Annotated in this window: 55 protein-coding genes, 1 tRNA gene and 1 pseudogene (2 of these 57 running past the window's edge); 36 read left to right on the plus strand and 21 right to left on the minus strand. The window is 69.1% G+C overall.

Features of this window, described 5'->3' with window-relative positions:
- From ftsH to ES689_RS06940, 15 genes are all read left to right on the plus strand, one after another.
- Positions 1-1,427 carry the 3' portion of an ATP-dependent zinc metalloprotease FtsH gene (gene ftsH / locus ES689_RS06870; protein WP_146902253.1) on the plus strand. It extends 568 nt beyond the left edge of the window, so the window shows 1,427 of its 1,995 coding nt (coding positions 569-1,995); the start codon falls outside the window, past its left edge; it ends in the stop codon at positions 1,425-1,427.
- A 101-nt stretch (positions 1,428-1,528) separates the two neighbouring features.
- The gene (folP, locus tag ES689_RS15845; RefSeq protein ID WP_223269458.1) at positions 1,529-3,196 is read left to right on the plus strand and encodes a dihydropteroate synthase; all 1,668 of its coding nucleotides are present in this window, start codon (positions 1,529-1,531) and stop codon (positions 3,194-3,196) included.
- The gene (gene folB / locus ES689_RS06880; RefSeq protein WP_223269459.1) at positions 3,193-3,642 is read left to right on the plus strand and encodes a dihydroneopterin aldolase; all 450 of its coding nucleotides are present in this window, start codon (positions 3,193-3,195) and stop codon (positions 3,640-3,642) included. The genes folP and folB overlap by 4 nt, the downstream gene beginning before the upstream one ends.
- Positions 3,639-4,259 (plus strand): 2-amino-4-hydroxy-6-hydroxymethyldihydropteridine diphosphokinase, encoded by a 621-nt coding sequence (gene folK / locus ES689_RS06885; protein ID WP_146902256.1) that lies wholly within the window; start codon positions 3,639-3,641, stop codon positions 4,257-4,259. The genes folB and folK overlap by 4 nt, the downstream gene beginning before the upstream one ends.
- Positions 4,256-4,726, plus strand: a complete 471-nt coding sequence (locus ES689_RS06890; protein WP_146902259.1) for a DUF3180 domain-containing protein — start codon at positions 4,256-4,258, stop codon at positions 4,724-4,726. The genes folK and ES689_RS06890 overlap by 4 nt, the downstream gene beginning before the upstream one ends.
- A 69-nt stretch (positions 4,727-4,795) precedes the next feature.
- A complete protein-coding gene (locus tag ES689_RS06895; protein ID WP_146902262.1) occupies positions 4,796-5,275 on the plus strand; it encodes a PH domain-containing protein in 480 nt (159 codons plus the stop codon).
- A gap of 89 nt (positions 5,276-5,364) precedes the next feature.
- Positions 5,365-7,137, plus strand: coding sequence for a PH domain-containing protein (locus ES689_RS06900; RefSeq protein WP_223269460.1), 1,773 nt, complete (start codon positions 5,365-5,367; stop codon positions 7,135-7,137).
- A complete protein-coding gene (locus ES689_RS06905; protein WP_146902265.1) occupies positions 7,134-7,898 on the plus strand; it encodes a Rossmann-like and DUF2520 domain-containing protein in 765 nt (254 codons plus the stop codon). Before ES689_RS06900 ends, ES689_RS06905 begins: the two co-directional genes overlap by 4 nt.
- Positions 7,899-7,992: 94 nt before the next feature.
- Positions 7,993-9,531: a lysine--tRNA ligase gene (lysS, locus tag ES689_RS06910; RefSeq protein WP_146902268.1), complete on the plus strand. Its 1,539-nt coding sequence runs from the start codon at positions 7,993-7,995 to the stop codon at positions 9,529-9,531.
- Positions 9,532-9,630: 99 nt separating this feature from the next.
- Positions 9,631-10,581, plus strand: coding sequence for a hypothetical protein (locus ES689_RS06915; protein WP_146902271.1), 951 nt, complete (start codon positions 9,631-9,633; stop codon positions 10,579-10,581).
- Complete coding sequence (locus ES689_RS06920) at positions 10,578-10,931, plus strand: GntR family transcriptional regulator (protein WP_146902274.1); 354 nt, start codon at positions 10,578-10,580, stop codon at positions 10,929-10,931. Before ES689_RS06915 ends, ES689_RS06920 begins: the two co-directional genes overlap by 4 nt.
- 121 nt (positions 10,932-11,052) lie before the next feature.
- Positions 11,053-11,253 carry a hypothetical protein gene (locus ES689_RS06925; RefSeq protein WP_146902277.1) on the plus strand — a complete coding sequence of 67 codons (201 nt, stop codon included), beginning with the start codon at positions 11,053-11,055 and terminating at the stop codon, positions 11,251-11,253.
- Between the two features lie 359 nt (positions 11,254-11,612).
- Positions 11,613-12,638 (plus strand): sigma-70 family RNA polymerase sigma factor, encoded by a 1,026-nt coding sequence (locus tag ES689_RS06930; protein WP_146902280.1) that lies wholly within the window; start codon positions 11,613-11,615, stop codon positions 12,636-12,638.
- 923 nt (positions 12,639-13,561) lie between these two features.
- The gene (locus tag ES689_RS06935) at positions 13,562-13,894 is read left to right on the plus strand and encodes a hypothetical protein (protein WP_146902283.1); all 333 of its coding nucleotides are present in this window, start codon (positions 13,562-13,564) and stop codon (positions 13,892-13,894) included.
- Positions 13,895-14,192: 298 nt separating this feature from the next.
- On the plus strand, positions 14,193-15,116 hold the full coding sequence (locus ES689_RS06940; protein WP_223269461.1) for a serine protein kinase RIO: 924 nt from the start codon (positions 14,193-14,195) through the stop codon (positions 15,114-15,116).
- A 138-nt stretch (positions 15,117-15,254) separates the two neighbouring features.
- Here ES689_RS06940 and ES689_RS06945 read toward each other — a convergent pair whose 3' ends face one another.
- A complete protein-coding gene (locus tag ES689_RS06945; protein WP_146902286.1) occupies positions 15,255-16,262 on the minus strand; it encodes an NAD(+)/NADH kinase in 1,008 nt (335 codons plus the stop codon).
- Between the two features lie 265 nt (positions 16,263-16,527).
- Between ES689_RS06945 and ES689_RS06950 the strand changes: the two genes are divergently transcribed.
- The 4 genes from ES689_RS06950 to ES689_RS06965 all read left to right on the plus strand — a co-directional run bounded on the left by ES689_RS06950 (position 16,528) and on the right by ES689_RS06965 (position 20,946).
- A complete protein-coding gene (locus ES689_RS06950) occupies positions 16,528-19,017 on the plus strand; it encodes an ATP-dependent Clp protease ATP-binding subunit (protein ID WP_146902288.1) in 2,490 nt (829 codons plus the stop codon).
- Between the two features lie 124 nt (positions 19,018-19,141).
- Positions 19,142-19,678, plus strand: coding sequence for an amino-acid N-acetyltransferase (locus tag ES689_RS06955; RefSeq protein ID WP_146902291.1), 537 nt, complete (start codon positions 19,142-19,144; stop codon positions 19,676-19,678).
- Positions 19,679-19,782: 104 nt separating this feature from the next.
- The gene (locus tag ES689_RS06960) at positions 19,783-20,454 is read left to right on the plus strand and encodes a hypothetical protein (protein WP_146902294.1); all 672 of its coding nucleotides are present in this window, start codon (positions 19,783-19,785) and stop codon (positions 20,452-20,454) included.
- A 3-nt stretch (positions 20,455-20,457) separates the two neighbouring features.
- Positions 20,458-20,946: a dehydrogenase gene (locus ES689_RS06965; RefSeq protein ID WP_146902297.1), complete on the plus strand. Its 489-nt coding sequence runs from the start codon at positions 20,458-20,460 to the stop codon at positions 20,944-20,946.
- Positions 20,947-20,960: 14 nt separating this feature from the next.
- Here ES689_RS06965 and radA read toward each other — a convergent pair whose 3' ends face one another.
- The gene (gene radA, locus ES689_RS06970) at positions 20,961-22,325 is read right to left on the minus strand and encodes a DNA repair protein RadA (protein ID WP_146902300.1); all 1,365 of its coding nucleotides are present in this window, start codon (positions 22,323-22,325) and stop codon (positions 20,961-20,963) included.
- 326 nt (positions 22,326-22,651) lie between these two features.
- Between radA and ES689_RS06975 the strand changes: the two genes are divergently transcribed.
- Positions 22,652-25,063 (plus strand): Ig-like domain repeat protein, encoded by a 2,412-nt coding sequence (locus tag ES689_RS06975; RefSeq protein ID WP_191330273.1) that lies wholly within the window; start codon positions 22,652-22,654, stop codon positions 25,061-25,063.
- Between the two features lie 99 nt (positions 25,064-25,162).
- Here the strand turns inward: ES689_RS06975 and ES689_RS06980 are convergent, their stop codons facing one another.
- On the minus strand, positions 25,163-26,038 hold the full coding sequence (locus tag ES689_RS06980) for an SGNH/GDSL hydrolase family protein (protein WP_146902306.1): 876 nt from the start codon (positions 26,036-26,038) through the stop codon (positions 25,163-25,165).
- Between the two features lie 172 nt (positions 26,039-26,210).
- Between ES689_RS06980 and ES689_RS06985 the strand changes: the two genes are divergently transcribed.
- Positions 26,211-26,301, plus strand: a tRNA-Ser gene (locus ES689_RS06985).
- Positions 26,302-26,572: 271 nt separating this feature from the next.
- On the opposite strand, the gene ES689_RS06990 is transcribed toward ES689_RS06985, so the two are convergent.
- The 3 genes from ES689_RS06990 to ES689_RS07000 all read right to left on the minus strand — a co-directional run bounded on the left by ES689_RS06990 (position 26,573) and on the right by ES689_RS07000 (position 30,899).
- Complete coding sequence (locus ES689_RS06990) at positions 26,573-28,477, minus strand: hypothetical protein (protein WP_146902310.1); 1,905 nt, start codon at positions 28,475-28,477, stop codon at positions 26,573-26,575.
- Positions 28,474-29,460, minus strand: a complete 987-nt coding sequence (locus ES689_RS06995; protein ID WP_146902313.1) for a hypothetical protein — start codon at positions 29,458-29,460, stop codon at positions 28,474-28,476. Before ES689_RS06995 ends, ES689_RS06990 begins: the two co-directional genes overlap by 4 nt.
- Before the next feature lie 470 nt (positions 29,461-29,930).
- Complete coding sequence (locus ES689_RS07000) at positions 29,931-30,899, minus strand: hypothetical protein (RefSeq protein ID WP_055811461.1); 969 nt, start codon at positions 30,897-30,899, stop codon at positions 29,931-29,933.
- A 103-nt stretch (positions 30,900-31,002) separates the two neighbouring features.
- Here ES689_RS07000 and ES689_RS16110 point away from each other — a divergent pair, with 103 nt between their 5' ends.
- Positions 31,003-31,278, plus strand: coding sequence for a helix-turn-helix transcriptional regulator (locus ES689_RS16110; RefSeq protein ID WP_082486596.1), 276 nt, complete (start codon positions 31,003-31,005; stop codon positions 31,276-31,278).
- A 23-nt stretch (positions 31,279-31,301) separates the two neighbouring features.
- Here ES689_RS16110 and ES689_RS07010 read toward each other — a convergent pair whose 3' ends face one another.
- The 8 genes from ES689_RS07010 to ES689_RS07045 form a co-directional block, all read right to left on the minus strand.
- Positions 31,302-31,874, minus strand: coding sequence for a hypothetical protein (locus ES689_RS07010; protein WP_133739128.1), 573 nt, complete (start codon positions 31,872-31,874; stop codon positions 31,302-31,304).
- 535 nt (positions 31,875-32,409) lie between these two features.
- Positions 32,410-32,925 carry a hypothetical protein gene (locus tag ES689_RS07015; RefSeq protein ID WP_137846767.1) on the minus strand — a complete coding sequence of 172 codons (516 nt, stop codon included), beginning with the start codon at positions 32,923-32,925 and terminating at the stop codon, positions 32,410-32,412.
- 367 nt (positions 32,926-33,292) lie between these two features.
- Positions 33,293-34,150 (minus strand): F510_1955 family glycosylhydrolase, encoded by an 858-nt coding sequence (locus ES689_RS07020; RefSeq protein ID WP_056260078.1) that lies wholly within the window; start codon positions 34,148-34,150, stop codon positions 33,293-33,295.
- A gap of 84 nt (positions 34,151-34,234) precedes the next feature.
- A complete protein-coding gene (locus ES689_RS07025; protein ID WP_082486595.1) occupies positions 34,235-35,518 on the minus strand; it encodes a peptidoglycan DD-metalloendopeptidase family protein in 1,284 nt (427 codons plus the stop codon).
- A 1-nt stretch (position 35,519) separates the two neighbouring features.
- The gene (locus ES689_RS16115) at positions 35,520-36,176 is read right to left on the minus strand and encodes a M23 family metallopeptidase (RefSeq protein WP_370512358.1); all 657 of its coding nucleotides are present in this window, start codon (positions 36,174-36,176) and stop codon (positions 35,520-35,522) included.
- A 399-nt stretch (positions 36,177-36,575) separates the two neighbouring features.
- Positions 36,576-37,154, minus strand: coding sequence for a DUF305 domain-containing protein (locus ES689_RS07035; protein WP_123572127.1), 579 nt, complete (start codon positions 37,152-37,154; stop codon positions 36,576-36,578).
- Between the two features lie 79 nt (positions 37,155-37,233).
- On the minus strand, positions 37,234-37,686 hold the full coding sequence (locus ES689_RS07040; protein ID WP_123519935.1) for a hypothetical protein: 453 nt from the start codon (positions 37,684-37,686) through the stop codon (positions 37,234-37,236).
- Positions 37,687-37,833: 147 nt separating this feature from the next.
- Entirely contained in the window at positions 37,834-38,145 is a 312-nt protein-coding gene (locus ES689_RS07045; RefSeq protein WP_123519936.1) for a metal-sensitive transcriptional regulator, read from the minus strand.
- Between the two features lie 238 nt (positions 38,146-38,383).
- On the opposite strand from ES689_RS07045, the gene ES689_RS07050 reads away from it, so the two are divergent.
- The 10 genes from ES689_RS07050 (at position 38,384) to ES689_RS07095 (ending at position 48,842) form a co-directional block, all read left to right on the plus strand.
- The gene (locus tag ES689_RS07050) at positions 38,384-38,611 is read left to right on the plus strand and encodes a heavy-metal-associated domain-containing protein (RefSeq protein ID WP_123519937.1); all 228 of its coding nucleotides are present in this window, start codon (positions 38,384-38,386) and stop codon (positions 38,609-38,611) included.
- Positions 38,608-40,800, plus strand: coding sequence for a cation-translocating P-type ATPase (locus ES689_RS07055; RefSeq protein WP_146902319.1), 2,193 nt, complete (start codon positions 38,608-38,610; stop codon positions 40,798-40,800). The genes ES689_RS07050 and ES689_RS07055 overlap by 4 nt, the downstream gene beginning before the upstream one ends.
- Positions 40,801-40,882: 82 nt before the next feature.
- Positions 40,883-41,233, plus strand: a complete 351-nt coding sequence (locus ES689_RS07060; RefSeq protein ID WP_123519939.1) for an NADH-quinone oxidoreductase subunit A — start codon at positions 40,883-40,885, stop codon at positions 41,231-41,233.
- On the plus strand, positions 41,224-42,288 hold the full coding sequence (locus tag ES689_RS07065) for a hypothetical protein (RefSeq protein WP_146902322.1): 1,065 nt from the start codon (positions 41,224-41,226) through the stop codon (positions 42,286-42,288). Before ES689_RS07060 ends, ES689_RS07065 begins: the two co-directional genes overlap by 10 nt.
- Positions 42,281-43,210: an NADH-quinone oxidoreductase subunit H gene (locus tag ES689_RS07070; protein ID WP_123572130.1), complete on the plus strand. Its 930-nt coding sequence runs from the start codon at positions 42,281-42,283 to the stop codon at positions 43,208-43,210. Before ES689_RS07065 ends, ES689_RS07070 begins: the two co-directional genes overlap by 8 nt.
- Positions 43,210-43,776, plus strand: coding sequence for an NADH-quinone oxidoreductase subunit J (locus ES689_RS07075; protein WP_223269463.1), 567 nt, complete (start codon positions 43,210-43,212; stop codon positions 43,774-43,776). Before ES689_RS07070 ends, ES689_RS07075 begins: the two co-directional genes overlap by 1 nt.
- Positions 43,773-44,075: an NADH-quinone oxidoreductase subunit NuoK gene (gene nuoK / locus ES689_RS07080; RefSeq protein ID WP_123519942.1), complete on the plus strand. Its 303-nt coding sequence runs from the start codon at positions 43,773-43,775 to the stop codon at positions 44,073-44,075. Before ES689_RS07075 ends, nuoK begins: the two co-directional genes overlap by 4 nt.
- Positions 44,072-45,976 carry a proton-conducting transporter membrane subunit gene (locus ES689_RS07085; protein WP_146902325.1) on the plus strand — a complete coding sequence of 635 codons (1,905 nt, stop codon included), beginning with the start codon at positions 44,072-44,074 and terminating at the stop codon, positions 45,974-45,976. The genes nuoK and ES689_RS07085 overlap by 4 nt, the downstream gene beginning before the upstream one ends.
- Positions 45,973-47,460, plus strand: coding sequence for a NuoM family protein (locus ES689_RS07090; RefSeq protein ID WP_223269464.1), 1,488 nt, complete (start codon positions 45,973-45,975; stop codon positions 47,458-47,460). Before ES689_RS07085 ends, ES689_RS07090 begins: the two co-directional genes overlap by 4 nt.
- Positions 47,461-47,468: 8 nt before the next feature.
- Positions 47,469-48,842: an NADH-quinone oxidoreductase subunit N gene (locus tag ES689_RS07095; RefSeq protein WP_123519970.1), complete on the plus strand. Its 1,374-nt coding sequence runs from the start codon at positions 47,469-47,471 to the stop codon at positions 48,840-48,842.
- Between the two features lie 51 nt (positions 48,843-48,893).
- On the opposite strand, the gene ES689_RS07100 is transcribed toward ES689_RS07095, so the two are convergent.
- The gene (locus ES689_RS07100) at positions 48,894-49,400 is read right to left on the minus strand and encodes a DUF305 domain-containing protein (RefSeq protein WP_223269465.1); all 507 of its coding nucleotides are present in this window, start codon (positions 49,398-49,400) and stop codon (positions 48,894-48,896) included.
- Between the two features lie 457 nt (positions 49,401-49,857).
- Here ES689_RS07100 and ES689_RS07105 point away from each other — a divergent pair, with 457 nt between their 5' ends.
- Complete coding sequence (locus tag ES689_RS07105; RefSeq protein ID WP_055976327.1) at positions 49,858-50,424, plus strand: recombinase family protein; 567 nt, start codon at positions 49,858-49,860, stop codon at positions 50,422-50,424.
- Positions 50,425-50,454: 30 nt separating this feature from the next.
- On the opposite strand, the gene ES689_RS07110 is transcribed toward ES689_RS07105, so the two are convergent.
- Positions 50,455-50,856: a MerR family transcriptional regulator gene (locus ES689_RS07110; RefSeq protein WP_055801348.1), complete on the minus strand. Its 402-nt coding sequence runs from the start codon at positions 50,854-50,856 to the stop codon at positions 50,455-50,457.
- Positions 50,857-50,951: 95 nt separating this feature from the next.
- On the opposite strand from ES689_RS07110, the pseudogene ES689_RS07115 reads away from it, so the two are divergent.
- Positions 50,952-51,925: pseudogene (locus ES689_RS07115) on the plus strand (arsenic resistance protein).
- Here the strand turns inward: ES689_RS07115 and ES689_RS07120 are convergent.
- From ES689_RS07120 to ES689_RS07140, 5 genes are all read right to left on the minus strand, one after another.
- On the minus strand, positions 51,908-52,315 hold the full coding sequence (locus ES689_RS07120) for a low molecular weight phosphatase family protein (protein WP_055801565.1): 408 nt from the start codon (positions 52,313-52,315) through the stop codon (positions 51,908-51,910). The pseudogene ES689_RS07115 and the gene ES689_RS07120 sit on opposite strands and share 18 nt — an antisense overlap.
- Before the next feature lie 185 nt (positions 52,316-52,500).
- Positions 52,501-53,211, minus strand: coding sequence for a zf-HC2 domain-containing protein (locus ES689_RS07125; protein WP_146902331.1), 711 nt, complete (start codon positions 53,209-53,211; stop codon positions 52,501-52,503).
- Positions 53,208-53,714 carry a sigma-70 family RNA polymerase sigma factor gene (locus ES689_RS07130; protein ID WP_055801561.1) on the minus strand — a complete coding sequence of 169 codons (507 nt, stop codon included), beginning with the start codon at positions 53,712-53,714 and terminating at the stop codon, positions 53,208-53,210. The genes ES689_RS07125 and ES689_RS07130 overlap by 4 nt, the downstream gene beginning before the upstream one ends.
- Before the next feature lie 298 nt (positions 53,715-54,012).
- Entirely contained in the window at positions 54,013-54,531 is a 519-nt protein-coding gene (locus ES689_RS07135) for a hypothetical protein (RefSeq protein WP_055801339.1), read from the minus strand.
- Positions 54,532-54,947: 416 nt separating this feature from the next.
- Positions 54,948-55,874 carry a sodium:calcium antiporter gene (locus ES689_RS07140; protein ID WP_223269510.1) on the minus strand — a complete coding sequence of 309 codons (927 nt, stop codon included), beginning with the start codon at positions 55,872-55,874 and terminating at the stop codon, positions 54,948-54,950.
- A 230-nt stretch (positions 55,875-56,104) separates the two neighbouring features.
- Here ES689_RS07140 and ES689_RS07145 point away from each other — a divergent pair, with 230 nt between their 5' ends.
- A complete protein-coding gene (locus ES689_RS07145; RefSeq protein WP_055801331.1) occupies positions 56,105-56,788 on the plus strand; it encodes a cation diffusion facilitator family transporter in 684 nt (227 codons plus the stop codon).
- Positions 56,785-57,142, plus strand: the 5' portion of a protein-coding gene (locus ES689_RS07150; protein ID WP_055801328.1) for a DUF305 domain-containing protein. The gene runs 224 nt beyond the window's last position; only the first 358 of its 582 coding nucleotides appear in the window; its start codon is at positions 56,785-56,787; its stop codon lies beyond the right edge, outside the window. Before ES689_RS07145 ends, ES689_RS07150 begins: the two co-directional genes overlap by 4 nt.

Here is a 57,142-nt window from a genome sequence, read left to right on the forward strand (position 1 = left end):
GCATCCCCAAGGGCGTGCTGCTCTACGGCCCTCCCGGCACCGGCAAGACGCTGCTCGCGCGCGCGGTCGCCGGCGAGGCGGGCGTCCCCTTCTTCTCCATCTCGGGCTCCGACTTCGTCGAGATGTTCGTCGGCGTGGGCGCCAGCCGCGTGCGTGACCTCTTCGAGCAGGCCAAGCAGAACTCGCCGGCCATCATCTTCGTCGACGAGATCGACGCCGTCGGCCGTCACCGCGGCGCCGGCGTCGGCGGTGGCAACGACGAGCGCGAGCAGACCCTCAACCAGCTGCTCGTCGAGATGGACGGCTTCGACGTCAAGACGAACGTCATCCTGATCGCGGCGACGAACCGTCCCGACGTGCTCGACCCTGCCCTGCTGCGTCCCGGCCGCTTCGACCGCCAGATCGGCGTCGACGCCCCCGGCCTCGACGGTCGCCGCCAGATCCTCGAGGTGCACGGCAAGGGCAAGCCCCTCGCCGCCTCCGTCAACCTCGAGGTGCTGGCCCGCAAGACGCCGGGCTTCACCGGTGCCGACCTCGCCAACGTGCTCAACGAAGCGGCCCTGCTGACGGCCCGCTCGAACGCGCAGCTGATCGACAACCGCGCCCTCGACGAGGCCGTCGACCGCGTCATGGCCGGCCCGCAGCGTCGCAGCCGCATCATGAACGACCACGAGAAGCTCATCACGGCGTACCACGAGGGCGGTCACGCCCTCGCGGCGGCCGCCATGCGGCACACCGACCCGGTGACGAAGATCACGATCCTGCCGCGCGGCCGGGCCCTCGGCTACACGATGGTGCTGCCCCTCGAGGACAAGTACTCGGTCACCCGCAACGAGCTGCTCGACCAGCTGACCTACGCCATGGGCGGCCGCGTCGCCGAGGAGCTCGTGTTCCACGACCCGACCACCGGCGCCTCGAACGACATCGAGAAGGCCACGGGCACCGCCCGCAAGATGGTCACCGAGTTCGGCATGAGCAACCGGGTCGGCTCGGTCAAGCTCGGCCAGGGCTCCGGGGAGCAGTTCATGGGCCGCGACATGGGCCAGCGCGACTACTCCGAGTCGATCGCCGAGACCGTCGACGCCGAGGTCCGCGTGCTGCTCGAGCAGGCGCACGACGAGGCCTGGGCCGTCATCAACGACAACCGCGACATCCTCGATTTCCTGGCCGCCGAGCTGCTGGAGAAGGAGACCCTCGACCACGACGAGCTCGCGGTCATCTTCAAGGACGTCAAGAAGCTGCCCCCGCGTCCGCAGTGGCTCTCGAGCGACAAGCGCCCCGTGTCGGACCGACCTGCCATCCCGATGCCGACCAAGGCGCCGGTGGACGCAGCGGCGGTCGACGGCGGAGTGGGGTCCGAGCCTGAGGAGGCGGCGCCCTCGCGGAAGCGCCCGCCGCGCACCACCCCCGGCATCGCCACGGCCTAGGCACGGCCTAGGCACGCAGGCCGGTCCGGGCGGCGCGCGACCTTCGCCCGGATCGGTAGCCTTGCCTCTCGACCCGTGGACCCGATCGGAGGAACCGCCCCGTGACCGACTCGCCGTCCGACGGTGCCCGCCGCTCTCCGTCCCACGGGTCCGAGCCACGTGCCTGGAAGCGCCCGCGCGGCCGTGAGCGGTACCCCGACCCGGTCGTCGTCGACGCGCCTCCTCCGGCCAGCGCCCCGGCCGCCGGGGCCGAGCGTCGCCTCGCCCTCTCGCTCGACGAGCGAGCAGCGGTGAGACCGCCCGCGCAGCTGCCGCCGGTGACGCACACCCCGGCGACGCAGTCGCAGCAGCGACAGCAGCAACAGCACCCGCCCGTGCCGACGCCCCCCACGGGTGCGCGACCGGGCGTGCCCCCGGCTGTCGCGCCGCGGGCCTCGACCTCGCCGGCGGCGACCGGTGCATCCGCTCCGACGGCCGCCTCCGGCCACGTCGGTCGACGCCTCGTGGTCGGCGGTCGCTACGACGGCCCGCTCCCCGGCGGTGACGCGACACGCACGCGGTCCGGCTCGCACGCGGCGCCCGGCCTCGTCGACGCGCCGGCCCGCGAGGTCGACGAGCCCGGCCGGCCCCCTCGCGAACGCACCCGTGTCGCCTCGCACGCCGCGCCTCCCGAGGACCGGGCCGAGCTGCTCCGGCTCGAGGCCGACGACGTCGCCGCCGCTGCGGCTGCGGCCGCCGAACCCGCCCCCGCTGCCGACGCCGGTGCGGGCCCGCAGCCGGCCCCCGCCGTCTCCGGCCCCCGGGCTCGTCGACGGGCACGCGGCCGCACCGACGAGGCAGACCCGCGCGACGTCGCGACGCGGGCGATCCCCGTCCAGCGGCCTGCCGCCTTCGTGCGTCCGACCGGCACGGCGCGCGACGACCACGGTGCCGTCACGGTCTCGCGGACGCTCGTCATGGGCATCCTCAACGTCACGCCGGACTCGTTCAGCGACGGCGGTCGCTACGTCGGCCTCGACGACGCCCTCCGCCACGCGCGCGACCTCGTCTCCGCCGGGGCCGACATCGTCGACGTCGGCGGCGAGTCCACCCGGCCCGGCGCGCGCCGCGTCGACCCGGTCGAGGAGCAGCGCCGCGTGCTGCCCGTCGTCCGGGAGCTCGCGTCCGAGGGCATCCGGCTGAGCATCGACACGATGAACGCCGCCACCGCCTTCGCCGCCGTCGACGCGGGCGCCGACGTCATCAACGACGTCTCGGGCGGCCTCGCCGACCGCTACATGGCCCAGGTCGCCGCCGACACGGGGCGGACGTTCGTCGCCATGCACTGGCGGGGCCACCTCGCCGACGCGACCGCGGGCATGCGCGGCGACGACGTGCCGGGCCAGGTGCGCGACGAGCTGCGCCGAAGGGTCGACGACCTCGTGGGCGCGGGCGTGGACCGCGACCAGATCGTGCTCGACCCCGGCCTCGGCTTCTCGAAGGACGCCGACCAGAACTGGGAGGTGCTCGCGAGCCTGCACGAGCTCGGCCGGCTGGGCCACCCGATGGTGATCGGGGCCTCGCGCAAGCGGTTCCTCGGCGACCTGCTGCCGGACGGCGCCGAGCCTCGTGACCGCGACGCCGCCACGGCCGTCATCAGCGTGCTCGCCGCGCAGGCGGGCGTCTGGGCCGTTCGGGTGCACGACGCCGCGTCGACACGGGCGGCCCTCGACGTCTGGCAGGCGTGGCAGCGCGGTTCGGGCCCGACCCGCTCGGCGAGGCACGCGTGAGCGCGTCGAGCGACGGCGCGTCGAGCGGCGGCGCCGCGAGCGACGGTCGCATGTCGGCCGGCGCGCCCCGCACGACCGCGGTCGGCCTCGACGTGCTCCGGCTGCTCGGCGTCCGTGCCACGGGCCACCACGGCGTCTTCGACCACGAGCGGCGCGACGGGCAGGAGTTCGTCATCGACGCCGTCGTGCACCTCGACACGACCTCGGCTGCGGACGACGACGACCTCGAGCAGACGGTGCACTACGGCGTGCTCGCCGAGCAGCTGGTGGCCGCGGTCGAGCGCGACCCCGTCGACCTGATCGAGACCCTGGCCGAGCGCCTCGCGGCCCTCGTGCTGAGCCACCCCGCCGCCGCGCGGGTCGAGCTGACCGTGCACAAGCCGAGCGCCCCCATCACGGTGCCCTTCGGGGACGTGTCGATCACCGTCGTGCGGGAGCGCGCGTGAGCGGCGAAGCCGCCGGCGCCCCTGGCAGCGCACCCGTCGTGCGCCGCGGCGTGGTCGCGCTGGGCTCGAACCTGGGCGATCGCGACGAGCTGCTGCGCGACGCCGTCGTCGCGCTGGCGGCGACCCCGGGCGTCAGCGTGACCGCCGCCTCCTCGCCGGTGTCGTCGGTCGCCGTCACGCTCGCCGGCCCGGACGAGAGCAAGCCGACCTACCTCAACGCCGTCGCGCTCGTCGAGACGACGCTCGAGCCCCTGGCGCTGCTCGACGCCCTGCAGGCGATCGAGAACGACCACGGCCGGGTGCGCGACGAGCGGTGGGGCGACCGCACCCTAGACCTCGACGTCGTCGTGCTCGGCGACCTCGTGCTCGACACCGATCGCCTCACGCTGCCGCATCCCCGTGCCCACGAGCGCGCCTTCGTGCTCGAGCCGTGGCTGCAGGTCGACGAGGAGGCGCGGCTCGGCTCGCAGGGACGCGTCGCGGACCTGCTCGCCGCGCTGCCCGACCGCACCCGGCCCGTGCCCGGGGCGACCGGCCTGCTCGAGCCGGCCGGCGCCTCCTCGGCTCTCGACTCCGGCCCTGACGGCGACCCGGACGCGGCGGGAGGCGCCCTGTGAGGCACACCCGTCCCGCGACGCTGATCGGCCTCGCCCTCGTGGCCCTCGTCGCCGGCTTCGTGATCGACGCCGCGCTCGTCTCGTCCGGCCAGCCCTCGATCGTGCCGTCGATCGTGCTGGGCCTCGTGCTGCTCGTGATCGGGGGGATCGTCGTGACGATGGCCCTGCCGGTGCGCCGCGTCGCCAAGGGCACGCAGAAGGAGCGCATCGACCCCTACTACGCCACCCGGGTGCTCCTGCTCGCGAAGGCCAGCAGCCTGGCCGGCGCGCTCTTCGCGGGAGCGAGCGGAGGGGTCCTCGCGTTCATGACGACACGCGGCGTGGACGTGGCGATAGGCTCCGTGGTGCCCACGATCGTCTCCGTCGTGGGGGGCCTCGGCCTCCTCGCGGCCGGGGTCGTCGCCGAGCACATGTGCACGGTGCCGCCCGGGGACGACGAGGGCGGACCAGGAGCCCAAGCGGCCTGACCGCAGGCCGACGGCCCCGCCGACAGCACTGCTGCAGGTCGACCCGCAGCCGACCCGGAGGAACGCGCCATGGACCGACTCGACGTGGCGGAGCCCGCCTGGACCGGCATCTCGCCCAAGTACGTCTGGCCCGAGCTCGTGGGCTGGCTCGTCACGGGGCTGATCGCCGCCGCGGCCACGACGCCGCTCTGGTTCATCGGCGCCTGGTGGTGCTACGTGATCACCGCGGCGGTCGTGGTCGTCACGATCGTCGTCATGGCCTTCGTGCCCCGACGCGTCCGCTCGATCCGCTACCAGCTGCGTGAGGACGACCTCCTCGTCCGTCGCGGCATCCTGTACCTGCGCCTCGTCGCCGTGCCGTACGGCCGCATGCAGCTCATCGACATCAACCGCGGCCCGGTGGTGCGGGCCCTCGGGCTCAGCGACCTGAAGTTCGTCACGGCGGCCGCGTCGTCGGGCGTGACGATCCCGGGCCTGCCGGAGGCGGAGGCCGACTCCCTGCGCGACCGCCTCGTCGAGCTCGCCGAGTCGCGCCGGGCGGGGCTGTGAGCGGGCCGCTGCCGGGGGAGGGAGCGCCGCCTCCTGCGGACCGACCCAGCCCTGCCGGTGCCTCCGGGCCTGCGGGTGCGCCTGCCGAGGTGGCCGAGCTGACCGACGGCGAGTGGCACCGCCTGCACCCCGCGACGCCCCTGCTCAAGGGCGGCATCGCGCTGATCGTCGTGCTGGGCATCATCGTCAACAACGCCCGCGAGTGGGTCGTCGGCCTGTTCGTGCCGGGCGGCCGCCGCCCCGACGGCGACGGCGAGGGCGACCCCTTCGGCTACGTCGTCGAGCACGGGTTCCTCGGGTTCGTCCTGCTCGGCGTGCTCGTCGTGATCGCCGTGCTCGTGCTCGTCTTCTGGCTGTCGTGGCGGATGAACACCTTCCGCGTCACCGAGGAGGTCGTCGAGGTGCGGAGCGGCGTCGTCTTCCGCACGGACCGGCGCGCTCGACTCGACCGGGTGCAGGGGATCAACATCCAGCGTCCGGTGCTGGCGCGCGTCTTCGGCGCGGCGAAGCTCGAGGTGAGCCAGGCGGGCGACGACGCGAACGTGTCGCTCGCGTACCTGCGCTCGGCGGCTGCCGACGACCTGCGGCGCGAGATCCTGCGGCGCGCGTCGGGCGTGCAGCGGTCCGCCGTCGACGGGGTGCAGGCGGTGCCCGCGGCCGGTCGGCCCACTCCGGGCCAGGCCGCGACCGGCCAGGCCGCGCCCACGGATTCCCGCCAGCGCTTCGTCGGCCTCGTCGAGCAGCGCGCCCAGGACTTCCTCTCCGACGGCCTCGACCCGCAGGAGGCGCCCCCCGAGTCGGTCGTCAAGGTGGACGTCGGCCGCCTGGTCGGGTCGGTCCTGCTCAGCGGGTACACGCTGTTCCTCGTCGCCGCCGCGATCGCCGTGGTGGTCAGCGTGCGGCTGACGGGCGAGTTCTTCCTGCTCTTCGCCCTGCTGCCCGCCGTGCTCGGCTCGAGCGGGTACTACGTCAACCGGGTCACGAAGTCGCTGCGGTACAGCATCTCGTCGTCCCGCGACGGCATCCGCATCGGCTACGGGCTGTTCTCGACGACGAACGAGACCCTGCCGCCGGGACGCATCCACTCGGTCAAGGTGAGCCAGCCCCTGCTCTGGCGGCCGTTCGGCTGGTGGCAGATCAGCATCAACCGGGCGTCGCGGTCGTCGACCGACGGCTCGGGCCAGCAGGGCAACTCGACGCTGCTGCCCGTCGGCGACGAGGCCGACGTGCGGCGCGTGCTCGAGCTCGTGCTGCCCGAGCTGGTCGGCGTGGCCGCCGCCGAGGTGCAGGCCGAGCAGGCTGCCGAGGTGCAGGTCGAGCTCGCTGAGCCCGCCGAGCCCGCCGAGCCCGCCGCGGGTGCCCATCCCGCCGAGCCCGCTGAGTCCGCTGAGCCGCCGGCGCCGGCGCGCGCCGTCGTGGACGAGCACGCCTCGCACACCCTCTCCCTCGTCGAGGACGGCCTGACCTCGAAGGGCAGCGAGGGCGGCTTCACGACCTCGCCCCGTCGGGCGGCCGTGCTGCGCTGGTTCTCGTGGCGCCGCAACGGGTTCCGGACGGCTCCCGGCGCCCTGCTGCTCCGCAAGGGAGCGATCTGGCGCGAGCTCGTCGTCGTGCCCCTGCCCCGGATGCAGAGCGTCGGCCTCTCGCAGGGCCCGCTGCTGCGTCGACTGCGGCTCGCCGCCGTGCACCTGCACACCGTCCAGGGGCCGATCGTCGCGACGATCGGGGCGCTCGACCAGGACGACGCGATGCGCTTCTTCGAGGGCGCCGCGCGGGACGCGGTGACCTCGGCCCGAGCCGACCGCACCCACCGCTGGGCCGCCTCCTCGGCCGACGCACCTCGAGAGGAGCCGCGCCCGTGAGCCCCCAGCAGAGCGGCCGCCTCGGCGTCGGCATCATCGGCGCCGGCCACGTCGGGCCGGTGCTCGGCGCCGCCCTGGCCGCCGCCGGGCACGCGATCGTCGGCATCTCGGCCGTGTCCGAGCGCAGCCTCGACCGGGCGGAGGCGATCCTGCCGGGAGTGCCCGTGCTGACGGTCCCCGAGATCGTCGAGCGGAGCGAGCTCGTGCTCGTCGCGGTGCCCGACGACCAGCTCGCCGACCTCGTGCAGGGCCTCGCCGCGACCGGCGTCTGGCAGCCGGGGCAGCTCGTCGTGCACACCTCGGCGGCGCACGGCCTCGAGGTGCTGCGCCCGGCGCTCGCCGCGGGTGCCATCCCGCTCGCGATCCACCCCGCACTCACGTTCACGGGCACGACGATCGACCTCGTCCGGCTCCGTGAGGCGTGGTGCGCCGTGACGGCGCCCGGTCCGGTGCAGCCGATCGGCCAGGCGCTCGTCGTCGAGATGGGCGCCGAGCCCGTCCTCGTGAGCGAGGCCGACCGGCCGCGCTACGCCGAGGCGGTCGCGACCGCCACCGAGTTCTCCGCCGCGATCGTCACGCAGTCCGTGTCGATGCTGGCCGAGCTCGGCGTGCCCGAGCCGGGCCGGCTCATCGCACCCCTCGTCCGCTCGGCGATGGACAGGGCCCTCGGCGTCGCCGGCGGCTCGAGCGGCCCCGGTACCATCGACATGGCGGCGTTCGACGACCCGCCGTCGCCGTTCGGCGGGGGCCACGGCGCCTGACGGCCGGGCGTCCTGCGCTCGCGCCACGCGCCTCCTCGCTTCTTCCTCGTCTCTTCCCTCCGTCCCCACACCACCCCGTTGGAGCCCCCTGCACATGACCGACGCGCCCGAGTCCACCACCCCCTCCGACGACGCGGCAGCCGTGGCGGCCGCCGCGGCCGAGGCGGCACGCGAGGCCTCGGAGCAGAAGCAGGTGCGGCTCGAGAAGCGCCTCCGCCTGCTCGAGACCGGGCGCGACGCGTACCCGGTCGGCGTGCCGGTGACGGACACGATCCCCGCCGTGCGGGCACGTCACGCCGAGCTCGAGGCGGGCGCGGAGACGGGCGAGGTGGTCGGCCTGGCCGGCCGTGTCGTGCACGCGCGCAACACCGGCAAGCTCTGCTTCGCGGCGCTCCAGGCCGGTGACGGCTCGCGCATCCAGGCGATGGTGTCGCTCGCCGAGGTGGGCGACGAGTCGCTGGCCGAGTGGAAGGACTTCGTCGACCTCGGCGACCACGTCTTCGTCAAGGGCCAGGTCATCTCGTCGCGGCGCGGCGAGCTGTCGATCATGGTGAGCGAGTGGGCGATCGCGTCGAAGGCGATCCTGCCGTTGCCGAACCTGCACGGCGAGCTCAGCGAAGAGACCCGGGTGCGTCAGCGCTACCTCGACCTGATCGTCCGCGACCAGGCCCGTGCCACGGTGCGCGCCCGCGCCGCCGCCGTCTCGTCGCTGCGCCGCACCTTCGACCAGCACGAGTACCTCGAGGTCGAGACCCCGATGCTCCAGACGATGCACGGCGGCGCGGCGGCGCGTCCGTTCCAGACGCACAGCAACGCGTTCGACACCGAGCTGTTCCTCCGCATCGCGCCCGAGCTGTTCCTCAAGCGCGCCGTCGTCGGCGGCATCGACCGCGTCTTCGAGATCAACCGCAACTTCCGCAACGAGGGCGCGGACTCGACGCACTCGCCCGAGTTCGCGATGGTCGAGGCGTACCAGGCCTACGGCGACTACGAGCAGATGGCCCGGCTCACCCAGCAGCTCGTGCAGGAGGCGGCCCTCGCGGTCGCGGGGACCCACGTCGTCACGCTCGCCGACGGCACCGAGTACGACCTCGGCGGCGAGTGGGCCCGAGTGCCCATGTACGAGTCCCTCAGCGAGGCCGCCGGCGTCGAGGTGACGCCGCTGACGACCGTGTCCGAGCTGCAGCGCCTCGCCGAGACCGTCGACCTGGTCGTGCCGCACGAGACCCACGGCAAGCTCGTCGAAGAACTGTGGGAGCACTTCGTCAAGCCGTCCCTCGACCGGCCCACCTTCGTCGTCGACTTCCCGGTCGACACGAGCCCGCTCGTGCGGCAGCACCGGTCGAAGCCCGGCGTCGTCGAGAAGTGGGACCTCTACGTCCGCGGCTTCGAGCTCGCGACGGCCTACTCGGAGCTCGTCGACCCCGTCGTGCAGCGCGAGCGCTTCGTCGAGCAGGCTGCCCTCTCGGCGCGGGGAGACGTCGAGGCGATGCGCCTCGACGAGGACTTCCTCCGCGCGCTCGAGCACGGCATGCCGCCGAGCGGAGGCATGGGCATGGGCATCGACCGCCTCCTCATGGCGATCACCGGCCTCGGCATCCGCGAGACGATCCTCTTCCCGCTCGTGAAGTAGGGGCACAGCGCGCCGCGGCGAGGTCCGGGGCGCTCTTGACCACTCGAGTCTGTGTCAGTACATTGGTACGAACTTGATACAGAAACCCGGGAGGGCACCATGTTCTGGATCTACCTGCTGCTCGTCGCGGCGCTGGTCACCATCGCCGTCGACGCGGCATCGCCCCGTCGGCACGGGGCACAGCTCGCGAAGCTCGCCGCCCGCATGAACCTCCCGGTGACCCCCGAGGTCGAGCCGCTCGTCCGCGCCCGGCTCCGCCGCCGCGCCTGGGGCGTGGGACTCGGCGGCGGCGTGGTCGTCGCGGCGGCGCTCACGGCCGGGCTGCTGTCGCCCGAGCTGCGGCAGTCGCCCCTCGCGGCGGCGGCCGTGCTCGTCGCGGGCTTCGCGGGCACGGGCGTCGGCGCGGCGGTGGCCGCCACCGGCTCGGTGCCCCGTCCCGCCGCCGATGCGGTCCGCGTCGCCCGGACCGCACCTCCTCGTGTCGCGGACTACGTCGGCCCGCCCGAGCTGCTCGGCGCGCGCCTCGTCGTGGGCCTGGCACTCGTCGCCGTCGTCGTCGGCGGTGTGGTCGCCGTCACGGGCCTCGGCGGCGCCCTCCCTCCGATCGCTCTCGTCGACTGGGTCACGGGCATCCCCGGGGTGACCGCCCTCGTCGCCGTGGTCGGGCTCGTCGCGACCGAGGCGGCCATGAGGCGCCTCGTCGACCGGGGGCAGCCGGCCGTGTCCGAGCTCGACCTCGCCTGGGACGACGCGCTCCGGTCGATGGCGCTGCGCGACCTCGTGACGGCTCCCGTCGTCCTCGGCTTCGTCGGCCTCACCGGCACCCTGACCGTCCTCGGCGACGCGGCGGGCGGCGGTGGCCCCGGGTCCGTCGGCAACATGGTCGTGGGGGTCCTCGGGCTCGGCGTGGTCGTGCTGCTCACGCTCGCGGCCGGGGTCGTGATCTGGGCCCTCGCGACGAAGCCGCACCTCCACTGGTGGCGACGCCTGTGGGAGCCGCGCCGCCCCTCCGTCGTCGGCCCCGCCGGCGCTTCGGGGAGCCGACCGTGATCGTCATCGACCAGCGTTCGTCGGTGCCGCCCTTCGAGCAGCTCCGGCAGCAGCTCCTCGCGGCGATCGGCTCGGGCGAGGTGGCGGCCGGCGCCCGGCTGCCCACCGTGCGGCGGTTCGCAGAGGACCTCGGCATCGCGCCCGGCACCGTCGCCCGCACCTACCGCGAGCTGGAGCAGGCGGACGTGCTCGAGACCCGCGGCCGGCACGGCACGTTCGTGACCGCCGGCGGCGCCGAGGCCGAGGCGCGGTCCGCCGCGGCCGAGTTCGTGGCGCGGCTGCGCCGCCTCGGGGTGGACGCGGCGACGGCGCGGGGGCTCGTCGACGCCGCCTTCGACGCGTCGGCCTGAGGGCAGCGGGCCGTCCTGCAGGAGGTGCGGGGCGCCTCCTGCAGTGCGGCTGCGGCGCGAGGTGGTTCGGCCTCGACGCATCCCCAGGTGCGCAGGGGCCGGCAGCGCTTATCCTCGACGCATGCCAGAGACCTTCTTGGGAGCCGCGATCTTCGCCGTGACGCCGACGATCCTCGTGGGCCTGATCTTCTGGTTCGTCGTGCGCTCGCTGCTGCGGGCCGACCGGACCGAGCGGTCCGCCTACGCGAAGATCGAGGCAGAAGAGCGCGAGCGAGCCAAGGCGCTCGAGCGCGGCGAGGCCGGCTCGACCCGCTCCTCCTGAGCGTCTCTGCACGCCCGTCGACATCGTCGGCGGGCGTCTGCTGTACCCCGGGGCAGAGGAGCACGCGGCGCGGGGGACGACCCTGTCCCCCGATCAGGGTCGTCATCTGAACGAGAGGGCGGGCACTGTACCCCAGGACCCGAATCTGCGCCCTACACCCGATGGCGGTGCACGTCAAAGCCTGGTGTCTCTCGTCCCCCGAAAGGCTCGAAACCCTGTACGCGCGCACAGAACTGCCTAACGAAGGCCCGGAGCGACTTCTGCCGGGACCCTGCCTCGCGCCAGACTCGTACCAACGCCGAAGAGCTTCACGAACTATTCGACATGACACCAGTCAGACCTCGAGCAGGGAGAGAACGATGACGATCACATCCGTCACCACGCGCACCACCACCACAGACACCACCGACGAGCCCGAGGTCGAGGTCCTGTCCCAGGTCCGCGGTGCGTCCACCGACCAGGTCGGGGACTACCTCCGCCACATCGGCCGCATGCCGCTGCTGGACGCCGCAGAAGAGACCGAGATCGCACGTCGCATCGAGGTCGGCCTGTTCGCCGGCGAGAAGCTCAAGGAGCTCCAGGCCGCCGACGCCGTCAAGAAGAACCGCACCAAGGCGCACGCCGAGACGATGCGCGACCTCCGCTGGCTGCAGCACGACGGCGAGCGTGCCAAGGACCGCATGATCACGGCGAACCTCCGCCTGGTCGTCAGCATCGCGAAGCGCTACACGCAGCGCGGCCTCCCCTTCATGGACGTCATCCAGGAGGGCAACCTCGGCCTCGTCCGCGCCGTCGAGAAGTTCGACTACACGCAGGGCTACAAGTTCTCGACCTACGCCACCTGGTGGATCCGCCAGGCGATCGCCCGTGGCCTCGCCGACAAGGCGCGCGCCATCCGGATCCCCGTGCACACGGTCGAGCGCATCAACCGCATCTCGCGGGCCGAGCGCGACCTCACCGTCGACCTGGGCCGTGCGCCGACCGTCGACGAGGTGGCCGAGGAGGTTGCCATGGAGGTCGCCGACCTGGTCGAGCTCAAGTCGCGCTCGCACGAGCCCGTCTCGATCCACACCGTCGTCGGCGACGCCGAGGACAGCGAGCTGGGCGACTTCATCGAGGACGAGGAGACGCCGTCCCCCACGGCCGCGACCGAGAACGCCCTGCTGAACCGCGACATGCACGCCCTCGTCGCGACGCTGCCCGAGGACGAGGCACGCGTGATCCGCATGCGCTTCGGCCTGGACGACGACCAGCCCATGACCCTCGACGAGATCTCGAAGCGCGTGCACAGCTCGCGCCAGGCCGTCTCGCGCGTCGAGAGCCGTGCCCGCCTCCGCATGTTCGCCAAGGCCGTCAGCCAGGACCTGCAGCTCTACCTGCAGTAGGTCCCCTCTCTCTGCGGTGCCCGAGGGCCGCCTCCCCGTTCACCGGTGGAGGCGGCCCTCGCTCGTCCCCACCCCTGTGTGGTCCCAATTCGGCCCTCATCTCCTCGTGAACAACGAGATGTGACCCCAGGGCGGCCCGGCATGCCGGCTCACCTGGCATCTCCCCTCAGGTGGTCCCAATTTGGCCCCGCCAGCCGCAGCAAGGACGAGAACGGACCACTCGACGTCAGGCGGAGAACCCTCCACACCCCAGGAGGCGTGCGTCGTCCCCACAGGACGCCCACGTTCCCGGGCCACCCGCCCTGCATCGCCCCGATGCTCGTCGCATGCCCCGCGTCGATCTACCTCCGTCGTTGTCCGCCCGGCCCTTCTCCGTGGCGGAGGCACTCCACGCGGGGCTCGGTCGGGAGCGACTCCGGGGCCGGGACCTGTTCCGTCCACACCACGGAGTCCGGGCGCCCCTCCGAGCGGCTTCGGCAAGTCACGTCCAGGACGTGGCTCGGCTGTTCCTGCCTGCGATGCGACCAGGATGGTGCTTCTCCCACGTCACCGCACTCGCCATCTGGGGCCTGCCGCTCCCTTCGTTTCCTGTCCTCAGCGACGCGTCTGGACCGACCCTGTTGCACGTCTCCGTCTCGGCAGGGCGCGGTCCTCGGCGGGAAGGCATCGTCGGACATCGCGGACTCGGCGTCGACACGGCTCGGACCCTCAGGGACCTTCCCGTCGTCGACCCGTTGACGGCGTTCGTGCAGGCAGCTTCGCAGGTGCCTCTGGACGCTCTCGTGGCGGTCGGCGACGCCCTCTGCGGTTCGTGGTCGCCGTGGCCGGAGGCGCGGGAGCGAGCACGGACCGACATCGAGGAGCACCTGGCCGCCTGCGGTCGGGCACGTGGGATCGGATCGGCCCGACGAGCGCTCACGCACGTGCGCATCGGCGTCGAGTCCCCGAAGGAGACAGAACTTCGCCTCCTCCTCGTCCGAGCAGGACTCCCCGAGCCCGAGATCAACACCAAGACCTATGACGGGGCCGGTCGCTACCTCGGCAAGCCCGACCTCCGCTACCCGGACGAGCGGGTCTCGATCGAGTACGAGGGCGACGAGCACCGACGCGACCCGGAACGATGGCGCCGCGACATCCGCCGACGGGAGCGCTTCGCGGACGCGGGCTGGCGGACGATCCGAGTCACGGATGCCGACCTGCGGGGGGCGTCTGCACGCGAGCTCGTCGGTCGGGTCCGGCGTGTCCTCTCTGGCTGACGACTCCGTCGAGTGGTCTCGTTCTGTCCTTCGCCGCCGCCGGAACGACTGTTCGTGACCACTCTGCCCGTGGCGAGAGAGGGGAAGAGAGGAGGGGGTGGTGGGGGAGGCGCGGCGGCGGTACCGTGGGCGCGGACGAGCGAGCGCACACCAGCGCACGCCGCAGGAGCTGCACGAGAGGGGTGATGAGAATGGCCGACGTCATCGCGATCGCGAACCCCCCTCACACCCGGGTCGTCGTCTAGACGCTGCGCCTCGCGCGAGCGCCGGTGAGCGGCCCCCTCCTCAGGAGAACCGCTTGTCCTCTCACGCCGACGACTCCGTCGTCCCGCTGCACAGCTCGACCCCCACCTCCTCGACCCCCACCTCCTCGTCCCCTTTCCCGGCCGACTTCGTCGTCCCTGCCTTCAGCACCGCCGAGCCCGACGACGGCCAGCGCTGGTCGACCTGGCCCGCGGCCACGCCGACCGAGCGCGGCCCTCGTCCGTGGCCGGGCTGGCTCGTCACCTCGGCAGCCGCCGTCGACACCGAGCTCGGCGTCGTCAAGTCGGGCAAGGAGGCGGACCTGTTCCTCATCGACCGCACCGTGCCCGACGACGTCGAGCTCGGCCCCCTCGACGGCGGCCGCAGCGCGCTGCTCGCCGCGAAGCGCTACCGGGGGCCCGAGCAGAGCGACTTCCACCGCTCCGCCCAGTACCGGGAAGGCCGTCGAACCCGCAACACCCGCGACGGTCGCGCCATGGCGCGGGGCTCCTCCCACGGTCGCCGGGTGCAGGCGGGCCTCTGGGCGGCCGGGGAGTTCGACGCGCTCGGGCGGATGCACGCTCTCGGCCTGCCGGTGCCGTACCCGGTGCAGATCTCGGACACGGAGGTGCTGATGGAGTTCATCGGCGACGGCACGGCAGCCGCACCTCGCCTGGCGCAGACGCGGGCCGACGGTGCCGACCTCTGGCCGTTGTACGAGCAGGTCGCCGAGATCGTGCTCGTCCTCGCGCGCGCCGGCTTCGCCCACGGCGACCTCAGTGCCTACAACCTGCTCGTGCACGAGGGGCGCGTCGTCGTCATCGACGTCCCCCAGCTGGTCGACGTGGCGAGCAATCCCCAGGGCGCCGAGCTGCTCGAGCGCGACTGCCGCAACGTCTGCGACTGGTTCGCCCGCCGCGGCTTCGAGCGGTCGCACGACCACCTCTTCGCCGAGGCGCTGGGCGAGGTCTTCGGCTAGGCCGCCGCCGTGGTGAACCGTCGAGAAGCGCTGCGGCAGCCGTACCCGGCGACAGTTCGTGACGGTTCGCCGAGGCCGAGGCCGAGGCCGAGGCCGGAACCGGAGGAGGCGGACGTCGCGGAGACGAGGAGGCGCCCGTCAGTCGGTCGCCGAGGTGGGCGAGAGCACCTCGGTCGCCTCGGCGCCGGCCGCCCCGCGACGGTGCGCGGTGCGCGCCTTGAACTTCGCGCGGACGTCGCTCGGCACGAGCTCGAGCAGCTGGTCCTCACGGAGCGGCAGGTCGAGCAGGCTGAGCTTCAGGCGGCCCTTGGTGGCGTGGCGCCCCGCATCGAGACGGATCACCTGGCCGGCGTCGGGCCGCAGCGTCATCGACACCACGCAGCCGTCGCTCACGTCGGCGACGACACGGCCGTCGACCTCGAGCGCCGCCGAGTGCGTGCCGCTGCCGATCTGGAACCGCAGCTGCTCGAGCGGGCCGAGCACCACCGAGCGGTCGATCCCCGACATCGGCGCGACGGGGGTGATCAGCGTCGCCGCGACCGCCGGCGACAGGATCGGCCCGCCCGCGGCGTAGTTGTAGGCGGTCGAGCCGGCGCTGGTCGCCACGACGACGGCGTCCGCCTTGTAGTAGCCGTACGGGGTGCCGTCGAGGACGAGGTCGGCCGTGACCACGCCCTCGCCCGGCCGACGCGCCATCGACACGTCGTTGAAGGCGAGGAACCGGTTCTCGGTGCCCGACGCGGTGTGCACGACCTCGACGGCGTGGTGCGGCTCGAGCGAGAAGTCCTCGGCGGCGAGGCGCTCGAGGGCGGCGGGCAGCTCGTGCGGCTCGACCTCGACCAGGAACCCGACGTTGCCGTAGTTCACGCCGAGCACGGGCACCGGACGATCGGAGACGAGCCGCATGGCGCCGAGCATCGTGCCGTCGCCGCCGAGGGCCACGACGACGTCGACCGTGTCGCGGAACTCCTGCTCGCCGATCAGCTCGACGCCGCCCTGCATGCGCGACTCGTCGGCCACCTGCGCGACGAGGCGGACGTGGCCGCCGGCGGCGTCGCCGCGCTGCTTCCAGCCGCAGAGGATGTCGACGGAGTCGCGGACCGACTTGGTGGGGTGCGGCACGAGACCGACGACGAGGTTGCCCATGGGGCGAGGCTAGCCCGCGCCCCTGTCGCCCGGCTGACGCGGTCGACCGGACCCGCGCCTCCTGCGCTCGGCCCCGTGCCCGAGCCTGCCGAGGCGACCCGCGCCTCCTCGGCTGTCCCCCTGGTTCACAGGCTGTCACGCCCCCAGCGAACAGGGATGACCTGCGGGGGAGGCGCTGGTTACGCTCTCCGTAGACCGGCGCCGAATGAGGGTGCCGACCGCGTACTGGTGGCGACGACCACCCCGCCACCGAGGGAGTCAAGAGATGTTCGAGAGATTCACCGACCGTGCCCGTCGCGTCGTCGTCCTCGCCCAAGAAGAGGCGAAGATGCTGAACCACAACTACATCGGCACCGAGCACATCCTGCTCGGGCTGATCCACGAGGGCGAGGGCGTCGCCGCCAAGGCCCTCGAGTCGCTGGGCATCTCGCTCGACGCCGTGCGCGAGCAGGTCCAGGACATCATCGGCCAGGGTCAGCAGCAGCCCACGGGCCACATCCCCTTCACGCCCCGTGCGAAGAAGGTCCTCGAGCTGAGCCTGCGCGAGGCGCTGCAGCTCGGCCACAACTACATCGGCACCGAGCACATCCTGCTCGGCCTGATCCGCGAGGGCGAGGGCGTCGCCGCCCAGGTCCTCGTGAAGCTCGGCGCCGACCTCAACCGCGTCCGCCAGCAGGTCATCCAGCTCCTCTCGGGATACCAGGGCAAGGAGGCGGTGGCCGTCGGAGGCGAGCAGCAGCAGAGCGCGCAGGGCGGCAGCCAGGTCCTCGACCAGTTCGGCCGCAACCTCACGCAGGCCGCGCGCGACAACAAGCTCGACCCGGTCATCGGCCGCGAGAAGGAGATGGAGCGGGTCATGCAGATCCTCTCCCGCCGCTCGAAGAACAACCCCGTGCTGATCGGCGAGCCCGGCGTCGGCAAGACCGCCGTCGTCGAGGGCCTCGCGCAGGCCATCGTCAAGGGCGAGGTGCCCGAGACGCTGAAGGACAAGCAGCTCTACTCGCTCGACCTCGGCTCGCTCATCGCCGGCAGCCGCTACCGCGGTGACTTCGAGGAGCGCCTGAAGAAGGTCACCAAGGAGATCCGCACCCGCGGAGACATCATCGTCTTCATCGACGAGATCCACACCCTCGTCGGCGCGGGTGCCGCCGAGGGCGCCATCGACGCCGCGTCGATCCTCAAGCCCCTGCTGGCCCGAGGCGAGCTGCAGACGATCGGCGCCACCACGCTCGACGAGTACCGCAAGCACTTCGAGAAGGACGCCGCCCTCGAGCGACGCTTCCAGTCGGTGCAGGTCAACGAGCCGTCGCTGCCCCACACCATCAACATCCTCAAGGGCCTGCGCGACAAGTACGAGGCGTTCCACAAGGTCTCGATCACCGACGGCGCCATCGTGTCGGCGGCGAACCTGGCCGACCGCTACGTCAGCGACCGGTTCCTGCCCGACAAGGCCATCGACCTGATCGACGAGGCCGGCGCCCGCCTGCGCCTCTCGATCCTCTCGGCGCCGCCCGAGCTGCGCGAGTTCGACGAGCGCATCGCCGGCGTCCGTGCCCAGAAGGAGGGCGCGATCGAGGACCAGGACTTCGAGAAGGCCGCCTCGCTGCGCGACGAGGAGAAGAAGCTGCTCGGCGAGCGTCTCCGTCTCGAGAAGCAGTGGCGCTCAGGCGAGGCCGGAGCCGGCGGAACCGTCGACGAGGGCATCATCGCCGAGGTGCTGGCCCAGGCGACCGGCATCCCCGTCTTCAAGCTCACCGAGGAGGAGACCTCGCGTCTCGTCTTCATGGAGCAGGCCCTGCACCAGCGCGTCATCGGCCAGGAGGAGGCCATCGCGGCCCTGTCCAAGACCATCCGCCGCACGCGGGCCGGCCTCAAGGACCCGAACCGCCCCTCCGGGTCGTTCATCTTCGCCGGCCCCACCGGCGTCGGCAAGACCGAGCTGGCCAAGGCGCTCGCCGAGTTCCTCTTCGACGACGAAGGCGCGCTGATCAGCCTCGACATGTCGGAGTTCGGCGAGAAGCACACCGTCTCGCGGCTCTTCGGTGCCCCTCCCGGGTTCGTCGGCTTCGAGGAGGGCGGCCAGCTCACCGAGAAGGTGCGTCGCAAGCCGTTCTCCGTGGTGCTCTTCGACGAGATCGAGAAGGCCCACCCGGACATCTTCAACTCGCTGCTGCAGGTGCTCGAAGAAGGACGTCTCACCGACGGCCAGGGCCGAGTGGTCGACTTCAAGAACACGGTCATCATCATGACGACCAACCTGGGCTCGAAGGGCATCGCCGGCGGCCCCGTCGGCTTCCAGATCGAGGGCGACACCGCGACCGGCTACGACCGCATGCGCGCCAAGGTCAACGAAGAGCTGAAGAAGCACTTCAAGCCCGAGTTCCTCAACCGCGTGGACGACACCATCGTGTTCCCGCAGCTGTCGAACCCCGAGCTGCTGCAGATCGTCGACCTGTTCATCAAGCGCCTGAGCGACCGTCTGCTCGACCGCGACATGACGGCCATGCTGACGGTGCCCGCCAAGGAGCAGCTCATCAAGATCGGGTTCGACCCGGCCCTGGGCGCTCGCCCGCTGCGTCGTGCGATCCAGCACGAGGTGGAGGACCGCCTGTCCGAGCGCATCCTCACGGGCGACCTGACGGCCGGCGACCACGTGCTGGTCGACTGGGTCGACGGCGAGTTCGTCTTCACGACGACCCGCCAGCCGGGCCGCGACGAGGTGCTCGTCGGCGACGTGCCCGAGATCGAGAGCTAGGCGAGAGCCCGCTCGACGGGAGCGTCAGCTCCCCGTGATCCGCCAGAGGGCGGTCCGGCTCAGGCCGGGCCGCCCTCTGGCGTGCGCGGGGCGCTGCGGGCGAGGGGCTGGGTAGGCTCGGGGGATGACCTCCGCGGACCAGCACGGCATCACCGTCCGCGACGCCGTGGTCAGCGACGTGCCGCACATCCAGCGCCTCTGCGAGCCCTTCGTGCAGAAGCGGATCCTGCTCGGCAAGGACCTCGTCACGCTCTACGGCGACGTGCAGGAGTTCCAGGTCGCCGTCGGCCCCGACGGTGTCCCCGTGGGCTGCGGGGCGCTGCACGTCATGTGGGACGACCTCGCCGAGATCCGGACGCTCGCCCTCGACCCGGCCTGGATCCGCAAGGGAGTCGGCCACCGCCTCCTCGACTCGCTGGAGGGCGCAGCCCGTCGCCTCGAGATCGGCCGGCTCTTCTGCCTCACCTTCGAGGTCGACTTCTTCGAGAAGCACGACTACCTCGAGGTGGGCGACGAGGGGCTCGTGCCGCCGGAGGCCTACGCCGAGCTCGTGCGCTCGACCGACGAGGGCGTCGCCGAGTTCCTCGACCTGGCACGGGTCAAGCCGAACACGCTCGGCAACTCGCGGATGCTCAAGGCCCTGCCGCGCCTCGAGGGCTGACACCGCAGGAGGTGCGGGTCGGCCGGCGCCCTCGGCGGAAGTTCCCAGGCGCACACGCCGCCAGCATCCGGGGCGGGACGATGGCCAGCACTTAACCTGTGCGCATGTCGACGTTCACGAATCCGACCGGCCCGCAGCCGCCCTCGGTGTACTGGCGCCGCAGAGCCCTCGTGCTGCTCGGCCTGGTGGTCGCGATCGTGGTCGTCGTGCTGATCGTCGTGCGGCCCGGTGCGTCCGGTGACGAGCCCGGCGCGGCCGCGACGAGCTCGCCCGCCGCCGACCCTGCTCCCGTCGCGAGCGAGACCGCCACCGCGCCGGCCGCGGACGCGACGCCGGACCCTGCGTCGACGGAGGCCACGACCGAGGAGGGCGCCCGCTGCGCCGCTGCCTCGATCGAGCTCGTCCCCGTCGTCGACGAGCAGGTCTTCGCCCCCACCGAGCTGCCGCAGATCTCGATGTCGGTGACCAACAGCGGGTCGTCGGACTGCGTGATCAACCTCGGCTCCGGCCAGCAGAAGCTGGTCGTTACGAGCGGCGAGGAGCAGTGGTGGTCTTCCGCCGACTGCCAGGTCGACCCCACCGACCAGGACGTGACCCTCACCGCGGGCCAGACCCTCTCGACGCCGGCCATCTCCTGGGACCGGACGCGCTCGACGCCCGACACCTGTGACGCCGACTCCCGCCAGGCGGTGCCCGCCGGAGGCGCGACCTACCGCCTGACCGTCAGCGTCGGCGACATCACGTCGGCCGACTCCGCCCCCATGATCCTGAACTGAGCGATGACCGAAGCTGCTTCCCCCCGTTCCGAGGCGTTGGAGCTGGCCCTCGCCAGCCAGGACGTCGCCGCCGTCGCGTTCGCCCTGCGTCACGACGTGGTCGTCGTGCCGAAGCTCGTGGTGCCGCCTGCCGGGGCCGCGGGCGAGGGTGCGGGCGACGGCGAGGGAGTCGACGTGGGCGATGCTGCCGCCGACAGTGCGGCCCTCGCCGACCGCGACTCGGCCGAGCCGGTCTCCGTCGCGGCCGAGCAGGTGCGGGTCTTCGGTCGCGAGAACACCGACAAGCGGATCCTGCTGCTCTTCTCCTCGGCGGAGGCGTACGCCGCGATGGTGCCGGACGACCCCGACCTCGAGGTGATGCTCTACGACTCCGACGCGCTGCGGGCGTTCATGGAGGTGCACCTCGACGTGCTCGAGCAGGTCTTCTTCGACATCGCCGGCCCGCACACGATGGCCGCCGCCCCCGAGGACCTGCTCAGGGCCCTGAAGTAGCGGGCGTCCGGCGCCTAGAAGGCCCCGTCGAGCTCGCGCTCGCGGGGCGTGCTGGCCGCGCTGAAGGCCCGGCGCAGCGCCTCGCGGAGGTTGCCCGACTCGGCGTCGACGAGCTGGCTGAACCCGAGCCGACGCGCCTCGCTGGCCCGCTGCCGGGGCGACGACACGGGCCGGATCTCGCCCGCCAGGCTGATCTCGCCGACCGCCGCCATCGTGTGCGGGTAGCTGACGTCTCGGCTCGCGCTCGCCAGGGCCAGCGCGATGGCCAGGTCTGCCCCGGGCTCGGTGATCTTGATTCCGCCGACCGTCGACACGTAGACGTCCGCGTCGCCGAGGCGGATGCCCGCCCGGCGCTCGAGCACGGCGAGCAGCATCGCCACGCGGGACGAGTCGACGCCGTTGACGACCCGTCGGGGCTGGGGAGTGCTGCTGGCGACGATCAGCGCCTGGACCTCGACGGGCAGCGCACGCCGCCCCTCCATCGCGATCGTGATGCAGGTGCCGCTGACCGGCGCGCCGCTGCGCGACATGAAGAGGCCGCTGGGGTCGGCGACCTCGGCGATGCCGTCGCCGGTCATCTCGAAGCAGCCGACCTCGTCGGTCGGCCCGAAGCGGTTCTTGTGCGCCCGGATGAACCGGAGCGAGGTCTGTCGGTCGCCCTCGAACTGGCAGACGACGTCGACCAGGTGCTCGAGGAGGCGCGGGCCGGCGATCGTCCCGTCTTTCGTCACGTGCCCCACCAGCAGCACCGGCAGGTTGCGGTCCTTGCTGACGCGGATGAGCGTCGACGCGACCTCGCGCACCTGTGACGTGCCGCCCGCGATGCCGTCGATCGACGACGACGAGACCGTCTGCACCGAGTCGACGATCACCAGCTGCGGGTCGACCTGCTCGATCTGGCCGAGGATGACGGCGAGGTCGACCTCGGCCGCCAGGAACAAGTTGTCGTGCATCGCCCCGGTGCGCTCCGCCCGCATCCGCACCTGCTGCGCGCTCTCTTCTGCGGTGACGTAGAGCACGCGTGCCCCGGTCGCTGCGGCGCGCGACGCGACCTCGAGCAGCAGCGTCGACTTGCCGACCCCCGGCTCGCCGCTCAGCAGGATGGCCGCGCCCGGGACGATGCCCCCGCCGAGCACCCGGTCGAACTCGGCGATGCCGCTCGGCCAGGAGGCGACGGCGCCGGCCTCGACCTGCGTGATCGGTCGGGCGACCCGGTCGCCGCCGACCGACACGGGGGCGGTGCCCCGGGCGCTCACGAGCGCGGACGTGACGTCGACCACGGTGCCCCAGCGCTGGCACTCGCCGCAGCGACCGGCCCACTTGAGGCTGGTCCAGCCGCACTCGGTGCAGCGGAAGGGCGGGGTGGTGGTGCGAGGCATGCTGCGAGCCTAGGCGGGACGTCCGACAGCAGGGGCGCCTCCTCGTGTGGGCTGTGGAGGGACGGCGTGCTCGGGCCGCCGGGTGCGCCCCACCCGTTGTGGGGGCGGCATGCCCTGGCCGCTGGGCGAGCCAGACCCGTTGTGGGGGCGTCCGCGGTCAGATGTGTGTGTTTGCATCGATCTTGCGGTTGACGCGTGGCCCCCCGACGGCCACGCGACGTCTGCGAGGTCCCGACGGCCTCGCGACGTGCGCGCGGTCCCGACGACCGCGCGCTGAGCGCAGGGTCCCGACGACCCTGCACGCTCCCGCACGACTGGAGTTCGCTGTGCCCACCCCCCGATCCACCCGTACGTCCGCTGTGCCCGGATCCTGGTTCGTCCGTGCGTCCGCTGTGCTGGTCGCAGCCGTGATCGTGATCGGCGGCCTCGTCGACGGACAGGCGGTGAACGCGGCCGAGCTCGACCCGGCAGCCGCGTCGGCAGCGCCGCCCGCGCCCGCCGGCGTCGCCGCTCCCGACCTCTCCGACGACATGCTCGTCGTCCCGTCGACACCCGTGACGCGCCCCCACCTGCACGCGGAGGCCGCCGAGGTCGCGGCCCGCGAGGCCGACGTCGCCGACCAGACGGCGGCGGACCCCGGAGCCAGGTCGTCGGCCTCGACGGCCGCCGTCGCCGTCGTGCACCGCGTCTCGGTGAGCATCGCGACCGTCACGGCGACCACTGCCGACGACGCGGCGACCCCGCCCGACGACGCGTCCGTCACGGCCGCGATCCGGCAGCTGCACGACTTCTGGTGGGAGGAGTCGGGCGGCACGGTCGACGTCCAGCTCGGCGGGATCGAGCGCACCTCGCTCGCCGCCGCCACCTGCGACCCGTCGGCCGTGCTCGACTCGGTGCACACGACCGCCTTCGGGGGCGCCTTCGCGTCGTACCGCTGGGCAGGCACCGACACCCACCTCCTCGTGCTGACGCGCGAGACCTGCGGCTCGTCCGCCTTCGCGACCGTCGGAGGAGGCGGCGGCGAGATCTTCAGCTCGGTCGGCACGGACACCGCGCTCGGCGTCCCCGTGCTGATGCACGAGCTCGGCCACAACCTCGGCCTCGGCCACGCCGGTGCGGCCATGTGCCGCAGCACGACCTCCGTCGACGCTCCCCTCCCGGGCTACGTGCACACGGCGGACACCGACGCCTCCGTGGCCTGCCCGGTGGAGGAGTACGGGGACTTCCTCGACATCATGGGCTACTCCGTCTCGGGGGCGCGACCGCACCTGTCGACGCCGCAGCGCCTCCGGGCGGGCTTCCAGGTCGACGCGACGACCCTCCGCGAGCCGGGCACGCGCCAGCAGGTGACCGTGGGCGCGCTCGACGGCGCGGCGACCACGGCGGGCGGCCGGGCCGTGCAGGTGGTCGACCCGCTGAGTGGTGACACCTACTGGGTCGAGTACCGCACCGCGAGCGGTCGCGACGCCTCGAGCGCCGAGTTCCGGGGCGCGACGCCGCGGTGCTCGTCCCTCGACGCGAAGCTGGTGCGCTGCACCCTGAACGGCGACCGCGCCGTCGGCGAGGTGCGCGTGCTGCGGGCGATCCCCCTGTCCGGCTCCGCGGTCTCGACGGCCGTGGTCGCCGCCGGCCCCGTCGAGGCGGGCGACCTGACCCGCCGGGACACCCACCTCGACGCCGGAGAGAGCTTCACCAGCACGGGCGGGGGCTTCACCGTCGCGGTCCGCTCGACCTCGCCCTCGGCCGGGGCCGTGCTCGACGTCGCCCTCGCCGGCGGCAGCTCGACCGGCGCCGCGCCCGCCGGCGACACCGCAGGGCGGCCCGCCCCGAAGCAGGTGGCGGCCGTGACCACGACCGCGCTCGGCACCGACCGCGCCCGCCAGACCTGGGGCACGAACCCGACGGCTGTCCTCACCGCGACGGTGGCGGTCGCAGGAGGCGCGGCACCGGCCGGGTCCGTCACGTTCGTCGACGGGACCACGACGCTGGCGACGGTCGCAGTGGCGGCGGGCGGCACCGCGACCACCCGCCTCCCCGCCTCGCTGGCGCCGGGGGCCCACTCGCTGAGCGCCGCCTTCACCCCGTCGGTCGCCGACCAGGCGGCGTCGACGTCGGCGGCGACGAAGATCACCGTGGACAAGGCCGCGACGACGACGACGCTCCGCCTGAGCGCCGGCTCCCAGGTGCACGGCGCGACCTCGCGCATCACGGCCACCGCCTCCCTCACCTCGGTCGCGGGATCCGCGGCGACGGGCGCGGGCACCGTCGCGTTCACCGTCGACGGCAAGGTCGCGGCGCGGGTCGCCGCCTCGGGCGGCAGGGCGACGTGGGTCGTCCCGGCGGGCACGGCTGCGGGCGCGCACAAGCTGACGACGACCTTCACCCCTTCGGTCTCGACTGCGCTGCCCTCGACCAGTGCGACGTCGTCGTTCTCGGTCACGAAGGCGGCCTCGACGACGGTGCTCTCGCCCCGCTCGTCCCTCCCGAAGGGCAAGGGCGCCAACGTCGCGGTGAGCGTGACCGCTCGGGGCGTCGCCGCGCCGACGGGCACGATCACCGTCCGTCACGGCCGGACCGTCGTCGGCACGGCCACCCTCTCGGCGGCGGCCAAGGGCAAGATGACCGTGGGCGTGGCCGGGTTCCGCTCCGCCGGCAGCTACCCGCTCACGGTCACGTACTCGGGCAACGGGAGCGTGGGCGCGAGCACCTCGGCTCCGGTGGCCTTCAAGGTCAAGTAGGAGGCGCCTCCTCGGCTCGCCCGACCGGCCCGGCCCGGCCCGGCCCGGCCCAGCATGGCCTGGCCTGCCTGCCGGTGCTGCAGGTGCCGGTGCCGGTCGTCAGCTGCGGGGCAGCGCGTCCGTGCCGCGGGCCGAGGCGCGAGACGCCGCACGCTCGGCGGTGCGGGCCGTCGAGCCCGCGGCCGCGGCGTCGTGCACGCTGGCGTCGGCGTCCGTGACGGCGTGGTCGGCCGCGATGCGGGCGACCCGGGCGGCGACGGCCGGCTCGAAGGCGCTGGCCCAGACGCGGTACCCTCGGTCGTTGGGGTGGAACAGGTCGCCCGCGGAGTTGCGGAAGGTGCGCACCAGGCCCTGCTTCCGCGTCGTGTCGTAGAGGGGGGCGACCGTCAGGCCGAACTCGTCGGCGAGGCGCCGCACGATCGCGTTGGCCTCGGCGATGCGGTGCTCGCGCTCGGGGATCCACATCGTCGGCAGGTCGGCCACGATCGCGTGGGTCGGCAGCGCCCCGTAGATGTGCCGCAGGTTGCGCTCGAACGTCTCGGCGTCGAAGTCGATGACGTCGTTCGCGCCGATGGCGACGGTGACGACGTCGGGCTGGTACTTCTCGAGCTTGGGCAGCTGGTCCTTGCGGCAGAGCCACGTCGTCGCGCCGCTGACGCTGAGGTTGACGACCCGGACGGAGGAGCGGGTCGCGTGCCGCATCCGCACCGACAGCCTGCCCACGTAGCTGCGCGCCGGGCTCGACGCCCCGATGCCCTGCGCGGTCGAGTCGCCGAGCGCCACGTAGAGCAGGGCGCCCTTGCGGTCGAACCGGTCGCGCCACCAGGCGGAGTGCACCGGCAGCAGGTCGTTGAGGGTCGCGGCGGCGGAGCGCTGGCTGCGAAGGGCACGGCGCCAGACGGCGAAGAGCGCACCGCCCGCGGCGAGGGTGACGCCGACTCCGGAGAGGAAGGCGAGGGGGTGACGGGTGGGCATGCTGGGAGCGTACGCCCGGCCGTCCGCCTATCGCCTGTCGCCTGTCGCCGAGGAGGTGCGGTGAACCGTCACGAAGTGCTGGTCGCCAGCCTCGGGGCAGCACTCTCCGCCGGTCCACGTCGGCCCGAGGCGGGTTTCGACAGGGGCGCGCGGATGTACTAAGCTCTCCCCCGGTACCGTGTCCGAGCGGCCGAAGGATCATGTCTCGAAAACATGTGTGGGGGTTGACTCCACCGTGGGTTCAAATCCCACCGGTACCGCCACAGGGTTGTTTGCGCATCAATCGGAATCCGTTTGCGGAACGCAGCCCAAGAAGAAAGCCCCCGAGTAGTTCGGGGGCTTTCTTCCGTTTGAGGGCCGAGAATCGCTTCCCGGCGAGGGGTTCGGGATCTCTTGGCAGCTCCTTCGGGGCCACCGGCTGCACAGTCGGCTTAAACGACGAAGCGGCCCGCCCGTCTGGGCGCGCCGAATTGACTCGTGAGCGTTGGGGGAGAGCAGGAAGCTCGCGTGTCGTGTCTTGGAACGGGCGTGGGCCTACGTTCGCGGAGGCGGATCGACAGCGGGTCCACTCGTCGGGAACGGGGACAGTTCGGGCCGAACGTAGTCGGCGCGGTAGTTGCTCATGCCTTCGGCATCACGACGGCGGGTGCGCTGTGCAGGCACCGGCGTCAGGCCCTTCGCGACGCGGCGGTCGCGGTCCTTCGGCGCTCGGTGCTTGGCGGCGAGGAAGGTGACGATCTTGCGGATGTTCGCGGCCGTCGTGAGCATGGCGAGAAGGAACTGCTGAGCGGCGAGACCGCGCAGGCGCCGTGCGCTGGAGTCGGCGATGCGCTCGGGACCGGTCTTGATGAAGGCGTTGAAGCTCTCGATGCTGTTGCGGTCGCGGCGGTAGGTCTTGGACCACTCCTTGCTGCCATAAGGCAGCATCTGGTTCATCTTCTCGCCGTCCTCCGGGCGCACCGTGATCGAGGTCTGGCAGCAGACCTTGTCTGTCTGCTTGGGGACGTTGGCGCGCAGCACCTGCCGGCGTTCCTTGTCAGGCGATGCACGCTTGTCGAGCTTGCGGAGCGGGCACTCGACCGTCGCACTCGGGCCGAGGGCTGGGCAGCGCATCTTCACGTTGCCGTTGGCGTCGGGACCCTCCTTCTTGTGAAGTCGGTATGCGTCACGCTCGTCGATCTGCTGGGACCACTCGACGTTGTCGATCTCCTTGTTGTTGCGCCGCACCGTTGCATCGAGGAGCCGCTTCGGTGTACCGGGGCAGAACTGACCGCCTTCGACGAGCTTGGCTCCGCCGACCTGGCCCCGCACACCGGTCTGGTTCGCGCGGTTGTAGTCGAAGACGAGGCCGACGCCGAGCTCTCTCATCGGACGGTGGAAGTCCTCCATCGTGAGACCCGCGGAGTACCCAAGGTCGGACGACAGGCGCGCGATGTCGTAGCCGCGTTCCTGGATGTTCTTCACGAGCTCGACGGTGTGGAAGCCGATGCCCTTGTTGGGCGTCGTCAGGCTCGCCCCGCGGATCAGCTGCGGTGCTTCGGTGGGGTCACCTGTCGGGTCCTCGTTGACGTCGATGATGAGGTTAGCCGTGTAGGCGAGCAGCCACCGGCTCCGTGCCTGCTTGACGCTCGCCTTGCCGTTCTCCTTGGTGTGCTTGCTGAAGACGCGTTCCTTCTCTCCCTTGTCGATCGGGTAGAGGTCAGCTTCAAGCTCCATCGCGTACTTCGGCTGTTCCTTGTCCGTGCCCGCGATGAACATGGGCTGCTCGACGCCGTTCTCCCGCGGCCAACGGTTCTTCTGGCTCGGTGCACGCAGCACTGTCTGGTCGACGGAGAGCGCGAGACGCTGACGTCGCACGGCTCGAGGCAGGTTCTGGGCCGTGGCTTCCAGCAGCGTGTTCGTGAAGGTCATGCTGCGCTCGTGTGCCCGGCGTTCGATGTTCTTGTCCCGGAGCGCGTCAAGGCTGCTCCGCTCGTCGCGGGTGAGCAGGCGGCGGGGCGCCGGCCAGGCATCCCAGAGGTCGATGATGCGGTGCATCGCCCGCCATGCCAGGAAGTACCAGTCGTTGGGCTTGTCGTTGTCGTACAGGTGAGCGATGCCGAGCTCGCGACGGGCTTCATCGTCGAGACGGCGTTCGAAGACGCGGCCCATCTCGCGCACGAAGATCATGGACTGCTCCGATAGGAGCATCATCACCACGGTCAGGATGGCCAGGTCGTCGATCTTCGGTTTGACACCGCCCGGGGCTTTCTTCTCGCGGTCCTCCGCGCGCCAGGTCGCGAGGAGCTCGATGACGCCCGATGAACGGAGGAAGGTCATCCACTCACGGGCGTCGGCGCCGCGGAACCTGGTGGTCTTGGTCGACCCGCTGACGATCCGGTCGGCTGTGTAGATGCCATTGAAGAACTCCTCGTCGTGGAACGAGGGCTCGCCGGTCACTGAGTCGCTCCCGTTGAACGGAGAAGCGCGTGAAGCTCAACCTCGGGCATGACCTCGGCCAAGGGCGCGTAGCGAAGGAGGGACGAGACGTTCTTGAAGCCAGCCGCGTAGACGATGCTCGCCAGGGGCAAAACGTTGATCTGGTCCACGATCCAGGTGATGCGGAGGCGGCGAATAGCAGGACCGTCGTACCGGGCGCCGTAGTGCATGAGCGCGATCTCCCGGGAGGACTCCTTGCGGTGGGGGATGACCGCGTAGTCATCGTCGCCGAGTCCCTCGAAGGCGATGTCTGCGTACGAATCCCACCCGACACGGATGGGGATGCTTCGCGGCGCCTTTCCGGTCACACGGACGACCCAGCCAGCCGGAGTGCGCGTCAAGTCGCGGCCACGGACCGCGGCGATCTCGGTTGCGCCGAGGCCTGCACCACCGGCAAGCGCGAGAAGCCCGTAAGAATCCCGGCGGGCTCGGTCGGTGGACCTCGACGCGGCCCAGCTCTCGAAAGCGGGAAGCTCGGCGTGCGAGAAGGGTCGTATCTCCCGGCTCTGCTTGTTGAGGCGGTGAGGAGACGGTTCGTAACCGAGCGCTTCAGCGAGGTTCAGGAGTCTGGTCTCGGCAAGCTGCTGCGTCTTGGCACTGGGGTAGGTGCGGGCGAAGCGGTAGATCATGGACGGGTAGAAGAGGTCATCGCGGCGCAGCTCCGCACCGGCGTCGTGGAACGCCCACACGACGTACCGACTCGCGAAGGTCAGGAGGATCCTCGTGTAGAGCATGTCGTGGGGTTTGGCGTCGAGGATGCACGCGAGCGTGAAGTCCCGCACAGGCAACCACTTGGTCGGGGCGATACGGCGCGGGTGGTAGCGCAAGATCGCCTCCTGAAGCTCCAGCGTGGCGTGGTCATTAGATTGACCAAAGTGTGCTGCGGCACGCTCGAGTTGGGAAGAGGGGGAGGTCGGAGGTTGTGTCTCGTCAGGGGTGGTCACGAGAGATGGACATGCGACAAGACAAGGCCATCACGCGGTCTGGTGCGCTTTCAGCGCACATCTAGACTGCGGAGGTGCCTGATCCACGTTTCGAGCCGCGCTCCTACCTACGTGAGCCAGGCCGCTTCGGTCGCGACCCCGAAGCTCAGTGGGTCTCGGCGGTGTCGTTCTCGTCAGGCCAGCTCGACCAGTGGGGTGCTGCACGCATTCAGCATCGGCTGGCGTGCAGCATCCGAGTCGAGATAGCGAGACGGTTCCGCTCGGTCGGGACGTACGCGGCTGCCTCTGGGCAGAGTCCTGAGCGGCTGGGGCGTCTGCTCAGGGGTGAGGTCGTGATGCGTCTGGAAGACGTGGCAAATGCCCGTCGCCATTTGGGCGTCTGAGGGAACCTGGCCGACGCGGGAAGTGATCGTCCTGTCCCTATACGGACGTCATGGCCGCAGCCTCGGCTCGCGCCGGGGTGGTAGCTATCACCGAAGTGAGTCCCGCCGGGGGTCGTCGTCCGCTCTGGCGACGTAGGGCAAGAGCCGGTCGAGCGCTTCGGCTGACTGCAAGCCGGCGACCTCCAGCAATAGGTCGAGGGGCGTCCCCCGCCGGAGGTGTTCCACGATCCAGGTCGCTCGCATGCGTCGGGACTGCAGCTCGACCGTGGGGCGCGGATTCCGACTGACGAAGTCAGTGACGAGATTGATGTTCCCGCCTCGCTGACCGCTCCGGAATGCCCACCGGGAGGCTGCCTTGGACGCCGTTCGGCACTGCAGGAGGGGGGCCCACTGGGCAAGAACCGGGACGTCTCTCGCATCGTCACCCGACACGCGCACCATGACGCCCCGACTATCTGAGGTGATGTCCACGAGTTCTAGATCGATGATCTCCCGCCCCGTCAGTCCTGCCCCGAGTCCGAGCGCGAGGAGTGCGCCGGCGCTGGTCGTCCGTTCCTCGTCGTGCTGGCTACCGGCCCACGACAACAACGAAGCCACCTCGCTCGGGGTGTACGGACGTGACGCCTCAGCCTTGCCCAGGGCCCGGAATGTACCCGCAGCTTCGTCGCCCAGGAGCGCCTCCGACGTGCGTCTCAACCGAGCGCGCAGGGTGTTCTTGCCGGCCCTGCTGTACTGCCCGAGGTGATGTTGCACGAAGCGGTTGATGAACCGCGGGTCGAAGACGTTGTCATCTTCGAGGGGAACGCTCGCTGTCGCCCAGGCGAATAAAGCGAGACGGGAAACGGCCGGGTAGAGCTCCTTCTCGGAGTACGGCGTTCTGTGGGCTGTGTCTCGGACGACGCGCTGCACGTAGGGGCGGATGGCGGCCCACTGATCAGCAGGCATCTTCGGCGTGTACTGGTAATGAGCCGCAGCCGGCACCTCAGGCTCCCTCTCGGCCATGCGCCTCACCGCGTCGAGCTGCCGTTCGCGGCGTTCGTCAGCTTCATCGCTCACCAGCGCTCATCTCCAAGCTCGAAGGTGGTCATTACAATGACCAATTTGTGATACGTTCGACGGGGCGGCCGTGCGTGCGAGCTGGCGCGCCTAGCCTTGCGGCATGGGTAGAACTGCGCGCGCGAAACCAGCCGCGTTGGCCCCGTCCCCGTGGCCAGACGTTCGCTCGAACGACCCGATCGGGGAAGTGGCTCGCAGATTCGCGCAGAACCTTCGTCAGGCCGTCGGCAGTCGCAGCATCCGGTCGGTAGCCGAAGCTTCAGGTGTCACCCATACGACCCTGCTGAGCGTCCTTGCGGGCCAGGTGTGGCCGGACCTCGAAACGATCGCGAAGCTCGAGCGGGGGCTCGGCGTATCCCTCTGGCCGCGCCACAGCTGATCGTTCCAACGTGGCGGTCTCGGTCATGTCGATTCATCAGGCCTTTGCCCGCCCCCGGGGGCTGTCTGCGGCGAGGCTCTGTCGGGAACGTCCACCATGGTCACCTCGTCGGCCCTGGGGATTGGTGCGAACCGTTGCTGGTCGGCAGTGGGAAGTTCGTCGAGCCAGACTGCTCCTCGCTCTACCAGCCGGGCTCGAAGTGACGTTCCGGTGATGTTCTCTGCGGCGTCAGTGACCGGAGTTGCCTCGAGTTGGAACTCGCCGAGCCTGAGGCACAGCTCGAGATAGGTCAGATAGGTCTGTCGCACATGGGCCAAGAGCTCGTCGGGGGCATCTTCGGTACTCGTCTCGCGGAGCACGTCCGACGTCGGTGCCCAGCTGATCGACGCCTCGTGCTCATCTGTGGCTGCTGTGAGGCCCGAGAGTGGGCCGGCAGGATGAGCTCTCCATGTGACGCTGCTGCTTGGCCGGGCTAGGAGCGAGTCGCTCAGGTCCAGGACTAGCCCTTGAATGGTGATGATGCCGAAGGCCTTGCGCTGCCCCGAGGTCGGCTTCGCTTGTTTGCTTGCATTCATGGTCATTACTATTACCACCATCCATGCGAAGGGTCCAGGATCACGAAAAGTTAGAAGGTGGCGGGGTGGCCGAGGGCGAGCAGGCTGGAGGGCAACACGCGATTGTCGGATTAGGCGCGAGCCCGCCGCGCGTGGTCGTGTGGGGGGCGGATGTCTCGCGCGAGGCTCCAGGCTGGCGACTTGTTGGAGTCGATCTGGGAATGAGGGACGGGAGGCCCTTCGGGTCTCTCCACTTCGAGGCGGTTGACGGATCGCGCCGCGCTCGGGTCGCTGTCCGGTGGGACCACGTGTACGACCAGTTGCAGTGCTTCGTCACGGATCGGAGCTTTGCGGCGGAGGGTGAGCGCCTCGAGCGAGATGCTCGGCACCGTGTCGGCACGCTGATGGCCGCGTACGCGCAGATCGGGCTTGCAATCGTCGCTGGAACTGTCGCAGAAGGCTCACTGAGGGCCGCTTCGAACCTCGTGCCGATCGGTCCGAGGCATCCCGATTGATTGCCACTCGGGGGGTGGCGCGGTGAGCCCAGAACCCTTCGCAGAGCATCGGCCCAAGGTGATCACTCCTCGTAGTCGACTGCGCCTTCGATGACGAGAAACAGCATGAATAGCTGTTCTGCGAGCACTGCCAGGTCATAGGCGACGTCTTCCACCTGTGCCACGGTCAATGGGCGGTCCACCGTCCCTTTGGCCCTGACCCGGCTCGCCGAAGCTGGTCCTTTACCCGGTGTGGTCCACGCCCCGTGCAGCAGGTGGTTCCGGCTCTCCATCGCAACCCTCGAGTCGGCGGACAATCGCGTGAACATGTCGCGGACCTGCCCCTCGAAGCGGTGCAGCTTCACGAGCTTTGCGCCCAACTCGAGCAGGCCGCTGAAGGAGGCTCCCCGAGTCACCACAATTCCTATTTCGTTTGTCTCGCGGTCATCGTCGCTGACGAGGGCCATGACTGTGAACGCCAGCGTGCGCTCCAATCGAGCAGACCAGTACGCGACCTCGCCCATCGCGACCAGGTGCTCTCGATCGAGGCTGGTGGCGCGTACTCGGGCACGGTGTTCGGGAGAGGGGCGCTCGATCATGCATCAGCTCCGAGGGAGGCGGGCACCGATGCTAACGGGGTGACCGTCAACGGCTTGACTGGCGATAGGTGCCCAGGAGCCGACCGGGTGGCCAGGTTTCTTCCTGGCCCGCCCTCGCTTTTCTGCATCGGCTGGGCCGACCCTCCAAGACCTGCCTGGGCGTCATGCGGGGCTGTGAGGTAGGGAGCGACGATCGGCGAACAGGCGCATTCGAGGAGGGGCGACGAGGTCATTTCGGCAGTGTCACATAGGGGCCCGTCACCGGAATCTGTTTCGGACCACCTATCTGCGACAGTCGGATCAGTGCAGCTCTGAGGAAATGGTCGAGGTTGGCGATCGTCCGGTTGACGATCGCTAAGCCGCTTCTCTACTCGTTCTGCTTGAGCGTCAAAGGCACGGGGGTCCAGGTGCGGCCGTTGTCGTGACTGACGACAATGGCTCGATCATCGACGGCGAACTGCACGGTCTTGTCGCCTATGTCGATGATGTCGAAGGCTTGCGGTTGGCCTTCGAGCTGTCCGACCTGTGACCAGGTTGCGCTCCCTGGATCGAGAGACCATACGGTGCCGTCAATGGTTGCGCCAGCGATCGAATATGCAGATGAGGCGACGTGCACAAGTGGCGGCGCCTCGGGGCTAGGGGTCAGGGTGGCGCCGCGGTCGGTGCTGCGTTCTAGACCATCGGGACCTGCGGCCCAAAGGATCTCGGGGTTGGCCGAGTCGACGGCCAGTGACAGGGCCGTTGTTGTTGCTTCCGTTGTCCAGGTCGCACCGTCATCGTCGCTCCGAAGGATGGCCTGGGTGGTCGAGTTCAGCCCAAGGACGCTATCGGCGGCCGTCGTCAGGTCGTGAAAGTCGGCTTTGCCCTCCAGGCTGATGGTCTGCCACGTTGTCCCCGAGTCCTCACTGCGAAGCAGCCCCCGGTTGGACGGCGCTGTCGTCGGAGCGGTGACTGCGGGGTGGCCTGAGGCGATGAGTACGTCTTGCGGCGTGGTCGTGAGCCCCATGACGTCGAACCGGTCGTCACCGACCGGGATCAACGGTGCCTCTCGGGGGCGATCAGGGTCGACCGCGGTCAGGGCGAACTTCCACAGGCCGGTGTGTGTGCCCACGAGGACAACGGGGGAGTTGTCCACGTGAGCAAACGCGTGGACGTGTTCCAGGGATGCGTCAGCCGTCGGAGGGGCGGTGGTGGCGTTCGTGCACGCGGCCATGCCGAGGATCACTGCAGTCGTAGCGGCGAGTCCGGCGAGGGCTTTCGTGGGGCGCATGTGTGACGTGGTGATGGTGATTTCCTGTCGGGCGGGCGGTCAGCCGAGTCGAATGCCGCGGGCGGACATGAAGGGCGCGGGGTCCGTGGAGGTACCTCCTGGTCGCACTTCGTAGTGCAGATGGCAGCCGGTGGACCCGCCTGTCGAACCGGCACGAGCGATCAGTTGCCCGGCTTCGACCCGCTGGCCGCGGCTGACGAGCAGCCCACCGTTTTCGATGTGGGCGTAGCCGGTCTGAATGCCGTTAGCGTGTTCGAGGAGGATCCAGTTGCCGTAGCTGCCGTAGACCCCTGAGTAGGCCACGGTGCCGGCCGAAGCGGCGTAGATCGGTACCCCGCATCCCCCAGCGATGTCGATCCCGGAGTGCAACTTCCAGACCCGTTGAATGGGGTGAATTCGGTACCCGTAGGCGCTGACCATTCGACCGGTGGTGGGGTTGGCCCATCCGCTCCCGGCTACTTGACCGGCAGACGTTGCAGCCGCGGCCGCAGCGGCAGCCCGGGCGGCTGCTTCCGCCTGGATGCGTGCCCGTTCTGCGGCGCGGGCAGCTTCGCCGGCGGCGAAGTCCTGCTCGGTCGCGGCACGCTGATCCGTGAGCACGGCAAGCTGCGCTTGCAGCTCAGCTTGCTTGTCGACTTGCACTGCCAGTGCCTCATCGGCTGCCGCGGAGGCAGCCTCGGCGTCCCGGCGGGCGTCATCGGCTTCCTGGCGGAGAGCGTCGCGGGCGTCCCGGGCGAGGGCCGCCTGATCGCCGAGGCCCTGAGCGATGTTCTGATCCTGGCTTGCGTCGACGTAGATGCCTTGGCTTGTTTCAGCGAGCTTGTCGGCAAACCCCAGCTGAGAGAGAAAATCGTCCGGGTCCTGGGCGCCGGTGAGCAGGGTGCTGGTCAAGTCCTGGCCGCCGCTGCGTGCTTGCGACGCGATGATCTGAGCTGCCCGGTCTCGAGACTGGGTGGCGGTGGCCTCGGCTGTGCGGGCCTGCTCCTGGAGTGTGTCTGCTTGGTACGCCGCGTCGAGGAACTGAGCGTCTGCTTCCTCGTACTCGGCGCCACGGGTCAGAGCGAGCTCAGCGCTGGCAGTGGCCGCGGAGTCGAGTTCTGCGATCTGCGTCGTGATCTGCGCCACGAGGGCCTGGCCTTCCGTTTCGGAGGCACGAGCTGCTTCGACCTCGGCCCACGTCGGGTACTCAACTGCGGACGCCTGCCCCACCGGGGTGAGGACGGCAACAACCATCGCCACCACCGTGATGCTCCCCAGAACGAGCCTCACCCGGAAGGGACGGATGATGTGGCCACGACCGGGTGGCTGTTGTGCGGGCGTCATGTCAGAGCACCCGGCCGGCGTTGGTTTCGAGCCACAGCTGCGGGTCGATCTGAAGTGTGCCGCCAAGCAAGATGCTCAGGTGCAGGTGCGCACCGGTGCTGACCCCGCTGTTGCCTACCCGGCCCACCAGGTCCCCGACATTGACACGGTCTCCGACCCGCAGGGGGCTGGAACCGAGGACCATGTGGGCGTAGAGGCTGCTGACGGTCTGGCCATCGATCTGGTGGTCGATGATGGCGTACTGCCCGTACGCCCCGCCCATCCCCGACACACGAACGGTGCCGGCAGCGATCGCCCCGATGGGGGTGTTCTTGCCCGGGACCATGTCGATTCCCTCGTGCATGGCCGAACACGCACCGCACGGCCGCGCCCGGGGCCCGAAGTCCGAGCTGAGGGGGGTTACCCCAGGGAAGGGCCACCGAATGTCCCCGGTCCCGGTATTGACCTGGGCTGCTGCTCCGGCACCTCCCGAGGTAGCACTTTGTGTGGTGGCGAGTACTGGCTCGGTCACGGCGTAGCCGTCTCGACCGTCAACGGACAATGCCACCACGGAGGCGGCAAGGGATTGTCCACTGATCGGGGCAACAACACTCGTCGGGGTGGCCCCGCCCGCCAGGTCAGAGGCAGTAGCCGGGGTCGTGTTTGCGGTGAAGAACATCGTCACCGCCAACGCCCCAAGAACAGGACCCAGGGTGCGGGGCTTGCGGGGACGAGCCGGTACCGACCAGGCGCTCCCGGGGAGCTGTTCCACAGCCCACGGCCGGGCTCGAGGTGCTGCTGCGGGAGGCGCTGCTCGAAGCTTGCTTCGGGCGGCAGAGGGGAGGGGTTGTGCTGCTTGGTAGGTGCGTCGGCGCGGGGCCGACGGTGAGGAGGAGCGGCCGGCGGTGCGTTCGCGAGCGAGTGCTTCGCGGCGAGTGAGGGCGGTAGGAAGCACGGGGGCAGGAAGAATTTGGGGCACCAGGAAGCTTTCGGTGGTGTGAGAAGTACGACGAGTGCGCGGGCGCAAGGCACCGCCCAGGGGCGAGGCGCCTAGTAGGCGCCTCGCCCCGTGGAAGGGTCAGAGGGAGCTGAGAAGGCTTTCCATCTGATCGATCTGTGCCGTCTGAGACTCGACGATGTTCTTCGCCATCTCGACTGCGTCCGGGTTTTCCCCGCCGTCGACTTCCTGCTGCGCCATGTCCACGGCGCCCTTGTGGTGCTCGGTCATCTGCTCGAGGAACAGCCGTGACGCGTCCGTACCCTCGGCGTCGTCCAGGGCTGTCATGTCGGATTCGCTCATCATGCCGTCCATGGAGTGATCCATCGACGCGGACGTGTCCTGGCCCCAGTCGTCCAGCCACGTGGTGAGCTGCTCGATCTCGGGGCCTTGCTCGTCCTTGATGGTTTCCGCCAGGGTGGCAACGTCGGAGTCGACGCTGTCGCCCTTGGCGATGAAGGTGTCGCTCATCTCGACGGCCTGCTTGTGGTGGGGGAGCATCATCTGGGCGAACATGACGTCCTGGTCGTTGAAGACCGCTGACTCCGATGACGCGGACGTGTCGGAGGCGGTGTCACTGGAAGTGTCGGCGCAGCCGGCCAGAGTGAGGGCAGCGACGATGGCTGTGGCGCCGATGAGCAGTGTTTTGGTGCGGTTCATGGTTGTCCCTTGGGGTGAGAAAGAAGGCGGCATAAAGGGCCGCGGGTCTCGTGTGGGGAGAAGTCCCCAAGGGGCTGATTTAGACGCGGAGGATGCTGAGCTGGTTCAAATTCATCGATCGCCGGGGAATCACGATCGTCGGCAGGGCGGGCAACGCGCCGAGGGTCTTCGAGAGGATGAACAGGGCGCGAGTGCCACGACTACGCAGCAGCACGGCTGCCGTGACGAGCAACACCATCAGGCACGCCATGCCCATCACGGCGCAGAGCATCGCGCACAGTCCGCCACAATCATCCGACGCACCAGCCGCCACCAGCACTGGCGCCTCGGCGGCATGAACGGTGCCCGCTGAGAGCTCCGTGTGAGGGGCGCTGTGGCTGTGCTCGGCGGCCGTCGGAGCGGCGGCATGGCTGGTGGTGTGCCCGGCGAGGGTGTGCATCAGCACGGTGCTGCCGATGAGCAACAAGATGAGTACGACGGCGGTCCCCAGACGTCCCAGCCCCGAGGGGATGCGCGTCGAGTGGGGGGTCATGGCTCTCCTTGGGCGGTGTCCCGACGAAGTGTACAAGCCCTAGATCCTCGAGCGCAGGGCCTTAGTTTCGGAGTCCCCAATGGACGAGTGCGCTGGCTCATGAACAATCGCGGGCTGGTAAGCGGGCTGCAGGTCGAGAGCTGAAGATCAGGCCCGCACCAATCGGGCGATCGCGTCGGACGCTTCCTTGATCTTTTCGGCCGCAGCAGCACCGCCCTCGGTGACAGCGTCGGTGACGCAATGCGTGAGGTGGTCGTTCAGCAGGCCCAGGGCCACGGACTGCAGCGCCTTCGTCATCGCCGACACCTGGGTGAGGATGTCGATGCAGTACTGCTCCTCGTCGACCATCCGCTGCAATCCCCGCGCTTGCCCCTCGATGCGCTTGAGGCGCTTGAGGTAGTCGTCCTTGGCGGTGATGTACCCATGGTGGTGATCGTGCTCGGTTGCAGTGTCGGTCATAGGAACTCCTCCGGGTTACGGGTTGCAGGTCACGTTAGTTGCGACCACGGAGCGGCCAACCAGTCGACCAGGTCAGTGTGATCGGAGCGTAAGCGCCGAGGAACGAGGAGCTTTGCGATCTCACTTCTCACCCCCCGAGCGATGATCTGGGAACAGATCTCCGCGGCCCGGAGCTACACTCACCTAGATACCCCCCTAGGGTACCTGATGAACCGTTGGAACACGAAGGGACACCACGATGGGCGAGCAGTTGACGAAAACGTACGGCATCACCGGCATGACGTGCGGACACTGCGTGGCGAGCGTCCACGAAGAACTCACCACCGTGCCGGACGTCACGGATGTGGCCATCGACCTCAATGTCGGCGGTGTTTCCACCGTTCAGGTGAGTAGCACCCGCGACCTGTCTCAGGAGGAAGTCTCCGCCGCTGTGAAGGAGGCCGGCTACACGTTGGTCGCATCATGACCACCACAACCGCGCCGGTCGAGCTGACGATCCAGGGGATGACCTGCGCGTCATGCGCGAACCGGATCGAGCGGAAACTGAACAAGCTGCCCGGTGTCACGGCGAGTGTGAACTACGCCACGGAAAGCGCCACCGTCACCCTCCCCGCAGACCTCGCCGTCGATGATGCGATCCGCACCGTCGAGGCCGCTGGCTACGGCGCCCACCTGCCCGAATCGGGCAGTGAAGACACCGACGAGCTCGTGCCGCTGCGGCGACGCTTGATTGTGTCCACCGTGCTCGCCGTCCCGGTGGTAGCGCTGTCGATGGTCCCGGCGCTGCAGTTCCCGGGCTGGCAGTGGGCCGTCCTGTTGTTGGCGATGCCTGTCGTCGTGTGGGGCGCGTGGCCGTTCCACCGAGCTGCCGTGATCAACGCCCGACATGGTGCCGCGACGATGGACACCCTCGTCAGCGTCGGTGTCGCCGCCGCAACCGGGTGGTCTGTGTGGGCGCTCATTTTCGGTGGCGCCGGACACATCGGGATGCGGATGGCGTTTTCCTGGTTTCCGCACCCCGGCGCTGCGCCGGAACCGTACTTCGAAGTCGCCACCGCGGTGACGGTGTTCCTCCTCGCCGGGAGGTACTTCGAAGCGCGCGCGAAGGACCGCTCCGGAGCCGCCCTCCAGGCGCTGCTCGCGTTGGGCGCACCAACTGCAACTGTTCTCCGCGACGGCATCGAAGTGGAGCTGCCAAGCTCGGCATTGCAGGTTGGGGACCGGTTCGTGGTCCGCCCCGGTGAGCGCATCGCCACCGACGGAACCATCAGCGACGGTACGAGCGCGGTCAACACCAGTGTCATGACGGGGGAAGCGGTGCCCGTCGAGGTCGGCCCCGGCGACACCGTCACCGGAGCGACCGTGAACGTCGGTGGCCGGCTCATCGTCGAAGCCACCCGCGTCGGACAGGACACCGAGCTGGCGCGCATCGGCCGACTCGTGGTCTCCGCGCAGAGCGGCAAGGCCGAAGTGCAGCGCCTTGCCGACCGTGTCTCCGCCGTTTTCGTCCCAATTGTCATGGGCTTGGCGGTTCTAACCCTCGTGGGGTGGCTGCTAGTCACCGGAGATGTGCAAGCTGCGTTCACTGCTGCGGTCGCGACACTGGTCATCGCCTGCCCCTGCGCCCTGGGGCTTGCAACACCCACCGCGCTGCTTGTCGGTACCGGCCGCGGCTCCCAACTGGGGATCCTCATCCGCGGCCCGCAGGTCCTCGAGGCCACCCGCCGGATCGACACCGTCGTGCTCGATAAGACCGGCACGGTCACCACGGGCCGGATGAGCGTCCACCAGGTCACTGCCGTCCATGGGGGCGCCGAGGCCCGTGTGCTGGCCCTCGCTGCTGCGGCGGAAGCAGGATCGGAACATCCAATCGCCCGCGCCATCACCGGCGCAGCCACCGACTATCCGGTAGCAGAGACGTTCCAGTCCACCGCAGGGTTCGGTGTGCAAGCCATCGTCGACGGCGCTCTCGTGCTCGTCGGCCGACCGGCGTGGCTGACCGGGCAGTGGGCAATCACCATTCCGGAATCGGTCACGGATGCAGTCCGGACCGCCGAACGTGGCGGCGCGACAGCGGTCGTTGTCGCCTGGGACGGCGCCGCCCGCGGCGTCATCAGCGTTGCGGACACCGTCGCGTCGACCAGCCCAGACGCGGTCCGTCGCCTCCACCAAATGGGGCTGCGCACGATCATGCTCACCGGCGACGCTGACGACGTCGCTCGGACGGTCGCTGCAGAAATCGGCATCGATGACGTCGAAGCTGAGGTGCGACCCGAAGACAAGTACCAGACCATCATCCGGCTACAGAAGCAGGGCCGGTCCGTGGCGATGATCGGTGACGGCGTCAACGACGCCGCCGCTCTCGCCGCCGCTGACCTGGGCATCGCGATGGGCAGCGGTTCCGACGCCGCCATGGAAGCCGCCGACATCACCCTGATCCGCGCCGACCTAAGCGCTGCTGCAGATGCGATCGCGCTCGCCCGCCGCACTCTCGGCACGATCAAGGTGAACCTGTTCTGGGCCTTTGCCTACAACGTCGCCGCGATCCCACTCGCGATGGCTGGCTTGCTGAACCCGATGATCGCAGGCGCCGCGATGGCACTGTCTTCGGTGTTCGTCGTCAGCAACAGCCTCCGACTCCGCAGGTTTCACTGACTGGCGGACACTGAACTGCCTCCCGCCTACACTCACCTGCAGTACCCCTCCGGGGTATGCCCGTCGGGGAAGGAGATCCTGAATGTCCGCATACGTCACCATTGGCATCGTGCTCGGCGTCGGGCTGCTCGGCATCGCCGCCCTGGTGCTGGTGTCACGAGCAATGACGGTCGCTCCGGTTCGCAAAGGTGTGCTGCCGTTCGGGTCAGGGTGGGACCTCCAGGAACATGCACTCTCGCGATTCCACACCCGCTGGTACCCGATGACGCTGGTGTTCCTTGCCTTCGACGTGGAAATGCTGTTCATGTACCCGTGGGCGGTCGTGGTCGCGCAGATGGGTGCAGAAGCAGTCATCGAGATGTTCGTCTTCCTCGGGGTCCTTGTGGCAGGGGTGGTTTGGGCCTGGCGGGAAGGCGCCTTCCGATGGGTGTGACCGAGGACCGTCGCCGCCCGCTGCATGTGCTTCTCGTCGAGGTGCCCGGCAACGGCCTGGTTCGGATCGTGTGTGAAGCCACGGCTGCCGCCGCAGGCCACATCCTCGCCGTCCACCCGGCGGAGAGCGACGTCCTCCTCGTCTGCGGAACACCCGGACCAGAGCTGCAGACCCTCCTCGACCGCGTATGGGATCAGATGCCCTACCCGAAGCACCGAGCCACGCTCACCCGACCCGACGAGATCGCCACCGTCCTCGGGGCCGCGCAGGATGCGCTTGCAAACCGACCCGCACAGCGATCCGCCGCACGCGAGGACCAGGACACGATCCATCATGCTGACGAATCGATGCACCACGACGACATGACAGCGGACGGGCACGACCACACGTCGATGGATCACATGTCGATGAGTGGTCCAGGCGGCTACCCGCTCGCCGATGGTGCCGATGACCGGGACGGGTTGGAGATGGACGTACTCCACCGGAGGCTCGGCCCGATCCTGCCGGCCTGGCCCGCTGGTGTGGTCCTGGATGTGACGCTTGCCGGCGACACCATCACCGGCGCTTCCGCCTCGATGATCGACGTCGACGATTACCAGCACGCGGAGCCGCAGAACGTGGCGGCCATCGCACTCGATCAGGCTGCCCAGGTGCTGGCCGTTGCCGGGTGGGATGCCGCTGCAGCTCGGACACTCCGCGTGCGAGATCTTGCCGTGACCGGCCGCCGCGATCAGGCGCGAAAGCGCCTTCTCCCGCTGCGCCGCCGGGTCGAACGATCCCTGCTGCTCCGCTGGTCCCTGAACGGACTCCAGGTCAGGCCTGGCGTCGACGTCCGCACCGTTCTCTTGGCCCGCTTGGAGCGAGCAACCGTCTCGCTCAATGCGGCTCAATTCGAACCGGAGCCGTCAACGACGGCGGATGAGATTCCGGCACTAATAGAAGGGCGCGACATCGGCAGCGCCCGCCTCATCGTCGCAGCACTCACCGTGCACCCCGGCCGTCGCACCGACATCACCGAACAGGCCGGCACGACGAGACACCCCCACCATGGTTGATATCGAAAGCACCCTTTGGGCTCTCGTTCTGCCCGCCGTCGTCGTCGTGCTCGCCATCACGGCTGCCAGCGGCAACGCCGTTCTGGTGGCACGGGACCGCGGGACACCGGTGAGCGCTGCGGTCTTGTCCCCGTTCCATGAAACCCACCGGCTTCTGCGCCAGCAGCGCCGTTCCGTGCTCGGCGCGGACACCCTCCTGTGGCGGATCGGTGGGTCCGGGCTCATCGTCGCCGCGTTCCTCGCCGCCCTCGCCGTCCCGGTCGGAAACCTCACGCCGCTGGACGTGCCGGTCGGCGTCGTGTGGTTCAACGCCGTGGACGTCACCCTCTGGGCATTGTGGTGGCTCCTCGGCTGGGGCAGCAACAGTGTGCATCCGCTGATCGGCGGCTACCGGTTCCTGGCGCAGGCGCTGGCGTACGAAATCCCGCTGATGTTCGCCCTGACCGCACCCGCGATCGGGGCGCAGAGCCTCCGGCTGACAGACGTGGTCTCGGCGCAGGAACCGATCTGGTTCGCGGTCACCATGCCGGTCGCGTTCGTTGTCTACTGCGCCTCCGTCACCGCATTCTCCGCGTGGGGTCCGTTCGCCCTCCCTGCCGGTACGGACATCGCCGGCGGTGTCCTCGGAGAACTTTCCGGCGTTGACCGGCTGCTCGTCCTCGCCGGCAGGTGGTGCCTGCTCGTCGCAGGCGCCGCGTTCGCCGTCCCGATGTTCCTCGGCGGCGGCGCCGGTCCGCTGCTCCCGCCCGCACTGTGGGTGCTGGTGAAAACGTGTGCGTTGCTCGCCGTGTTCTTGCTGCTCGGACGTGCGATGCCCGCAGTGCGGCCGCAGCGGCTCGCAGAAATCGGATGGGTCGTCGTGTTGCCGCTGGTGCTGCTGCAGCTGCTGGTCACCTCGGTGCTGGCCGTGACGGGAAATTGATGACCGTGATGGCAACGATCGTGTTCTGGGTCGCGGCAGTGGTCGCGGTGGTCGCCGCAGCCGCGGTGTTCCGGGTTGATTCGATGGCACGCGCCACGTACGCCCTGGCGGTGTCGTTCATCGCCGTGGGCGCAGCCGTTCTGGTGCTACACCTGGACTTCATCGGCGTCGTGACGATCCTGATGATGGTGATGGAGATGGCCGTCATGGCCGTGTTCATGGTCTCCTACATGGGTATGAACCCGGCGCTGATGCCGATGGATATGACCCACAGCAAACGACCCGCAGCGATGATCGCGGTCGCGGTGTTCGTCGGCCTCGCCGCAGCCGCGCTCCTCATCCCATGGCCTGACCGCGCCGGTTCGCCGGGGGCGGACACCACCCAAGCGCTCGGAGAAGCGATCATGGGCTCAAAGATGCTGGTGATGCTGACGATCAGCCCGATCCTGTTCGCCACGATCGTCGCAGCCCTGGTCCTTGCAAACCCCAGGGGCCGATACGACCGACGCGGCGACGAACTCCGGGACCAACCCTCGGATCCGGAACCCGGAGGGATCGGACGATGACCCTGGAATTGGTCCTGTTGGTTGTTGCCGCACTGTTCGCCATCGGGCTGTACGGGGCGATCTCGCAGCAGGTGGTCGTGATGGTGATGATGGGTATCGAGGTGATGGTGAACGCCGTCATCCTCGCCGCCGCCGCGTTCTGGTGGTATCTCTCACCAACGGTCGACGGGCAGGTGCTGCTGCTGGTGATCATCGCAGCGATGACAATCGAAATGGCGATGGGCTTCGCCGTCGCCACCATCCTGCACCGCTCCCGGAACTCCGACATGACCGACTCGGCAACGGATCTCACCCAGTGAGCGCCGCGCTGATTACCGCCGTCATCCTGCCCGCCCTTGTCGGGGCAGGACTGTCGACTGCTGGACGCCTGGCCGAACGGATCGCGGTCCCCATCAGCCTCGCCACGGCCGCTGTGACCGCAGTTTTCGCAACCATCGCGGCGGCCACCCGTGCGGAGGTAACCGGCGGGGTGCCAGCTCTTCTCGCACCCCCCGGCCCGGATCTTCGCGTCGATGCGCTGGCCGCGGTCGTCTTGCCAACCGTGGCGTGGGTCGCGTTCCTCGTGCTTGTGTTCGCGACCGCGGACCGGACGCGTCCTGCTGCCCGGTTCCATGGGCTGATGTTGCTCTTCCTCGCCGCCGTCGTGGTTACCGTGACCGCGACCGGGCTGCCGCTGCTGCTCGCCGCCTGGGAGGTGATGGGCGCCACCTCCTACGCCCTCATCGGGTTCCGCTGGCAAGACCGGAACCGCGTCGACGGCGGACTCATCGCGTTCACCGTCACCCGTGCCGGGGACCTTGGCATGTACCTCGCCGCCGGCGCAGTCATCGCCGGTGGCGGCACCTGGTCGCTCACCGCTCTGCAATCGCTGCCGGGCCCGTGGGTACACGTTGCGGCCGCGGGGCTGCTTGTTGCCGGCTTAGGGAAGGCGGCGCAGCTGCCGTTCTCGTTCTGGATCTCCCGTGCCATGGAGGGCCCGAGCGCCGTGAGCGCGCTGCTGCACTCCGCGGCCATGGTCGCCATGGGCGGGTATCTCCTGCTCCGCGTCGAACCGCTTTTGAGCGTGACCAATTGGGCAGGCCCGACGGCGGCGTGGGTGGGCGCTACGACCGCGATCGTGCTCGGCTTCATCGCGCTGTCGCAACGGGACCTGAAGCAGGTGCTTGCCGCATCAACGGCATCTCAGCTGGGGTTCGTCGTCCTCGCCGCCGGTGTCGGCTCGGTCAGCGGCGGAACCGCGCAGCTCATCACGCACGCCGCCACGAAAGCGCTGCTGTTCCTCACCGCAGGCGCGTGGCTCACGGCTACCGGGACGAAACAGTTCACCGGTCTCCGCGGCATCGCCGCCCGCTGGCCCGCGATCGGTGTCCTCGCGACTGTCGGTGCGCTGTCGCTGGCTGGTCTGCCGCCACTGTCACTCTGGTACGCCAAGGACGTCGTCCTCGCCGCCGCACTGGAGGAACAGCCCTGGTTGTACGCGGCGGGCCTGGCCGGGGCGGCACTTGCGGCGGCCTACTCTGCCCGGATCATCGGGCTGCTGTGGCGACGTGCAGGAACACCGGAAGCATCCTGGGACGACGAGGAACACGGCACCCGGCGGGTGCCCCGTCTCGTGGTCGTCCCGATGGTGGTACTCGCCGTCGCTGCAGCCGGACTTGCGCTCCTCGGCACGCCGCTGCTGCATCCGCTGCTCGACCCGTTGTCCGGGCCTGCGGTGTCGTGGCCGGAGCTCGCCGCGTCGGCGGCGATCGCGGTCGTCGTGGTCCTGCTGGTCCTGTGGCGCACACCAACAGTCCGCATCGGGATGCACTGGTTCGGGCTAGAGCGGGCAGCCGTCACGGTCATCGTAGCGCCGACCCTGAGACTCGCTGCAGTCCTTGCGCGGCTGGATGATCGATACGGTACGGCCCTCGACCGGTCGGGACGTGCGCTCGAGAGCACCGCACGCGTCGCACAAGCAATGGATGACCTCTATGGCACGGCCCTTGATCGGTCGGGACGTGCACTCGAGAGCACCGCACGCGCCGCACGCGTGCTCGATGAGCGCGGACCCGCCGCAGTGACGGGGCAGCTCGGCTCCGCTGTCGCGGTACTCGGTCGTCTGGCGCGGCGCCCGCAAACCGGCCAGGTGCACCACTACTACATCGGCGCGACTCTAACCGTCGCCGCCGCCGCCATCCTGCTCTTAGTCGTGAGGTGATCGTGCTCAGTCTGATCGTGTTTCTTCCCGTCACCGTCGCGGCGGTCCTAGCCCTGACACGGGCGATGTCAGGGCGGGTAGCCGCGTGGGTATGGCTGGCGACGAGCGTGGTGGAGCTCGCTCTGGGAATCCTCGTGGCCCTCCCCGCATCCGATATGCCGGGCCTGCGATGGGAGGAGCGGGTCGAGTGGATGCCGAGTGTCGGCACCAGCTATCACGTCGGCATCGACGGCTTGTCAGCACCGTTGGTGCTCCTGACCGACGTTGTGTTCCTGGCTTGTGCGCTCTGGGCGATCCGGGACACCGATCGGCCCCGTCCGCAGGCTGCGCTCTTCATGTTCCTGCAGACCACCTGCCTCGGGGTGTTCGCCGCGCAGGACCTGCTGGTGTTCTTCGTGTTCTTCGACCTGTCGATCGTGGGCATGTACTTCGTGATCGCGGGCTGGGGGCATGGTGACCATCACCGGTCGGCACTGCGGTTCTTCCTCTACACGTTCCTCGGATCGCTGGCGCTGCTGCTCGGATTCATCGGCCTGTACCTCGGATCGGCGCCGCACACATTCGACATGGTCGAACTCACCCGACACGGTTACACCGGCACACCGCTCGCCGCTGGTGCCGTACTCGCAGCGCTTGTGGTCGGCTTCGCCGTCAAGACCCCCACGGTGCCGTTCCACTCCTGGCTGCCGCCGGCACACACCGACGCACCGTCCATCGGCTCCGTTGTCCTCGCGGGCGTCCTCCTGAAAATGGGCACTTACGGGTTCCTCCGCATCGCGATGCCGATGCTGCCCGACGCCTGGCGATCTTGGTCATGGGTAATCGTCATCGTCGGCATCGTGTCAGTGCTTTATGGGGCACTCGTGGCGCTGGCGCAAACGAACGTGAAGCGGCTGATCGCGTACACCTCGGTCAACCACATGGGCTACGTCGTGCTGGCCGTCGGCGCCGCGGGCGTGACAGGGTCTTCCTCCGCCCAGGCGCAGCAGTTGGCGATCACCGGCGCGACCGTGCAAATGGTGTCGCATGGGCTCATCACCGGGGCGCTGTTCCTCCTAGCGGGCGTCCTGTACAACCGGCGGGACAGCTATGAGATCAGCGACTACAGCGGCCTCGCGAAACCCGCACCACGATTCTCTGGGCTCTTTGCTGTCGCCGCGTTCGCGTCGCTCGGAATCCCCGGCTTCAGCGGGTTTATTGCCGAGTTCCAGATCTTCGCTGGCAGCATCGGCGCAACCGCGGTCGCGGCGATCGCACTGCCAGGGATCTTGATCACCGCCGCCCTGTTCCTCCGCACCGTGCAGAAGATGCTCACCGGCCCGACGGAACGTCTCGCCGAAGGCTTCACCGACACCACCACCCGGGAGACCATGACGATCGGTGCGCTCCTGCTGCTCTCACTGGCCGTCGGCGTGGTTCCAGGACCGCTGCTGCAGCTCATCGCCCCTGCGGCCAGGCAGTTGGCCGCCTTGGTTGGGGGTTAGGCGTGAACATGGACTACGGCGCCCTTCTGCCGGAGATTGTCCTGATGAGCGGCGCGATCGTTGCGCTCCTTGGCGGCAGCTTCCTGCCCCGACGCCGGCAGGCGCTCGTGACCTGGTTCGCGATTGCCGCGGCATGCGGCAGTGCGGTCGCGGCCGCAGTGAGCACAGGATCACCGACCGTCTTTAGTGACAGTTACGCCCTCGACGACGCGACCATGACGATCAGGATTCTCGTTCCGTTGGCGACCGGCGTTGTGATGCTCATCGGACGACGGGAGTCCCAGGGCTCTGCTCGGGAGAGCGAGACCGCGTCGCTACTGCTCCTGGCCGCACTCGGGACTGTCGTCCTCGCCGGCGCAAACGATCTCCTTATCGTGGCGACGGGGTTCCTCTTGGCGACAGTGCCGTTGTACGCGCTGATCGGGCTATCCCGATCTGCGATGGCAGCGGAGGCAACGATGAAGACGTACCTACTGGGTGCGGTATTCGGCGTCGTGATGCTCTTTGGCATCACCGTCCTCGTCGGTGTTGCCGGTGGCAGCACCTACCCCGAGCTGCAGCGTGCGCTCCCACACGTTCCAGCCGCAGCGGTCGCGCTCGGGTTCACTGGGGCCCTTGCGGGGCTGCTATTCAAAGCGGGGGCCGTCCCCGGACACTTCTGGGTCCCAGATGCAGCCGAGGGTTCCGGCATTGGCATCGCCGCGTTTATCACTACCGTCCCGAAGCTCGGCGCCCTGATCGCACTGGCGCGTCTCGTTGGCGTCATGCCCGAGACTCTGAATGCACCGCTACTGATCGGTGTGCTCGCCGCGGCAAGTATGACGCTCGGCACCCTCGCCGCGTTCTGGCAGCGCAGCGCCTCACGGCTACTCGGCTGGTCCACCGTAGGGCAGGTCGGGTTCCTGCTGATGCCCGTCGCTGTGATCGGGGCCGAGCCGTCAGCTCGCCCCGCACTGCTGATATACCTCGTGTTCTACGCCGTGACAAACCTGGCCCTGTTCGCCGCGATCGCCGCCCTCCCGGCCCGGGCGACGATCCCCTCCTGGCGCGGTGCAGCGCGGGAACATCCAGTCATTACCGGTGTCGTCGTAGTCGCCTTGTTGAGTCTCGTGGGCACGCCACCGACCGCGGTTTTCGTAGGAAAACTAGCGGTCTTCACGGCCACCTGGCAGGGCGGGATGCCGTGGCTAGTAGTCATCGCTGCGGTCGTGTCGGTGGCATCGCTGTTCTACGCGCTCCGCTGGGTGTCGACGGCCTTCCAGCGGACGAAGACACCACGGCCGGCCGTTGTCGCTGTTCGGCTGCAGGCAGCTACCGCCGTAGTACTTGGTGCGCTGGTCATCGTCGCGGCCGTCGGCCTCCCTGCCTTCCCCCTGCTGTGACTCGATGACCAGCCGCGACCTCGGCTACATCGATCCTGACTGCTGGGCAATTCAATCCGTTGGGCACTGTCGGTCAGCGGTGTCGTCGTAGGTCGGTGCGGGACGTGCCTGTGCTTCCTCGGCGGTCGCGGCGATGCCGTTGCGTTCGATGTCCTCGATGAGCCAATCCATTTCCCGGATCTCCCGACGCTGCGCCTCACTGATGTCGACTGCGAGTTCACACACGCGAACGTCTTCGATCTGAGCACGTTCCGAGCGTGTGATCGCCAGGGAGTGGTGGGGGATCATCGCGCTCATCCATCCCGTGTCGCCTACAAGGATCTGGCTCCGGTCGAGGGCGACGCCTCCTCCGATCAAGACGACGCTGGTCGCGACGACGGCGATGTTCGCCTTGGTGTTCTTGTACATGTTCAGCATCCAGGCGAGCATCACGAGGCCCATGGTGCCTCCCATCGTGAGGGCCATAAACACGCGACTCTCGCTGAAACGGACATGCGCCCATTCCCAAGAGCCGAGGAACATCGTCCAGTACATGACGACCATGGCGGTGAGGATCATGGCGCCGAATCGGAGGTACTGACGCCCTGGGCCAGCTGCGTGCTGCTGCCCTGCGTCCTTGTGGTTTTGGGAGTCTTCATTCGACATTCGATGGTTCCTTCGCCGTCGTGGTGTGAGATTGCGCACTCCTGCGAACGGCAGGGACTGTGCTGTTCGACCTGCCGCATGCGTGTTGCTTCAGCCCTACCCGTGTGACGGTTCGATGACACGGATCGATTCCGGAAGGAAGGGCCACGGCTCAGATCGGCCCGCCGGGAACGGATGTTCGAAACAGCTTTCAAATCAAACTGGGCGCCGGGAAAAGGTAACGCGCTGCCCGTTAGACGGTCGTTCATCGGGACACCTGCTTGGGCCCGTTTTATCCGACTGGCATCAAGTGGCGCCTGGCCTGCGGATTCGCGTATGCCTGTCCCGCAAAAATGCCCGGTGACGGGGGGATGAACGCTACAGTCGTCGGATGCTCATCGGATACGCCCGCGTCTCGACGTCAGGACAAGATCTCGCAGCACAACGTGACGGTCTTGCAGCGCTTGGTGTTGACGATCAACACGTCCATGTTGACCACGGCTTGTCGGGCACTACTCGAGCCCGGCCGGGCCTGCGCGAGGCCCTCGCTGCGTGCCGTGCCGGCGACGTCCTGGTGGTGACGAAGCTCGACCGTCTTGCCCGCTCGCTGCGTGACGCGACCGACATCTCCGACGAGCTCACGAAGAAGGGCGTCGCCCTGAACCTCGGGGGAGCGGTCTACGACCCCACCGACCCAGTGGGCCGCCTGCTATTCAACGTCCTCGGAATGGTGGCTGAGTTCGAGGCCGACCTGATCCGTGCCCGCACGCGGGAGGGGATGGCGATCGCCAAGGCCGCTGGCAAGCTTCGCGGTCGCAAGCCCAAGCTCACCCCCTCACAGGAGAAGCACCTCGTGCAGCTGCACCGCACCGGCGCCCACACAACCAGCGAGATCGCCGAACTCTTCGGTGTTGCGCGTTCGACGGTCTACCGCGCAATCCAGCGAGCGGCGCCCTGATCCATCGATTCGTGGACGAGGCTCGGCGGATCAGGGGAACGTTCGGAACACGCACTCGGTCGAGCACCGCTCTGACCGGTCAGGGCACGCGGCTAGGCCGTGTTCGGCACGAGCGAGGCGTGACCGGAGCCGGTCGAGCCGGGCCTGCTTCTTCTCGATCTGACGCACCTGCTCTGCCAAGAGCGGCCGCAGCGCCTCCCGGACATCGGTGCAGGACGTCGACTCCATGGTGCTGAGGTGCGCGCCGATCTGATCAAGAGGCAATCCGAGTTCTTTGCTGGCTTCAATCAGGTCGAGGCGGCTGAGCAGGTCCGGGCTGTAGTCGCGGTACCCGTTGTGGGCCCTGGCCGGGGTCAAGAGCCCGATGGACTCGTAGTACCGGAGCGCCGTGGCGGAGACACCGCTGCGTTTACTGACTTCGGAGATTCGCACACCGCGACCCTAGAGCCGCCGGTGCCGCTTGACCTTCGAGCGGCTCGAACCTCTACGGTCACTGACGTGCCCTCTTCCCCCACACCTGTCCTGCCGTGAACGCGGTCGTTTCCTGGCGCGAACACCGGCAGATCGGTCTTTACCTGGTCGCTATCCTGGCTGCCGGCGTGGTCGGCCTCACCGTGCCGGGGGCACACCACCTAGAGGCCGCGATCGAGCCCGTGCTCGCGATGCTGCTGTTCGCGACGTTTCTCGGGGTGCCGTTCGCCGCGATCAGGAGGTCTCTCCGAGACGGGCGGTTCCTCGCCGCGGTCGGGGTGCTGAACTTCGTCGTCGTCCCCCTCGTCGCGTACGGGCTGTCCCGGTTCGTCGCGGACGAGCCGGCGCTGCTGTTCGGGGTGCTGCTGGTGCTGTTGACCCCGTGCATCGACTACGTGATCGTGTTCGCCGGTCTTGCCGGCGGCGCGTCAGAACGGCTCCTCGCTGCGGCACCGGTTCTGATGCTGGCGCAGATCCTTCTCCTGCCGCTGTACCTGCTGCTGTTCATCGGCCCCGAGGGCGTCGCCGTGGTCGAGGTCGGCCCCTTCGCACGGGCGTTCCTCCTCCTAATCGTCGTCCCGCTCACCGCGGCCGCGCTCGTGCAGGCCCTCGCCCGGCGACACCGGTCCGGTGTCGTGATCGAGCGGACGATGCTGGGCCTATGGTGCCGCTGATGATGGCAACCCTGTTCACCGTCGTGGCCTCACAAGCCGGAGACGTCGGAGACGCCCTGGGGCAGCTCCTCGTGCTGGTGCCGATCTATGCCGCGTTCCTCGTCGTCATGGCAGCGCTCGGCATCGGCGTCGGACGCATCTTCCGGCTCGACGTGCCAGCAACACGGGCCCTGGTGTTCAGCGGTGCGACCAGGAACTCGCTCGTGGTCTTGCCGCTCGCACTCGCCCTCCCGGCGTCGCTGTCGCTTGCTCCGGTCGTCGTCGTCACCCAGACGCTCATCGAGCTCGTTGGCATGGTGATCTTCGTCCGCCTCGTCCCACGTCTCGTGCGGAGCGATTCAGAGACGGTTGCGTAGGTCTGCGACTCGAGAGCGAATGTCGTCTCGGACAAGGCGCATCCGCTCCATGCCTTCGATGCCCCGCTCGGAAGGTTCGTCTGTGATCCACGTCTCGAACCGGACTGTCGGGATCCCTTCAACTTTCGCCTCGGTACCGAGAGTCACGAGGACGTCAGCCGTGGCGATCATGTCTGCGGTGAGGGCCTTCGGGTGCTCGTCGCCAACGTCGATGCCCAGCTCTTGAAGAGACTGGACTGATTGGGCGTTGAGGGCAGCCCCGGGCTTGGTGCCGGCAGAGCGCACGGTGACCTCGTCGCCAGCGAGGTCGCGCATCAGAGCTGCGGCCATTTGCGACTTGCCCGCGTTCTTCTGACAGACGAAAACGACAGTGGGCTGATGAGTGGTCATGTGGCGAACCATACTGACGTCGAGAAACGAGTCACCGCGTTTGCGTCTCGATAGCCGATCCGCCACCGAGAGCGATTTCGGACCGATTTATCGAGACGATCTGGGCCCCGCAACTAAGAGGGAGTGGTCGCAGCCAACGAGCGTCCGGTGACCGACCGTCTAACGGGCGTCTCGTTCGGAGGTGCTCAGGTGTCTAGCCGAGCCAACGCGACCGTGGATCCCTGCAAGCGGATTTCTACACTCGTGATCTTCAGGCTGGGAATAGCCGTCGACGCAGACAGATCTGCGGCACGCGAGCCAGCTGCGTCCCACGTCGCGACGGTAAGCGTGGTGTTGTCCGTTTGTGTGACCAGGAGCTCGTATCGGGAGTTGTCTGGCGCATCCGCGCCGTAGTCGCAGTTCCAATCGAGCCTCGTGCCCCAAGATTTCTCCTCGATCTGCAGACCGGCAGTAAGGGTGGTGGAGTCAGTTCCGGGGTCCATGGGCTGGAACGTCATTTGGGCCGTCGCTGGGCCGACGTCGTTTCTTGCGCCCACGGCGAGCCCCCCGAAGACGGCGGCAGCAACAGCAGCGGCAACTGCGAGAGCCATGACTCCTCGGCGGCGGCGTTGACTCTTGCGGAAGCGGTGGGCCATCAGCGACAACGTTTCTGATGGCGCCTGAGTTTCATCCATACCCAGAGGTGAATGGATGGCAAGGGCCTCTTCCGGCGAGATTCGGCTCAGGATGCCTGGGAGACCCGCAAGTTCCGTCACCGCTTCACGGCAGTTGGCGCAGGTACTGAGGTGCTGCTCGTATTCGCGACGTTCATCGGTGGGGAGCGCTCCGAGGACGTAGGACGCGTCCCAGTCTTGGTAACGGTCCTCGTTAGCTTGAAGATCGGGATGCTCAGTCATCGTGTGACGCCCCTTTCTTGGAGGGCTAGCCTCAGCCCGCGTAACCCATAGTGGAGCCGCGATTTCGCGGTTCCTTCTGGGATGCCAAGCCGTCTCGAAATTTCAGGAATGCTCTGACCAGCGAAGTACGCATCGATGACGATCTGACGGTGGTGGTCGGAGAGCGACGCCAGCGCGTCCGCAACGATGATGCTGTCCAGGACGGCATCAGTGCGATCGAGAGCAGTGCCTTCTACCTCGCCAAGGGCTGCCACTTCTCGTCGACTCCGGGCAGATCGTGCGTCGTCGATGACGAGGCGCCGAGCGACCGTGAACAGCCACGCTTGAGCCGCATCCTTGTCGAGCTCCAGCACCTTAGGACGCTGCCATGCTCTCAGCATCGTCTCTTGAACGATGTCCTCGGTCAGCGCCGCGTTCCGAGTGAGGCTGTGTGTGTAACGGCGAAGCGCCCCGCCGTGGCACTCGAACAATGTCGACAAAAGCTCGTCACTGGCTCGGGCCATGACCTTCACCGCCTCGCGCCAGTGAAGTCCGGCTAGTGCCTGATCCAGGACCGCCTCTTGTCGTGCCTGTATCGAGCGCACCGAGGAACGCCGATGCGCACCAGTGATCGAACCTCATGCCATCGACCAGGCCAGGACATGGGTTCACCGTCTGAGCGGAAGCAGTCGACGTATTCGCACCCACTGTCTCTGCCTTGATGTCGATGAGCACTGCCTTGTGGCTCCTTTGCTCGGGTGGGGTTGTGGAGCTGCGAGGGCCTGCAACCCGGAGAGTTCTGTCCGGCAGGCACGCGCGCGATCAGGAGGCTGGGGTCGCTGCGCCCTCAGTGGCTGCTTCCATGTTGATCGTGCCGTCCGGCTGGAGGACGTACCAGGCATCCTTCACGCCCTGTCCGTTGACCTGTCCAGGTTCGGTGTCCTTCGCGAACCGGTACACCGGCCAGCCGTCGACGGTCAGCTGGGTTGTCCCGTCCGTGCGGGTGAGGGAACCGATCTCGCCCGTGATGCCTTCTGGGGAGGACGTGTCGGAGGCTTCAACTGCCGGCCAGGTCGTGGCGCATTCGTCGTAGCAGTTGCTGGTGCCCGAGTCCTGCTCGTCCATCTTGAACGTGTAGATCGTGTACCCGGCGTCGTCGGTGATGATCTCGCCCAGGGGAGACGTTGCGGTGCCGAGGACTGCCGCTGCCGCGGTGGTCTCGGCGGGGGCCGGCTCGGTGGAGTCGGTCGTCGTGGATGATTCGGCAGATGTGGTGCACCCGGAGAGAGCGGCCGCCGCCAAAACGGCCGTCGTGAGGGTGATGGTCATTCGCTTGTGCATGATTCCTCCTGCTGGTACGCCGGCCCAGGTAGCCCGCTTACTACGAACACGATGCAGCTCATCCAGAAGTTCATCCGTGGCCGAAAAAGATTGGCGGTCGCAGGCAGCCGTCCTCACTCCCGGCGAAACGGGTGGCAGACGCGAGTGGCAACCCTGCACCGAGGGCACCGCTGTCACACATCATCACTCTGGGCCACTGTTCGCAGCTGCGGCGTCACGCCCTGCTGGACGACGTGACTATCCATGTTCACGACGTGATCTGGTCTCGAAACATCCCCCGGGACCGGATTACGGCGATCTCAGACGTCGGCCAGGTCGAGTACAAGGACGCCCGCGGCTACAGCAGCATGGGCGCCTTGGTCAACTTCCACGGCTCATTGGGCTTGACGGTCGCCAGTGTCGCCGGGCTGGTCCTGTCAGCCGAGCGTGATGGCGACGAGGCCACCGATGCCGACCGCGTAGAGCACGAGCACGACGAACGAGTCCACGCCCATGCCCGCGATGCGTCGTCGCGGCCGAAAGAGCAGGCCGACGGCGTAGACGAGCGTGAGGAGCGCGGCGAGGGCGGTCAGGTAGACGTCGCTGGTGTTCGACTGGGGCAGGATCGCCTGCCCGGAGATGACCGTGGCGACGAGGAAGAGCACGGGCAGGAAGGCGTTGCCGCCGAAGATATCGCTCATGGCCAGGTTGTCGTCGCCCTGCTTGACGGCCTGCAACCCGGTCGAGATCTCGGGCAGGCTCGTCGCCAGGGCCAGGACTGTCGCGCCGAACAGCACACCCGACAAGCCGATCTGCGACGCGGCCGCGTCGCCCGCGCGTTCGAGCACGACGCCGGCGACGAGCGTGGCGAGGGCCGACAGGCCGAAGACGACCGCGGCCTTCTTCGTGCTCATGGTCGTCGGCGATGGGTTCGAGCGCGTCCGGTGTCCGCGCGGTCGCGGCGTCGACGTGTCAGGTGCCGCTCCGGCCTCGTGCCACGGCAGGCCCTTGCCGGCACGCCGGACGAGGAACAGGCCCACGAGCCAGATGACGGCGATGAGGACGACGTCCGGCGTCAGGCGCGCCACTGTGAGCGAGGACGGCAGCTGGGTTCCGGCGATGACGACGGCGAGGACCGCCACCACGACCAGTGCCTCGAGCAGCAGCCCTAGGGAGGCCGCGCGATAGGTGAGGGGGTGGACACCCTTGCCGCGTTTCCCGAGGGCGTCCAGGACGACGAGGACGACCGTCTGAAGGGCGATGCCGCCGAGGATGTTGCCCGCGGCCACCTCGAGCGAGCCCGAGAGGGCGGCGCTGACCGTGATGGCGATCTCGGGCAGGTTGGTCGCCACCGCGAGGACGATGAGTCCGCCGAGCGCGCTACCGAGGTGGAGTCGGGAGTCGAGGACGTCGGTCGTTTTTCGACAGCTGGATGCCGGCGACCCAGATGACGGCGGCGCCGGCGACGAAGATGGCGGCTAACAGCCAGAGGGGAAGGGTGTCCATGCGTGCTATGCAACTCCTCGGGGTGCGCCTCTCGACGCGGGGCGATCGTCGAGACGGATGCCGGCGGCCCCCGGCCGGTCCAGGCGCCTTGCACTCGTCGGCAGCCGTCGCGGGCTGGGAATCGATCAACCGCCTCATCGACCCCAGGCCGATCGCGAATCCCTGGCTGCTGGTCGCCGCTGGGCTCATCGGCTTTGCAGACAACGAACTCGTCGCGATCTACCGCATCCGCGTCGGGCGACGGATCGGATCGGCAGCCCTCGTCGCTGACGGGGTCCACGCCCGCCTGGACGGCTTCACGTCCCTGTCTGTCGTGCTGGGCGCCATCGGGGTCCTCGCCGGGTTCCCGCTCGCGGACCCCATCATCGGCCTGCTCATCGCAGCCTCGATCATGGTCCTGCCCTGGGGGACGGTGAAATCCATCGGCCGACGGCTGATGGACGGCATCGACCCCGACCTCCACAAGCGAGCCGAACACGCCCTGGAACACGCCCTGGGCGTGCGGGGCGTCCACGATCTTTATCTCCGGTGGATCGGGCACCGTCTCACCGGCTCCGCAACCATCGAGGTCGACGCCGAAGACCTCCTGACGGCGTCCCAGACCGCCGACCAGGCCGAGGCGCATCTGCGCGCTGCGCTCGGCAACCTCGACGCGTTCACCGTTACACCGATACCACCGGTGCCGGCTCAGAGGCTCTCATCAGCCGTACGCGGCACGATACCTCCGGGGGGTATCTTTTTTTCGATTCTGATCCTGGAAGAACGACCATGAACCGCACCGCCACCATCTTCATCAGCGCAACTGCGACCATTGCTGCCCTCGCCCTCGCGGGGTGCGCCGAGGCGTCGTCGTCCGCAGGCGACACGTCGTCCGCGTCGTCGTCCCAGGCTGCTGCCTTCAACGATCAAGACGTCATGTTCGCCCAGATGATGCTCCCGCACCACACCCAGGCCGTCGAGATGAGCGACATGCTCCTCGCGAAAGACGGTATCGACGGGGACGTGATCACCCTTGCCGAGACGATCAAGGCCGAGCAGGCCCCGGAGATTGATCAGCTCACGACATGGCTCAAGGCTTGGGGGCAGGACACTGAGGCGTCCATGGATCACTCCATGGACGGCATGA

This window comes from Frigoribacterium sp. ACAM 257 (assembly GCF_007954365.1).
Classification (GTDB): domain Bacteria; phylum Actinomycetota; class Actinomycetes; order Actinomycetales; family Microbacteriaceae; genus Frigoribacterium.

Coding starts and splice junctions, on each gene's coding strand:
- ES689_RS06980 (WP_146902306.1), bottom strand. CDS start 26,038: ATGCCCACCCGTCACCCCCTCGCCTTCCTCTCCGGAGTCGGCGTCACC.
- ES689_RS07070 (WP_123572130.1), top strand. CDS start 42,281: ATGGTTGATATCGAAAGCACCCTTTGGGCTCTCGTTCTGCCCGCCGTC.
- ES689_RS07025 (WP_082486595.1), bottom strand. CDS start 35,518: ATGACGCCCGCACAACAGCCACCCGGTCGTGGCCACATCATCCGTCCC.
- ES689_RS06965 (WP_146902297.1), top strand. CDS start 20,458: ATGACCGAAGCTGCTTCCCCCCGTTCCGAGGCGTTGGAGCTGGCCCTC.
- ES689_RS07125 (WP_146902331.1), bottom strand. CDS start 53,211: ATGACTGAGCATCCCGATCTTCAAGCTAACGAGGACCGTTACCAAGAC.
- ES689_RS06895 (WP_146902262.1), top strand. CDS start 4,796: ATGGACCGACTCGACGTGGCGGAGCCCGCCTGGACCGGCATCTCGCCC.
- ES689_RS16110 (WP_082486596.1), top strand. CDS start 31,003: ATGGGTAGAACTGCGCGCGCGAAACCAGCCGCGTTGGCCCCGTCCCCG.
- ES689_RS07045 (WP_123519936.1), bottom strand. CDS start 38,145: ATGACCGACACTGCAACCGAGCACGATCACCACCATGGGTACATCACC.
- ES689_RS06955 (WP_146902291.1), top strand. CDS start 19,142: ATGACCTCCGCGGACCAGCACGGCATCACCGTCCGCGACGCCGTGGTC.
- ES689_RS07135 (WP_055801339.1), bottom strand. CDS start 54,531: ATGCACAAGCGAATGACCATCACCCTCACGACGGCCGTTTTGGCGGCG.
- ES689_RS07010 (WP_133739128.1), bottom strand. CDS start 31,874: ATGGTGGTAATAGTAATGACCATGAATGCAAGCAAACAAGCGAAGCCG.
- ES689_RS06945 (WP_146902286.1), bottom strand. CDS start 16,262: ATGGGCAACCTCGTCGTCGGTCTCGTGCCGCACCCCACCAAGTCGGTC.
- ES689_RS07055 (WP_146902319.1), top strand. CDS start 38,608: ATGACCACCACAACCGCGCCGGTCGAGCTGACGATCCAGGGGATGACC.
- ES689_RS07050 (WP_123519937.1), top strand. CDS start 38,384: ATGGGCGAGCAGTTGACGAAAACGTACGGCATCACCGGCATGACGTGC.
- ES689_RS06925 (WP_146902277.1), top strand. CDS start 11,053: ATGCCAGAGACCTTCTTGGGAGCCGCGATCTTCGCCGTGACGCCGACG.
- ES689_RS07105 (WP_055976327.1), top strand. CDS start 49,858: ATGCTCATCGGATACGCCCGCGTCTCGACGTCAGGACAAGATCTCGCA.
- lysS (WP_146902268.1), top strand. CDS start 7,993: ATGACCGACGCGCCCGAGTCCACCACCCCCTCCGACGACGCGGCAGCC.
- ES689_RS07060 (WP_123519939.1), top strand. CDS start 40,883: ATGTCCGCATACGTCACCATTGGCATCGTGCTCGGCGTCGGGCTGCTC.
- ES689_RS07015 (WP_137846767.1), bottom strand. CDS start 32,925: ATGATCGAGCGCCCCTCTCCCGAACACCGTGCCCGAGTACGCGCCACC.
- ES689_RS06960 (WP_146902294.1), top strand. CDS start 19,783: ATGTCGACGTTCACGAATCCGACCGGCCCGCAGCCGCCCTCGGTGTAC.
- ES689_RS06950 (WP_146902288.1), top strand. CDS start 16,528: ATGTTCGAGAGATTCACCGACCGTGCCCGTCGCGTCGTCGTCCTCGCC.
- ES689_RS07065 (WP_146902322.1), top strand. CDS start 41,224: ATGGGTGTGACCGAGGACCGTCGCCGCCCGCTGCATGTGCTTCTCGTC.
- ES689_RS16115 (WP_370512358.1), bottom strand. CDS start 36,176: ATGTTCTTCACCGCAAACACGACCCCGGCTACTGCCTCTGACCTGGCG.
- ES689_RS06915 (WP_146902271.1), top strand. CDS start 9,631: ATGTTCTGGATCTACCTGCTGCTCGTCGCGGCGCTGGTCACCATCGCC.
- radA (WP_146902300.1), bottom strand. CDS start 22,325: ATGCCTCGCACCACCACCCCGCCCTTCCGCTGCACCGAGTGCGGCTGG.
- ES689_RS06930 (WP_146902280.1), top strand. CDS start 11,613: ATGACGATCACATCCGTCACCACGCGCACCACCACCACAGACACCACC.
- ES689_RS07075 (WP_223269463.1), top strand. CDS start 43,210: ATGACCGTGATGGCAACGATCGTGTTCTGGGTCGCGGCAGTGGTCGCG.
- ES689_RS07130 (WP_055801561.1), bottom strand. CDS start 53,714: ATGGCCCGAGCCAGTGACGAGCTTTTGTCGACATTGTTCGAGTGCCAC.
- nuoK (WP_123519942.1), top strand. CDS start 43,773: ATGACCCTGGAATTGGTCCTGTTGGTTGTTGCCGCACTGTTCGCCATC.
- ES689_RS07120 (WP_055801565.1), bottom strand. CDS start 52,315: ATGACCACTCATCAGCCCACTGTCGTTTTCGTCTGTCAGAAGAACGCG.
- ES689_RS07040 (WP_123519935.1), bottom strand. CDS start 37,686: ATGACCCCCCACTCGACGCGCATCCCCTCGGGGCTGGGACGTCTGGGG.
- ES689_RS07095 (WP_123519970.1), top strand. CDS start 47,469: ATGGACTACGGCGCCCTTCTGCCGGAGATTGTCCTGATGAGCGGCGCG.
- ES689_RS07035 (WP_123572127.1), bottom strand. CDS start 37,154: ATGAACCGCACCAAAACACTGCTCATCGGCGCCACAGCCATCGTCGCT.
- ES689_RS07100 (WP_223269465.1), bottom strand. CDS start 49,400: ATGATCCTCACCGCCATGGTCGTCATGTACTGGACGATGTTCCTCGGC.